The 47032-nt window shown below is 72.0% G+C and carries 45 protein-coding genes and 1 pseudogene; 18 read left to right on the top strand and 28 right to left on the bottom strand.

Going from position 1 to position 47032, the window contains the following annotated elements; all coding sequences use genetic code 11:
• On the bottom strand, nt 1–968 hold a 968-nt coding region (locus tag ACFVGS_RS33085), incomplete at its 3' end, for a serine/threonine-protein kinase (RefSeq protein WP_385695716.1).
• Nucleotides 969–1094: 126 nt separating this feature from the next.
• Complete coding sequence (locus ACFVGS_RS33080; RefSeq protein ID WP_385695714.1) at nt 1095–1958, bottom strand: VOC family protein; 864 nt, start codon at nt 1956–1958, stop codon at nt 1095–1097.
• A gap of 321 nt (nt 1959–2279) precedes the next feature.
• On the opposite strand from ACFVGS_RS33080, the gene ACFVGS_RS33075 reads away from it, so the two are divergent.
• Nucleotides 2280–2927, top strand: a complete 648-nt coding sequence (locus ACFVGS_RS33075) for a TetR family transcriptional regulator (RefSeq protein ID WP_384421154.1) — start codon at nt 2280–2282, stop codon at nt 2925–2927.
• Nucleotides 2928–3177: 250 nt separating this feature from the next.
• Here the strand turns inward: ACFVGS_RS33075 and ACFVGS_RS33070 are convergent, their stop codons facing one another.
• Together ACFVGS_RS33070 and ACFVGS_RS33065 are read right to left on the bottom strand one after the other, a co-directional pair.
• Entirely contained in the window at nt 3178–3675 is a 498-nt protein-coding gene (locus ACFVGS_RS33070; RefSeq protein WP_385695711.1) for a nitroreductase family deazaflavin-dependent oxidoreductase, read from the bottom strand.
• Nucleotides 3676–5145, bottom strand: coding sequence for an acyl-CoA dehydrogenase family protein (locus tag ACFVGS_RS33065; RefSeq protein ID WP_385695708.1), 1470 nt, complete (start codon nt 5143–5145; stop codon nt 3676–3678).
• Nucleotides 5146–5259: 114 nt separating this feature from the next.
• Between ACFVGS_RS33065 and ACFVGS_RS33060 the strand changes: the two genes are divergently transcribed.
• The 4 genes from ACFVGS_RS33060 to ACFVGS_RS33045 all read left to right on the top strand — a co-directional run bounded on the left by ACFVGS_RS33060 (nt 5260) and on the right by ACFVGS_RS33045 (nt 12097).
• Nucleotides 5260–6426: an acetyl-CoA acetyltransferase gene (locus ACFVGS_RS33060; protein ID WP_384421149.1), complete on the top strand. Its 1167-nt coding sequence runs from the start codon at nt 5260–5262 to the stop codon at nt 6424–6426.
• A 174-nt stretch (nt 6427–6600) separates the two neighbouring features.
• A complete protein-coding gene (locus ACFVGS_RS33055) occupies nt 6601–7839 on the top strand; it encodes an FAD-dependent monooxygenase (RefSeq protein ID WP_384421147.1) in 1239 nt (412 codons plus the stop codon).
• A gap of 127 nt (nt 7840–7966) precedes the next feature.
• Nucleotides 7967–11371, top strand: coding sequence for a hypothetical protein (locus ACFVGS_RS33050; protein ID WP_385695705.1), 3405 nt, complete (start codon nt 7967–7969; stop codon nt 11369–11371).
• A 39-nt stretch (nt 11372–11410) separates the two neighbouring features.
• The gene (locus ACFVGS_RS33045; protein ID WP_384421143.1) at nt 11411–12097 is read left to right on the top strand and encodes a pyridoxal 5'-phosphate synthase; all 687 of its coding nucleotides are present in this window, start codon (nt 11411–11413) and stop codon (nt 12095–12097) included.
• Nucleotides 12098–12221: 124 nt separating this feature from the next.
• On the opposite strand, the gene ACFVGS_RS33040 is transcribed toward ACFVGS_RS33045, so the two are convergent.
• From ACFVGS_RS33040 to ACFVGS_RS33025, 4 genes are read right to left on the bottom strand one after another with little or no spacing between them, the layout of a single operon-like run.
• Complete coding sequence (locus ACFVGS_RS33040; protein ID WP_385695702.1) at nt 12222–13424, bottom strand: ABC transporter permease; 1203 nt, start codon at nt 13422–13424, stop codon at nt 12222–12224.
• Complete coding sequence (locus tag ACFVGS_RS33035) at nt 13424–14113, bottom strand: ABC transporter ATP-binding protein (RefSeq protein WP_384421140.1); 690 nt, start codon at nt 14111–14113, stop codon at nt 13424–13426. The genes ACFVGS_RS33040 and ACFVGS_RS33035 overlap by 1 nt, the downstream gene beginning before the upstream one ends.
• Nucleotides 14110–15204 carry an efflux RND transporter periplasmic adaptor subunit gene (locus tag ACFVGS_RS33030; protein ID WP_384421138.1) on the bottom strand — a complete coding sequence of 365 codons (1095 nt, stop codon included), beginning with the start codon at nt 15202–15204 and terminating at the stop codon, nt 14110–14112. The genes ACFVGS_RS33035 and ACFVGS_RS33030 overlap by 4 nt, the downstream gene beginning before the upstream one ends.
• 17 nt (nt 15205–15221) lie before the next feature.
• Entirely contained in the window at nt 15222–15722 is a 501-nt protein-coding gene (locus ACFVGS_RS33025; RefSeq protein WP_384421137.1) for a hypothetical protein, read from the bottom strand.
• A gap of 89 nt (nt 15723–15811) precedes the next feature.
• Between ACFVGS_RS33025 and ACFVGS_RS33020 the strand changes: the two genes are divergently transcribed.
• Together ACFVGS_RS33020 and ACFVGS_RS33015 are read left to right on the top strand one after the other, a co-directional pair.
• The gene (locus ACFVGS_RS33020; RefSeq protein ID WP_385695697.1) at nt 15812–16474 is read left to right on the top strand and encodes a response regulator transcription factor; all 663 of its coding nucleotides are present in this window, start codon (nt 15812–15814) and stop codon (nt 16472–16474) included.
• Entirely contained in the window at nt 16471–17742 is a 1272-nt protein-coding gene (locus tag ACFVGS_RS33015; RefSeq protein WP_384421133.1) for an ATP-binding protein, read from the top strand. The genes ACFVGS_RS33020 and ACFVGS_RS33015 overlap by 4 nt, the downstream gene beginning before the upstream one ends.
• On the opposite strand, the gene ACFVGS_RS33010 is transcribed toward ACFVGS_RS33015, so the two are convergent.
• From ACFVGS_RS33010 to ACFVGS_RS33000, 3 genes are all read right to left on the bottom strand, one after another.
• Nucleotides 17739–19616 carry an AMP-dependent synthetase/ligase gene (locus ACFVGS_RS33010; protein WP_384421131.1) on the bottom strand — a complete coding sequence of 626 codons (1878 nt, stop codon included), beginning with the start codon at nt 19614–19616 and terminating at the stop codon, nt 17739–17741. The two genes, ACFVGS_RS33015 and ACFVGS_RS33010, sit on opposite strands and share 4 nt — an antisense overlap.
• 196 nt (nt 19617–19812) lie before the next feature.
• Nucleotides 19813–21147, bottom strand: coding sequence for a dicarboxylate/amino acid:cation symporter (locus ACFVGS_RS33005; protein ID WP_384421129.1), 1335 nt, complete (start codon nt 21145–21147; stop codon nt 19813–19815).
• 381 nt (nt 21148–21528) lie between these two features.
• Nucleotides 21529–21795 (bottom strand): DUF4229 domain-containing protein, encoded by a 267-nt coding sequence (locus ACFVGS_RS33000; protein ID WP_384421127.1) that lies wholly within the window; start codon nt 21793–21795, stop codon nt 21529–21531.
• Nucleotides 21796–21903: 108 nt separating this feature from the next.
• Between ACFVGS_RS33000 and ACFVGS_RS32995 the strand changes: the two genes are divergently transcribed.
• Nucleotides 21904–22446 (top strand): GNAT family N-acetyltransferase, encoded by a 543-nt coding sequence (locus tag ACFVGS_RS32995; protein WP_385695692.1) that lies wholly within the window; start codon nt 21904–21906, stop codon nt 22444–22446.
• 75 nt (nt 22447–22521) lie between these two features.
• Here the strand turns inward: ACFVGS_RS32995 and mqnE are convergent, their stop codons facing one another.
• Both mqnE and ACFVGS_RS32985 read right to left on the bottom strand, forming a co-directional pair.
• The gene (gene mqnE, locus ACFVGS_RS32990; protein WP_384421123.1) at nt 22522–23685 is read right to left on the bottom strand and encodes an aminofutalosine synthase MqnE; all 1164 of its coding nucleotides are present in this window, start codon (nt 23683–23685) and stop codon (nt 22522–22524) included.
• Between the two features lie 91 nt (nt 23686–23776).
• Complete coding sequence (locus ACFVGS_RS32985; RefSeq protein ID WP_031013392.1) at nt 23777–24232, bottom strand: Lrp/AsnC family transcriptional regulator; 456 nt, start codon at nt 24230–24232, stop codon at nt 23777–23779.
• A gap of 114 nt (nt 24233–24346) precedes the next feature.
• Between ACFVGS_RS32985 and ACFVGS_RS32980 the strand changes: the two genes are divergently transcribed.
• Nucleotides 24347–24487, top strand: a complete 141-nt coding sequence (locus ACFVGS_RS32980) for a hypothetical protein (RefSeq protein ID WP_384421121.1) — start codon at nt 24347–24349, stop codon at nt 24485–24487.
• Here the strand turns inward: ACFVGS_RS32980 and ACFVGS_RS32975 are convergent.
• Entirely contained in the window at nt 24484–25164 is a 681-nt protein-coding gene (locus tag ACFVGS_RS32975; RefSeq protein ID WP_384421160.1) for a UbiX family flavin prenyltransferase, read from the bottom strand. The two genes, ACFVGS_RS32980 and ACFVGS_RS32975, sit on opposite strands and share 4 nt — an antisense overlap.
• Nucleotides 25165–25269: 105 nt before the next feature.
• Here ACFVGS_RS32975 and ACFVGS_RS32970 point away from each other — a divergent pair, with 105 nt between their 5' ends.
• The gene (locus tag ACFVGS_RS32970) at nt 25270–25872 is read left to right on the top strand and encodes a rhomboid family intramembrane serine protease (RefSeq protein WP_384421119.1); all 603 of its coding nucleotides are present in this window, start codon (nt 25270–25272) and stop codon (nt 25870–25872) included.
• A 65-nt stretch (nt 25873–25937) separates the two neighbouring features.
• Here ACFVGS_RS32970 and mqnP read toward each other — a convergent pair whose 3' ends face one another.
• Nucleotides 25938–26840, bottom strand: a complete 903-nt coding sequence (mqnP, locus tag ACFVGS_RS32965; RefSeq protein ID WP_384421117.1) for a menaquinone biosynthesis prenyltransferase MqnP — start codon at nt 26838–26840, stop codon at nt 25938–25940.
• Nucleotides 26837–28288 carry a menaquinone biosynthesis decarboxylase gene (locus ACFVGS_RS32960; RefSeq protein WP_384421115.1) on the bottom strand — a complete coding sequence of 484 codons (1452 nt, stop codon included), beginning with the start codon at nt 28286–28288 and terminating at the stop codon, nt 26837–26839. Before ACFVGS_RS32960 ends, mqnP begins: the two co-directional genes overlap by 4 nt.
• A 90-nt stretch (nt 28289–28378) precedes the next feature.
• On the opposite strand from ACFVGS_RS32960, the gene ACFVGS_RS32955 reads away from it, so the two are divergent.
• Together ACFVGS_RS32955 and ACFVGS_RS32950 are read left to right on the top strand one after the other, a co-directional pair.
• A complete protein-coding gene (locus ACFVGS_RS32955) occupies nt 28379–28792 on the top strand; it encodes a PLD nuclease N-terminal domain-containing protein (protein ID WP_384421114.1) in 414 nt (137 codons plus the stop codon).
• A 1-nt stretch (nt 28793) separates the two neighbouring features.
• Nucleotides 28794–29669 (top strand): annotated as a pseudogene (locus ACFVGS_RS32950) (LysR family transcriptional regulator); the annotation flags it as partial.
• Here ACFVGS_RS32950 and ACFVGS_RS32945 read toward each other — a convergent pair.
• The gene (locus tag ACFVGS_RS32945; RefSeq protein ID WP_385695684.1) at nt 29581–30549 is read right to left on the bottom strand and encodes a DMT family transporter; all 969 of its coding nucleotides are present in this window, start codon (nt 30547–30549) and stop codon (nt 29581–29583) included. The pseudogene ACFVGS_RS32950 and the gene ACFVGS_RS32945 sit on opposite strands and share 89 nt — an antisense overlap.
• A gap of 52 nt (nt 30550–30601) precedes the next feature.
• On the bottom strand, nt 30602–31018 hold the full coding sequence (locus ACFVGS_RS32940) for a hypothetical protein (protein WP_384421111.1): 417 nt from the start codon (nt 31016–31018) through the stop codon (nt 30602–30604).
• Nucleotides 31019–31098: 80 nt separating this feature from the next.
• Here ACFVGS_RS32940 and sigJ point away from each other — a divergent pair, with 80 nt between their 5' ends.
• Both sigJ and ACFVGS_RS32930 read left to right on the top strand, forming a co-directional pair.
• Complete coding sequence (gene sigJ / locus ACFVGS_RS32935) at nt 31099–32058, top strand: RNA polymerase sigma factor SigJ (protein WP_385695681.1); 960 nt, start codon at nt 31099–31101, stop codon at nt 32056–32058.
• A gap of 28 nt (nt 32059–32086) precedes the next feature.
• Complete coding sequence (locus tag ACFVGS_RS32930; protein ID WP_384421107.1) at nt 32087–32707, top strand: NAD(P)H-dependent oxidoreductase; 621 nt, start codon at nt 32087–32089, stop codon at nt 32705–32707.
• A gap of 54 nt (nt 32708–32761) precedes the next feature.
• On the opposite strand, the gene ACFVGS_RS32925 is transcribed toward ACFVGS_RS32930, so the two are convergent.
• The 4 genes from ACFVGS_RS32925 to ACFVGS_RS32910 form a co-directional block, all read right to left on the bottom strand.
• Nucleotides 32762–33481: an SGNH/GDSL hydrolase family protein gene (locus ACFVGS_RS32925; protein WP_384421105.1), complete on the bottom strand. Its 720-nt coding sequence runs from the start codon at nt 33479–33481 to the stop codon at nt 32762–32764.
• Nucleotides 33478–33942: a cupin domain-containing protein gene (locus tag ACFVGS_RS32920; RefSeq protein ID WP_384421103.1), complete on the bottom strand. Its 465-nt coding sequence runs from the start codon at nt 33940–33942 to the stop codon at nt 33478–33480. Before ACFVGS_RS32920 ends, ACFVGS_RS32925 begins: the two co-directional genes overlap by 4 nt.
• A 91-nt stretch (nt 33943–34033) precedes the next feature.
• On the bottom strand, nt 34034–34858 hold the full coding sequence (locus tag ACFVGS_RS32915) for a helix-turn-helix domain-containing protein (protein ID WP_385695677.1): 825 nt from the start codon (nt 34856–34858) through the stop codon (nt 34034–34036).
• Between the two features lie 180 nt (nt 34859–35038).
• Entirely contained in the window at nt 35039–35473 is a 435-nt protein-coding gene (locus tag ACFVGS_RS32910; protein WP_384421099.1) for a hypothetical protein, read from the bottom strand.
• 126 nt (nt 35474–35599) lie between these two features.
• On the opposite strand from ACFVGS_RS32910, the gene ACFVGS_RS32905 reads away from it, so the two are divergent.
• The 4 genes from ACFVGS_RS32905 (at nt 35600) to ACFVGS_RS32890 (ending at nt 40707) form a co-directional block, all read left to right on the top strand.
• On the top strand, nt 35600–36052 hold the full coding sequence (locus ACFVGS_RS32905; protein ID WP_384421097.1) for a nucleoside deaminase: 453 nt from the start codon (nt 35600–35602) through the stop codon (nt 36050–36052).
• A complete protein-coding gene (locus tag ACFVGS_RS32900; RefSeq protein ID WP_385695673.1) occupies nt 36045–36953 on the top strand; it encodes an isopenicillin N synthase family dioxygenase in 909 nt (302 codons plus the stop codon). The genes ACFVGS_RS32905 and ACFVGS_RS32900 overlap by 8 nt, the downstream gene beginning before the upstream one ends.
• Before the next feature lie 102 nt (nt 36954–37055).
• Nucleotides 37056–39170 (top strand): hypothetical protein, encoded by a 2115-nt coding sequence (locus ACFVGS_RS32895; RefSeq protein WP_385695670.1) that lies wholly within the window; start codon nt 37056–37058, stop codon nt 39168–39170.
• A 4-nt stretch (nt 39171–39174) separates the two neighbouring features.
• Nucleotides 39175–40707, top strand: coding sequence for an ABC transporter substrate-binding protein (locus tag ACFVGS_RS32890; protein ID WP_385695667.1), 1533 nt, complete (start codon nt 39175–39177; stop codon nt 40705–40707).
• Between the two features lie 40 nt (nt 40708–40747).
• On the opposite strand, the gene ACFVGS_RS32885 is transcribed toward ACFVGS_RS32890, so the two are convergent.
• The 6 genes from ACFVGS_RS32885 to ACFVGS_RS32860 form a co-directional block, all read right to left on the bottom strand.
• Entirely contained in the window at nt 40748–41257 is a 510-nt protein-coding gene (locus ACFVGS_RS32885; protein WP_385695664.1) for an SRPBCC domain-containing protein, read from the bottom strand.
• 69 nt (nt 41258–41326) lie between these two features.
• A complete protein-coding gene (ccsB, locus tag ACFVGS_RS32880; protein ID WP_385695661.1) occupies nt 41327–42412 on the bottom strand; it encodes a c-type cytochrome biogenesis protein CcsB in 1086 nt (361 codons plus the stop codon).
• Nucleotides 42409–44166, bottom strand: coding sequence for a cytochrome c biogenesis protein ResB (locus tag ACFVGS_RS32875; RefSeq protein WP_385695658.1), 1758 nt, complete (start codon nt 44164–44166; stop codon nt 42409–42411). The genes ccsB and ACFVGS_RS32875 overlap by 4 nt, the downstream gene beginning before the upstream one ends.
• 10 nt (nt 44167–44176) lie before the next feature.
• On the bottom strand, nt 44177–44920 hold the full coding sequence (locus ACFVGS_RS32870) for a cytochrome c biogenesis CcdA family protein (protein ID WP_384421087.1): 744 nt from the start codon (nt 44918–44920) through the stop codon (nt 44177–44179).
• Nucleotides 44921–44933: 13 nt separating this feature from the next.
• Nucleotides 44934–45539, bottom strand: coding sequence for a TlpA family protein disulfide reductase (locus ACFVGS_RS32865; RefSeq protein WP_384421085.1), 606 nt, complete (start codon nt 45537–45539; stop codon nt 44934–44936).
• A gap of 90 nt (nt 45540–45629) precedes the next feature.
• Nucleotides 45630–46883, bottom strand: a complete 1254-nt coding sequence (locus ACFVGS_RS32860; protein WP_384421083.1) for a hypothetical protein — start codon at nt 46881–46883, stop codon at nt 45630–45632.
• Nucleotides 46884–47032 lie beyond the last annotated feature (149 nt).

Here is a 47032-nt window from a genome sequence, read left to right as displayed (position 1 = left end):
CCGCCCCACTCCGCGGGCTCGCGCGGCGGGCGCGGCGGCATCGGCGGGGCGGCCGGGGGCGCCGGCTGGGCGGGACGGCCGCCGCGCCGCGTCTCGATCATGGCGACGGCACTCTGCGGCAGCCAGGCCGCGGCCGTACCGCTGTCGTCCTCGCCGGAACCGAAGAGATGCGGCGCGAGCATGGCCTGGAGGTCGGCCGGGGTGGGCCGCTTGGCCACGTCCATCTGCATGCACGCGTCGATGAGCGGACGCAGCTCGTCCGGCAGCCCCTCCAGGTCCGGGCCCTCGCGCAGCAGCATGAAGACGGTCTCCACCGGGTTGGCGCCGTGGAAGGGCGCGTGGCCGGTGGCGGCGAACACCAGCATCGAGCCGAGCGAGAAGACGTCGCTGGCGCCGGTGACGCTGCGGGAGTCGCGGGCCTGCTCGGGAGACATGTACGCGGGCGTGCCCACGGCGACGTTGGTCATCGTCAGCCGTGTGTTGGAGACGCCGGACGCGATGCCGAAGTCGATCACCCGGGGGCCGTCCTCGACGACGAGGACGTTGGACGGCTTGAGGTCACGGTGGACGAGCCCGGCGCCGTGGATGGACTGCAGGGCCTCGGCGACACCGGCCGCGAGCCAGCGCACCGCCTGGGCCGGGAGCGGCCCGCACTCGTTCACTATCTCCTCGAGGGAGGGCGCCGGCACGTACGCCGTGGCCAGCCACGGCACGGCGGCGCGCGGATCGGCGTCGACGACGGCCGCCGTGTAGAAACCGGAGACCGCGCGGGCGGCCTCCACCTCGCGGGTGAAACGCACCCGGAACAGCTGGTCCTCGGCGAGCTCCGTCCGCACGGTCTTGATCGCCACCCGCCGCCCGGACGCCGAGCGCGCGAGGTACACGAGGCCCATTCCGCCCGCGCCGAGCCGGCCCAGCACCTCGAAGGGCCCGATCCTTCTCGGGTCGTGCTGCGTCAGCTGCTCCACTTGCCTGCCACCTCCCCGTAGGGCCATGAGATTACGGCCCCGTGGCCCCTGATTGTTCCTGTCCGGGGCGGTGGTTGCGAACCCGGGGGCGGATCGGGGTGTCACGGCTCATTTCGGAAGGGCGGCTCAGCCTTGTTCGGTGTGCTTTTCGGGGCTCTCCGGGTGCTCCGGCGTCCGCTCCGGGCGGCCGGGCGGTCGGGGTGGGGCGGGCTTGGCCGGGAGGTCGGCCAGGACGGCGAAGCGGGCGCCCTGGTTGTCGTGGAGGACGGCGATGCGGCCGTGGACGGTGTCGAACGGGTCGGTGGTGACGCGGCCGCCGAGGCGGACGGCGGTGGCGCAGGCCTCGTCGCAGTCGCGTACGGCGAAGTAGACGAGGACGTGGCCCGGCATCTCGGCGGGGAAGGCGTCGGTGATCACGGCCCGGCCGCCGAAGGCCGTGTCGTCGCCGGGGCGGGAGCCGGGCGGGGACCAGACGCGGTAGTCGAAGCCGCCGTCGCGGCCCTCCTCGGCGGGGTCGACGTGACGGCCGAGCCAGCCGAAGACGGTGGCGTAGAAGGTGTCGACGGCGTCCGGCTCCCGCGTGTAGACCTCCATCCAGCAGAACGAGCCGGGTTCGTTCGTCACCTCGAAGCCGTCGTCGTCACCGGCCTGGCGCAGTCCGAAGACGGCACCGCCGGGGTCGGCTGCGAGGGCGAGGACGCCGAAGGGGCCGACGGGGTAGGGCTCCATGACCATCTGCCCGCCGGCTGCCTTGACGCGCGTGGCGACGGCGCCGGCGTCGTCGGCGGCCAGGTACACGGTCCACGTGGTGGGCATGCGGCCGTCCCGCTTGGGCACGAGCCCCGCGACCCGTCGCCCGCGGAGCAGCGCCTCGTCGCGGTCGGGGTCGAAGGTCCAGCCGAAGAGCTCACCGTAGAACCGCTTGCCCGCCTCGAGATCGGGAAGCTGCGCGTCCACCCAGCACGGGGTGCCCTGTGTGAATTCGGCCATGGCTCCAGAATGGGTCCGCTCCTTCGGTGCCGCACCCCTCCATAAGCGAACATTTGTCCCGTTATGGAGCCCGGAACCCTTGTCCCGCCTGGGTTGTCCACCGAAGTTATCCACAGACTGTTAATAAGCCTATCGAGGTCCGCCGCCCCCGCGCGGCCCCGCACGAGCACCCGCCCGTACCCCGTCCGCGCCCCGCCCGCGCCCCCGCATGCCGCTCCCGTCACGCCCCGCCGGACCGCCCGCTCGACCCCCGCTGGAGGGCCCGCACCCATTTGCAGTCGGCCGAATCGCGCGTCGATCACCCCTCGGTAAGCTGACGGCATGACAGGACAAGTACGCACCGTCGACGGCCGCGTGGCCGGACGACGCGGCCAGGCGACGCGGCAGAAGCTGCTCGACTGCCTCAGCGAGATGCTCAGCTCCTCGCCCTACCGGGACGTCAAGGTCATCGACGTGGCCCGGAAGGCGGGTACTTCACCCGCGACGTTCTACCAGTACTTCCCTGACGTCGAGGGCGCCGTCCTCGAGATCGCGGAGGAAATGGCCAAGGAGGGCGCCGGGTTGACCGAACTGGTCAGCGGACGCTCCTGGGTCGGCAAGGCCGGCTGGCAGACCTCCGAGGACCTGGTCGAGGGATTCCTGGACTTCTGGCGCAAGCACGACGCGATCCTGCGGGTGGTGGACCTCGGGGCCGCGGAGGGCGACAAGCGCTTCTACAAGATCCGCATGAAGATCCTGAACTCGGTCACCAACTCCCTGACGGACGCGGTGAAGGAGCTCCAGTCGAAGGGCAAGGTCGACAAGGACCTCAGCCCCGCGGCGATGGCGGGCTCGCTGGTGGCGATGCTTGCGGCCGTCGCCGGCCACCAGAAGGGCTTCCAGGCCTGGGGCGTGAAGCAGGCCGAACTCAAGCCGAACCTCGCCCTGTTGGTGCACCTGGGGATCACGGGCAAGAAGCCGACGAAGTAGTCCCCTCCCCCTTCACCCGTCCTGTCGCGCCGGCGGCGGTCCCGTACCCCCTGCATTCCTGCACGAGGTACGAGGCCGCCGCCGGTCTGCTTTCGCCCGCCCTGGTCTCGGGCCCGGCCCGCCTCGGGCCCCGCCGCGCCCTGGTCAAGCCGCCTCGGCCCCGCCGGCACTCGGCCCCCGGCCCTGGCCCCGCCGGCCCCCGGCCCCCGGCCCTCGGCCCTGGCCCCGCCGACTCCCGGTCCTCCGCCTCTCACTTCTCCGGTTTCCCTCGCTCCGGCGGGACGCGCGTCAGGCGGAACAGCCGGATCTCCCGCTCGATCCGCGCCTGGTACGTGGCGTACGGCGGCCAGAACACCAGCGCCGCCCGCCAGGCCTCGGCCCGCTCCTCGCCGGTCAGCAGCCGTGCCCGTACGGGGAAGCTCTCGCCGCGCCAGCTGATCTCCGCGTCCGGATGGGCGAGCAGGTTGCCGGTCCAGGCCGGATGCCCGGGGCGGCCGAAGTTGGAGCCGATCAGGAGCCAGGTGCCCTCCGGTTCCGGCATGCAGGCGAGCGGGGTCACGCGCGGCCGGCCGGACCGGGCGCCCTTGGCGGTGAGCACGACACCCGGCAGCATGCGGGCGCTGAGCAGCACCTTTCCGCCGGTGAGCCGGTGCACGGCGCGGTCCATGGCGGGGATGACGTGGGGCGCGACCCTGGCGAAGGCGCGGGTGGAGGAGATCTTCTGGATCAGGCGCAGACCGACGGGCACCTAGGCCACCTCCCCCGCGGCCGGGCCGGTGAAGAGTCCGCCCAGTTCGGCGGCGCGGGCCCGCAGGCGTACGGCCGGGCCGAAGAGGAGTTCGTCGGCGGCGGCGCGCTTGAAGTAGAGCTGGGCGTCGTGTTCCCAGGTGATGCCGATGCCGCCGTGGAGCTGCACGGTCTCGGCCGCGGCGGCGCGCTGCGCGTCCAGGGCCTGGGCCAGCGCGAGCAGGGCCGGGACGCCGTCCGGTTCGCCGGCGGCGCAGACCGTCAGCGAGCGGGCCGACTCGATCTGGACGAGGAGGTCGGCGAGGCGGTGCTTGAGGGCCTGGAAGGAGCCGACGGGCCGGCCGAACTGCTCGCGGACCGTGACGTGTCCGACGGTCAGGTCGAGGGCTCCGCGGGCGGCGCCGACGGCCTCGGCGGCGAGCGCGAGGGCGGCCGTGCGTCCGGTCGCGGCCAGTGCTCCGAGCGTGTCCGCAGGGTCCTCGCCGAGCAGTTCGGCCTCGACGTCGCGGAGTCGGACGGTGGCCTGGGAGCGGGTGAGGTCGAGGGTGGGTTCGCGGTGCCTGGTGAGTCCGCGGGCATCGGCCCGTACGAGGAAGAGCAAGGTGCGGCTGCGCGGGAAGCCGCCGGTGTGCGCGGCGACCAGGAGGAGTCCGGCGCTGTGCCCGTCGAGGACGTGGCCGGCCTCGCCGTAGAGCGACCAGTGCTCGCCGTCGGGCCGGGTGGCCTGGATGCCGCCGGAGCGGCCGCCGCCGGACCAGGGTTCGGCGGTGTTGTCGCCGGTGAGGCCGAGGGCGAGCGGCAGCGAGCCGCCGGGGAGGGCGAGTGCGCAGGTCAGGGTGGAGTCGGCGATCCGGGGCAGGAGTTCGGCGCGCTGCCGCTCGGTGCCGAGTGCGGTGATGAGCGGGGCGGCGAGGACGCCGGTGGCGAGCAGCGGCGAGGGGACGAGCGCGCGGCCGGTCTCCTCGCAGGCGGCGGTGAGTTCGGCGGGGCCGCAGCCGGCTCCGCCGTACTCCTCGGGAAGCGTGAGTCCGGGCAGGCCGAGGGTCCCGGCGAGGGTGGCCCAGAGCCGGGTGTCGTATCCCTCGGGCGTGTCGACGGCGGCGCGGACGTCGGCCGGTCCGGCGCGTCTGGCGAGGAGCTCGCGCAGGGTACGGCGGATCTCCCGCAGGACCTCCTGCTGGACCTCCTGCTGGACCTCGTGCTGGACCTCCTGCTGGACCTCGTTCCGACCCTCGTTCCGGGTCCCCTCCCGGGACTCCCGCCCGGCCTCCGGGGTCACCCGCCCGGCCTCCCGGGACTCCCGCCCGGCAGCCTCCGGGGTCTCCCGCCCGGCAGCCTCCTGGGACTCCCGCCCGGCAGCCTCCGGGGTCTCCCGCCCGGCAGCCTCCTGGGTCTCCCGTCCGGCCCTCCGGGACTCCCGGATGTCCTGCTGTTCTTCCGTGACGGCGGCGGTACGCGTGGGATTCGACATGAACCTCGGGTCTCCCCTCCGTATCTGACGGTGCGTCATGCTAGGCCCGGCCGGGACAGATGCACAGCCCCGACGGGACGCCGGATCCAGCAAATCTGATGTACCGTCAGATTTATGCCCACCACCACAACGGACCGCCGCCGTCGCGTCGCCGTCGTCGGCATAGCCCTCTCCGACTGCGGCCGGGTCGACCAGGCCACGCCCTACGCCCTGCACGCCCAGGCCGCCCGCCGCGCGCTCGCGGACAGCGGCCTGGACCGCTCCGTGATCGACGGCCTCGCCTCGGCGGGCCTCGGCACCCTCGCGCCGGTGGAGGTCGCCGAGTACCTGGGGCTCCGCCCGCGCTGGGTGGACTCCACGTCCGTCGGCGGCGCCACCTGGGAGGTCATGGCGGCGCACGCCGCCGACGCCGTGGCCGCCGGGCACGCGAACGCCGTGCTCCTCGTCTACGGCTCCACCGCCCGGGCCGACATCAGGGCCCGCCGCCGCACCGGCAACCTGTCCTTCGGGGCGCGCGGGCCGCTGCAGTTCGAGGTGCCGTACGGGCACAGCCTGATCGCCAAGTACGCGATGGCGGCGCGCCGTCACATGCACGAGTACGGCACGACCCTGGAGCAGCTCGCCGAGGTGGCGGTGCAGGCACGGGCGAACGCGGCGCTCAACCCGGAGGCGATGTTCCGCGAGCCGGTCACGGTCGACGAGGTGCTCGACGGCCCGATGATCGCGGACCCGTTCACCAAGCTGCACTGCTGCATCCGCAGCGACGGCGGCTGCGCCGTGCTGCTCGTGGCGGAGGAGTACGTGCCGGACACGGCGAAGGCGCCGGTGTGGGTGCTCGGCACCGGAGAGCACGTCTCGCACACGACGATGTCGGAGTGGGAGGACTTCACGGTCTCGCCGGCGGCGGTGAGCGGCCGGCTGGCCTTCGAGCGGGCGGGGGTGCGCCCCGCCGACGTCGAAGTGGCGGAGATCTACGACGCCTTCACCTACATGACCCTGGTGACCCTGGAGGACCTGGGCTTCTGCGCGAAGGGCGAGGGCGGGGCGTTTTTCGCGGACAAGGACCGGCTGCCGGTGAACACGGACGGCGGCGGCCTCTCCGCCTGCCATCCGGGGATGCGGGGGCTTTTCCTGCTCGTGGAGGCGGTGCGGCAGCTGCGCGGCGAGGCGCCGGGGCTCCAGGTGCGACGGCCGGACGGCTCGCTGCCGGAGCTGGCGGTGGCGTCGGGGACGGGCGGCTGGTTCTGCTCGTCGGGGACGGTGGTGCTGGGCCGGGGCTGAGCCCCCGTACACGCTCCGGCCAGCCCCGCGTCTCGCCGCCCGGTGCGCGCTCCCACCCTCGCATCTCCACACCCAAGGATCTATACAAGCGTCATAGACAGTTGTGTAGGACATCCGTATAGTCATCGGTGCGGGGCCGGAGCGGCTCCGCACCACCCGACAAGGAGTCCTGCCATGCGTGCGTCCCGTACGGTCCTGATCTCCGGCGCCTCCGTCGCCGGCCCCGCCCTCGCCCTCTGGCTGCACCGCTACGGCTTCGTCCCCACCGTCGTCGAGAAGGCGCCCGCGCTGCGCACCGGCGGGTACAAGGTCGACCTGCGCGGCGGCGCGGTCGAGATCTGCGCGCGGATGGGCATCCTCGACGAGGTCCGCGCCCACTCCACCGACATGGCCGGCGGCTCGTACGTGGACTCCCGTGGCCGCACGGTCGGCGAGCTGCCGGCCGAGATCTTCGGCGGACGCGAGGAGCAGGACGACGAGATCATGCGCGGCGACCTCGCCCGCATCCTGTACGAGCGCACCCGCGACGACGTCGAGTACCTCTTCGGCGACTCCGTCGCCTCCCTGTCCGAGGACGAGGACGGCGTGGACGTCGTCTTCGAGAGCGGCGCCCGCCGCCGCTTCGACCTGGTGGTCGGCGCGGACGGACTGCACTCGCACACCCGGCGCCTGGTCTTCGGCGACGAGCGGCGGTTCAAGCGCCACCTCGGCGCGTACGTCTCCATCTTCACGGGCCCCAACCGCCTGGAGCTGACCCGCTGGGAGACCTACCACGCCCGCCCGGACAAGCTGGTCTCCGTCTACGCGACGGCCGGCGAGCACGCGGACCGCGCCAAGAACTGCTTCGTCTTCGCGTCGCCGGCCGAACTCCCCTACGACCACCGGGACATCGCCGCCCAGAAGCGCCTGCTCGCCGAGGCCTTCGCGGGCGACGACTGGGAGATCCCGCGGCTGATCGCGGACGCGGCGGACGCCGACGACTTCTACTTCGACTCCGTCGCCACCGTGCACATGGACCGCTGGTCGAAGGGGCGCGTCGTCCTCGTCGGCGACGCCGCCCACTGCACCTCCCCCGCCTCCGGCCAGGGCACCGGCCTCGCCCTCACCGGCGCCTACGTCCTCGCCGGCGAACTGGCGGCGGCCGGCGGCGACCACGTGACGGCCTTCGAGACGTACGAGAAGGAAATGCGGCCGGGCGTGGAACTGAACCAGAAGTTCGCGGCGTCCTTCGCCAAGGAGATGACCGTCTCCTCCCGCTGGAAGATCGCGCTGCGGATGCTGATGGTGCGGACGCTGCCGAAGACCCCGTGGAAGAACCTGATCGCGAGGAAGATCCGCGAGGAGATCCGGAAGGCGGCGAACGCGGTGCCGCTGAAGGACTACACGGGTCACGCGGTCCGCGAAACTCTTTGAACAGGTTCAAAACCCCTGTTACGATCGCGGCTCCGGGCGGCGGGTTGTCCGGAGGGGGCGGACCCCACACGGCCGCTGCGACACCCCGACACCGCCCGTTCTCGACCTTTGGGAGGGGACAGAACCCATGTCACGCCACACGCGCGCGCACGTACGCGGCGCGGTCGCCACGACCACCGCACTCGGCATCGCGATCGGGCTGTGCGCCGCCGTCACCAGCCCGGCGCTCGCCGCCGAACCCACGCAGAACGCCGTCACCGACGAGGTGGTCATCCCGAACCCGGGCCGCTTCCAGCCCCGCGGCGAGGACCTGGGCCAGGTCGGCGCGACCGGCTACGCCCACAAGGAGGAGGGGTCGTCCGGCTGGGTCTGGACGGACTTCGCGACCGGCGCCGGCAAGGCGATCACGGAAGAGCAGGCCACGAAGGGCCACTCCGGCCTCTTCGCGGCGGTGGAGAAGGACCCGAACGGCGGCGCCGACCACGTCAAGGTCAGCGACGTCTCCACCGGCGAGGCACGCCTGGACGTCGCGCTGCCGTACGGCCGCTGGTGGACGGGCGCCTTCAACGCCGGCACGGTGGTGACCTACGGCCGGAGCGCCGACGGCTACCGCGACTCGGTCCAGCTGCTCCGCATCGTGGACGGCAAGCCGACCGAGGTCGCGTCCTTCAAGCTCAGCGAGGCCTTCCAGGGCCGCATGGACGTCGTGGACCAGGACTCCAAGGGCGTGCTCCTGCGCTTCTGGCGCGAGGGGGACCAGTTCCCCGTCGGCTACTACGTCGACTACGCGAAGGGCACGCTCTCGTCGGCCTCTGCCGGCGGCGAGGGACACACCGTCAGCCTCGGCGCCGAGCACGTCATCGATGTCGACCACACCGGATACACCAACAGCTTCTGGGCCGACAGCCGCACGAACCCGTCGGCGCCGGCCGTCAATACGGAGCTTCCGCCTGCCGATACCGGCATGCCCGGTCTCGCCGCGTACGAGTCCGTCGGCGAATGGCTCGTCTTCGTCCGGCCGCTCACCGACGGCGAGAAGCCGAACACCACCGGCGCCAAGCTCCAGGCGGTCCGCATCGGCACCGGCGAGGTCAAGGACCTCCTGCCGCACGCCGCCCCGGAGCTCTCCCCGGCACCCGACGGCAGCATCCTCGCCGTCGGCGGCACCCGCGCCACGGACTGGGCCGTGCACCGCGTCACCCTCGGCGAGGACGGCAAGCCGACGCTCACCACCGTCAGGAAGATCCCGGCGGCCACCGGCCGCATCGACGGCCTCGCCCTGGGCGGCGGCCGGCTGAACTTCCTGAGCGACGACGTGTACGGCACCGACGGACTCGGCCTGCACGACGTCGACACCGACCTGACGACCGACCCGGCGACGGCCGGCGCGACCTCGCTGCGCGCCCGGATCCTGGCGCCGACCGCACCGGGCGTGATCTCGCTCGGCGACGGCGACGCCGTGCACACCCGCGGCAAGCGTCTCTACGCCCGGATCGACGCCGACAACTCCCGCACCGCGGACCTGCCCGTCGCCGACGCCACGGTGATCGACGCCACGGGCAGCTACGTGCTGGCCCGGCAGGGCACCACCACGTACGTCGCCGACCTGGACAACGACGGCACCACCGCGTCGGACGTGAAGCTCACGATCCCGGACTCGACCGCCGCCGCCCTGTGGGACTCCAAGGTCTGGAAGGCCGCCGCCACCCCCGGCCAGATCGACTCGTACAACCTGAAGACGGGCAGCACCTCCGCCCCGATCGACATCAAGTCCGGCTGCAAGCCCACCGAGCTCCAGGCCGTCAACCGCTGGATCTACTGGACCTGCGGCACCGACAAGGCCGGCGTCTACGACCTCGGCAACATGATGAGCTTCCCGGTCGCGACCGGTGACGCCCTCCTCGGCGACGGCTTCGTCGTCCGTCACGTGGCGGACGAGCTCCAGGCGACGGAGGTGATCACCGGCCGGACCTTCAAGGTCGCCGACCTCGCGGAGGGCACGGGCTCCGGCCGCCGGTCGACCTGGACGGTGGACAAGTTCGGCGGCGGCGCCGCCTTCGTCGACGGCCGGAAGAACCTCCACGTCAAGAAGGTCGGCGTGGCCACGACGCCGCTGGCGGCGCTCCAGCACACCGTCAAGCCGCTGTCCTTCACCGGCACCGGTGTCGAGCCGAAGCCGGCCACCTGGTCGCCCGTGTTCCGCTTCTCCAAGCCGGTCGGCTCGTGGGAACTGGCCATCCGCAAGGGCAACGGTGAGACCGTCCGCACCATCACCGGGACCGGTGGCCCCGGCGCATCCGTGCGCCCGGTCTGGGACGGCAAGGACTCCAAGGGCCGCGGTGTCGAGTCCGCCCAGTACCGCTGGGAGTTGAAGGCCGGCCCGCTCGACGGCGTCGGCCCCGTGCACGGCGCCTGGGGCGTGTTCGACGTCAGCGGCAGCTCGCTCACCACCCTGCCCGGCACCTACACGCCGGTGACGCCCGCCCGCCTCCTCGACACCCGTTCCGGCCTCGGTGCGCCGCAGGCGAAGGTCGGCCCGAACGGCACCGTCCTGCTGAAGGTCGGGGGCCGGGGCGGAGTGCCCACCGAGGGGCTCACCTCCGTGGTCCTCAACGTGACCGCCACCAACGCGACGGCCGACAGCTTCGTCTCCGTCTACCCGTACGAGACGCTGCGCACCTCGGCCTCCAGCCTGAACTTCAAGGCCGGGAAGACCGCCGCCAACCTGGTGACCGTCCCCGTGAAGGACGGCTACGTCGAGCTCTACAACAAGAACGGCTCCGTCGACCTGCTGGCCGACGTCGCCGGCTACTACACCGAGGGCACCGACGGCGCGGAGTACCAGCCCGTCACGCCCACCCGGGTGATGAGCACCCGCAGCGGCACCGGCGTGCCGCAGGGCAAGGTCGGTGCGGGCAGGACGGTGACGCTCACGATCAGCGAGCCCGGCGTCTCCGCCGTCGCCCTGAACGTGACGGCGACCAACGCGACGGCGACCAGCTTCGTCTCCGTCTACCCGTACGGCACCACCCGTCCCGACGTGTCGAACCTCAACTTCACCGCCGGGCAGACCGTCCCCAACCTGGTGATCGTCCCCGTCAAGGACGGCAAGATCACCTTCTACAACCGGGCCGGTGAGGTCGACCTGCTGGCCGACGTCGCCGGGTACTTCAAGCAGGGCACCGGCTCCGTCTTCACCGGCATGCAGCCCAAGCGCGTCATGGACACCCGCAACGGCACCGGCGTCGCCAGGGCGAAGGTCGGCGAGGGCCAGACGGTGAGCCTCGCCGTCGGCACCAAGTACAAGGCGGTCGTCCTCAACGTGACCGCGACGAACCCGACCGAGGCGAGCTTCGTCTCCGTCTACCCGTACGGCACGACCCGCACCTCGGCGTCGAACCTCAACTTCACCGCCGGGCAGACCGTGCCCAACGGGGTGATCGTCCCGGTCAACAACGGCGCGATCACCTTCTACAACAAGAACGGCTCGGTCGACCTGATCGCCGACGTGACGGGTTACTACACCGACTGATCCGCTCACACGGAACCGCAGGGCCTCATGATGGACGCCATGGACGACGAACGGCGTTTTCAGGAGGCCCTGCGGTCTCTTCGTGTCTGGGACACCGAACTGCCCGCCTTCGACCCGGCGGACGTGCCGGAGGAGCCGGTCGCGCTCTTCCACGCCTGGTTCACGGCGGCGGTCGAGGCGAAGGCGGTCGAGCCGCACACCATGTCCCTGGCCACCGTGGACCAGGACGGCCGCCCGGACGTGCGCACCGTCATGCTGCACGGCGCGGACGCGCGCGGCTGGCACTTCGCCTCGCACGCGGGCAGCGCCAAGGGACGGCAGCTGGCCGCCCGGCCCGAGGCGGCGCTCGGCTTCTACTGGCCCGTGCAGGGCCGTCAGGTACGGGTGCGGGGCCGGGTGGTCACCGGGACGCCCGAGGAGGCGTACGAGGACCTGCACGCCCGTACCGCCGGCGCCCTCGCCTCCGCGCTCGTGGGGCACCAGAGCGAGGTGCTCGGCTCGCTCGACGAGCTGGCCGGCGCGAGCGCGGCGGCCTGGGACCGGGCGCGGCGGGAGCCGGACGCGCACGCGCCGAGCTGGACGCTGTACGTGGTGGAGCCCGAGGAGGTCGAGTTCTTCCAGGGCGACGAACGGCGCCGCCACGTACGGCTCCGGTACCGGCGTACGGCCGCAGGCGCCGACACGCACACGCACAACGGCTGGACCCGCGAGCTGCTCTGGCCATGAGGCCACGAGGCCGTAAGCCCACGAGGCCATGAGGCCACAAGGCCACAAGGCCACGAGGCCATGACCCGGCGCGGAGGGCGTGCCCCCGGCACGCCCCCCGTCACCCGACGCCCCCCGGATCCCCCTACCCCGCCGCCAGCGCCAGCGTCGGTGACAGCCGTGACGCCCGCACCGCCGGGTACAGGCCCGCCACCGTGCCGATCGCCAGGGTCGCGGCGAAGCCGCCCGCCGCCGACCAGGGCGGGACCACCCACGGCAGGCCGCCCGTGGCGGCGTACGCGGCCACGGCCGCCGCACCGAGGGCCACGCCCGCGATGCCGCCGAGTCCGGACAGCATCAGCGACTCCGTGACGAACTGGATCCGGATCTGGCCGCGGGTCGCGCCGAGCGAGCGGCGCAGGCCGATCTCGTGGCGGCGCTCCAGGACCGAGATGATCATGGTGTTGGCGACGCCGACGCCGCCGACGAGCAACGCGATCCCACCGAGTCCGAGGAGCAGCGTGGAGAACGCGCCCTCCGTCGCCGCCTTCGCCTTGAGCGCCGACGACGGGTCGCTGACGGCCACGTTCTGCGGGTTCCGCGGGTCGATCGTCGGGGCGAGAAGGCGCTGGACCTCCCGTACCGTCGCGTCCGTGGACCGCTCGTACACGGCCGTCGGATGCCCGTCGAAGCCGAGCAGCCGCTGCGCGGCGTCCCAGCCGACCAGGGCCGAGCGTTCGATCTCGGGGGCGAGCGGCAGCGGGTCGAGGATGCCGACGACGGTGAAGTAGCGGTCGTCGATCCAGACCTGCCGGCCGGGCCGGTCGATGCCGAGGCGCTCCGCGGCCACGTGACCGAGCACCACGGACGGGTAGCGGCCGTTGGCGGCGTTCAGCCAGGTGCCGGAGGCCGTCCGGCCGCGCAGGACGTCGAGCAGTCGCTCCGTGGCCGCCTTCACCGCGATCCCGCCGGTCTCCGCCTCCGGGATCTTCTCGGAGCGGCGCACCGAGCGCTTGAGGTCGCCCGTGCCGGCGGCCTCCTCGACGCCGTCGATGCGGCCGGCCATGCCCACCGCCTCCTTGGGCAGCTTGACCTCCTGTCCGCTGAACATCCCCTCGCCGGCCTTCGCGACCAGCATGTTCGTGCCGAGCGCGTCGAGCTGCCGCAGCAGCTGGGCCTGGCTGGAGGCCGAGATGCCCACCACCGCGATCATCGTCGCGATGCCGATGGCGATCCCGAGGGCGGAGAGGACCACACGCACGGGGCGGCTGCGCAGTCCGGCCGAGCCGACGTGGAGGACGTCGCGCGGGCCGAGGCGGGCGGCCCGCGGAGCGGTTGTGCGGGGCATCAGGCCGCCGCCTTTCCGCGTGCCGTGTCCGCCACCACGCGGCCGTCGCGGATCCGGACCTGGCGCGGCAGCCGGCCGGCGATCTCGGTGTCGTGCGTGATGACGGCGATCGTGGCGCCCTCCGCGTTCAGGGTGTGCAGCAGTTCCATCACCGCCTCGCCGGACGCCGAGTCCAGCGCGCCGGTCGGTTCGTCGGCGAGCAGCAGGGCGGGCTCGCCGACCACCGCGCGGGCGATGGCGACGCGCTGTTTCTGCCCGCCGGACAGTTCGTGCGGGCGGTGCCGCAGCCGGTCGGCGAGCCCGACCCTGGCCAGGGCGTCGGCGGCCATCCGGCGCCGCCGGGCCCGGGGCAGGCCGGAGTAGAGCAGTCCCTCGGCGACGTTGTCCACGGCGGCGACGCCCGGGACCAGGTGGAAGGCCTGGAAGACGAAGCCGATGTGCCGGGCGCGCAGCGCGGAGAGCCGCCGGTCGGCGAGGGCGGCGACGTCGTGCCCGGCGATCCGCACGGTGCCGTCGGTCGGCCGGTCGAGGGTGCCGACGATGTGCAGCAGGGTCGACTTGCCCGAGCCGGAGGGCCCGACGATGCCGAGCAGTTCGCCTTCCCCGACGGTGAGGTCGACGCCGTCGAGGGCCCGGACCCCGCCCGCGTACTCCTTGACGACGCCGGTCAGTTCCACGACTGGGGTCATGAGGACGGCACCCCGACCTTCATGCCCTCGCGCAGCCCACCGCCGCTGACCTCGACCCGGCCCTGGCCGAACATGCCGAGCTCGACCTTCACGTCCCTGGCCCGGCCCTGCTCGACGACCTGGACGCCGAAGCCGCCGCCGGGCAGCGCGAGCAGCGCGTCGACGGGGACGGACAGGACGTCGCGGCGGGTCTCGCCGGCGAGCTCGACGGTGACCGGGGACTGGTCGACGCCCTTGACCTTGCCCGGCTCGTCGAAGGAGACGGTGATGTCGATCTTCGGAGTGGGGTCCTGCGGGTCGTCGCCCGCCGAGGCCGTCCTGCCGACGGCCGACACCTTGCCGGGGAGCTCTGTTCCGTCGGGCAGCCGTACCTTCACCCGGGTGCCGCTCTTCGCCGACGAGGCGTCGGCGACGGGGAGTGGGAAGCGGACGACGCGCTCGGAGCCGGTCACCGTGAGGACCGGGGAGCCCGGCGTGACGCGGTCGCCGGGCGCGATCGTGTTCTCGGCCGCTCCGCCGCCCGCCTGCTTCACCCGTACCGCGCTGCCCGCGAAGGCGATGCGGTCCGGGCCGATCGTGCCGGTCTGCTGCAGCTCGTGGGACTTCTGCCAGCGCCTGACGGCGGCGGCGGTCTTCGCGGTGTACTCCTCGTCGACGTCGAAGCCGGTGTGGCCGAGGGCGGCGAGGTTCTCCTCCAGCTGGCGGACGTCCCGCCCCTTGTCGCCGGTCCTGAGGGTGCGGTACATGGGCTCGGCCCCGTACATCAGGCGGACGGGCTCGCCGTCGACCTCGTAGAGCCGGCCGTCGCGTTCCACGACGGAGCCGTTCGCGGCGAGCCAGGTGAGGGTGCCGGCGCCGCCGGCGTTGATCCTCCGCTCGCCGAGGTGGCCGAGCGTGCCGTCCTGCCGGGAGCTGTCGCTGAGGTCGCCGCGGGTGACGGGTGCGGTGGCGGGCGGCAGTCCGCGGGAGCCGGCGGACCCGGCTGTCGGCCGCTCGGGGCCGGTGCCCGTGGACAGGGCCGTGACGGCGACGCCGGCGCCCGCGACGGCGACGATCGCCACGAGGGCGGCCACGAGGCGGCGTCGGTTCATGGGGCGTTCCCGGTCGCTCATCGGGCCGCGCCCTCGCAGGCCTTCATGGCCTTCTCGAACTTCTGCTTCTCCGCGCCCTTCGGCATGGGCAGGGCCTGCTGCGCGCCGCCGTCGAACTTCGGGTCGGGCATGTCGAAGCCGTTCTCGCGCATGCACCGCGCGTAGGCCAGGGCCTTGTCCTTGTCGGCCTGCGTGGGTTCCTTGCCGAAGCCCGCACCGGCGCCGCCCGCCTTGTCCTGGCAGGCCTTGAACGCCTGCTCCATCTTCTCCTTGGAGACGCCGTCGCCGCCGATGGTGAGGCCGACGCCCTGCTCGCCCGGCTTGGGCTCGGGCACGTCGAGGCCGTGCTCCCGCAGGCACTTGCGGTGCTCGAAGGCCTGGTCCGCCTTCCTGCCCTCGTCGCTGCCCGCCCCGGGCGTCCCGTTCCCGCCGCCGGAGCAGGCGGTGGCGAGGAGGGAGAGGAGGGTGAGGGCCGCGAACGCGGCGGCGGCCGGCTTGGTCTTCCGTGAGGTCGTCATGGCGGCGAGGGTGCCGCGAAGGGATGTTTCGCTTCTCTCAGCGGTTTCGTTTACGTCGGCGAAAGGTCCCCCTCGGGTACACAGGGGCCATGCGCGTACTGCTGGTGGAGGACGAGGCGTTCCTCGCCGAGATGATCGCCGAGGGACTGCGCCGCGACGCGCTCGCCGTGGACGTCGCGGCCGACGGCCTCGAGGCGCTGCGGAAGCTCCGGTTCGGGGAGTACGACGTCCTCGTCCTGGACCGTGACCTGCCCGGGATGCACGGCGACGACGTATGCCGGCGCGTGGTGGAGCAGCGGCTCATGACGAGGGTCCTGATGCTGACGGCGGCCGGCACCGTACGGGACCGGGTCGAGGGCCTGGGTCTGGGCGCCGACGACTACCTGACCAAGCCCTTCGCGTACGACGAGCTGCTCGCGCGGGTCCTGGCCCTGGGCCGGCGCGCCAGGCCCGCGCTGCCGCCCGTCCTCGAACGGCGCGGGATCGTCCTGGACACGGCCCGCCGCCAGGCGAGCCGCGACGGACGGCACCTGCACCTGTCGCGCAAGGAGTTCGGGGTCCTGGAGGCGCTGCTGCGGGCGGAGGGGGCCGTGGTGAGCGGCGAGGACCTGATCGAGCAGGTGTGGGAGGAGCACACCAGCTACCGCACGAACGCGGTTCGGGTGACCCTGAGCAAGCTGCGGGCCAAGCTGGGCGAGCCGCCGGTGGTGGAGACGGTGCCCGGGGCCGGCTACCGGATCGGCGCGCCGTGATCGGCGCGGTCAGGAGCGAACGGACCCGGCTGACCGCCCTGTACGCGGGTCTGCTGGTGCTCGCGGGCGCCGTGCTCACCGGCGTCGTCTACTGGCTGGTGCGGGAGGGCCTGTACTCGTCGATCAGCACGGCCGTGACCACCGCCGTACCGGCCCGGCGCCTGGAAGACCTGCCGACGGGGCTCCCGACGGCGCTGCCGACCGCCATGCCCAGCGCCGTTCCCGCGAGTCCCGCCCCGACCACGGCCCCGTGGCTGGTTCCGAGCGAGACGCTGGCGATCACCCGGTCGGTCAGCGACGCCGCCGAGTCCGCCGCCCTCGACCGGCTCCTCACCGTCTCCGTGACCGTCCTCGCCTGTTACGCGGTCCTGTCGGTCGCGCTCGCCTGGTGGGCGGCCGGCCGGGTGCTCCGGCCGATCGCCGTCATCACCGACACCGCGCGCCGTCTGTCCGGCGAGAACCTCCTGGGCGTCCCCCCTGGACAAGGTCCTTGGGGGCGGATCGCGCTCGACGCGCCGCCCGGCGAGCTCAAGCGGCTCGCCGACACCTTCGACGGCATGCTCGGGCGGATGGAGCAACTGGTCTCCGCGCAGCAGCGGTTCGCCGCGAACGCGGCGCACGAGCTGCGGACGCCGGTGGCCGTGCAGCGCGCGGCGGCCGAGATCGGGCTCGCCGGGGACCCGTCGCCGGAGCGGGTGGCGCGGATCCGGTCGAAGCTGATCGAGGTCGCGGACGGCAGCGAGCGGATCATCGAGGGCCTGCTGCTGCTCGCCGCCTCCGACCAGGGGATCCGGGAGCGCCGCCGGGTGGCGGTCGACGAGCTCGCCCGGGAGTCGGCGGCCGCGCTGGCGGACGAGGCGGCCGAGCGCGGGGTGGGCGTCGTCGTACGGGCCGGGCCGCTCACCGTCGACGGGGACCCGGTGCTCCTGGAGCGGCTGCTGCACAACCTGGTCGCGAACGGCGTGCGGCACAACGTCCGCGGCGGCCGGGTGGAGGTCCGTACCGGCCCGGACGGCGTCGAGGTGGCCAACACGGGCCCCGTCGTGGACCCCGGGACGGTGCCGCTGCTGTTCGAGCCCTTCCGGCGCGCGTCCGCCCGCACCCACGCGCCCGGCGAGGGCGCGGGCCTCGGCCTGTCGATCGTCGACGCGATCGCCCGCGCGCACGGGGCGACGGCGACGGCTTCGGCGAACGCGGAGGGCGGCGGCCTGACGGTGCGCGTCCGCTTCCCGGGCCTGTCCGGCCCCGATCCGGAAGAGACGGCCTAGCCGTACATCTCGTCGATGTCCCGGGCGAAGTCCCGCAGCACGGCCCGCCGTCTGAGCTTCAGGGAGGGTGTGAGGTGGCCGCTCGTCTCGGTCCACTCGGTGGTCAGGACGCGGAAGGCGCGGATCGACTCGGCGCGGGACACCAGGCGGTTGGCGTCGTCGACGGCCCGCTGGACGACGGCGAGGAGTTCGTCGTCCCTGGCGAGCTCCCACAGGGCGAGGTGGTCCTTGTGGCGCATCCGCCGCCAGTGCAGCAGGCCCTCGTGGTCCAGGGTGACGAGCGCCGTGACGTACGGGCGGCCGTCGCCGAGAACCATGCACTGGGCGACCAGCGGGTGCGCGCGCAGCCACTCCTCCAGCGGGGCCGGGGCGACGTTCTTGCCGGCGGAGGTGACGATCATGTCCTTCTTGCGGCCGGTGATCCGCAGATGGCCCTCGTCGTCGAGGGCGCCCAGGTCGCCGGTGGGGAACCAGCCCTCGTCGGTGTACGGGAGGGCGACGCCGCGCTGGGCGTCCCAGTAGCCGGCGAAGACATGGCCGCCCTTGAGCCAGATCTCCCCGTCGTCGGCGATCCTGACGGCCGTCCCCGGCAGCGGGCGGCCGACCGTCCCGGGACGCGGGCCGCACAGCGGGGTGACGGTGGCGGCGGCGGTCGTCTCCGTCAGGCCGTAGCCCTCGTAGACGTCGATGCCCGCGCCGGCGAAGAACTCGGCGAGCCGGGCGCCGAGCGGCGAGCCGCCGCTGATGACGTGCCGGACGCGGCCGCCGAGGGCGGCGCGGATCCGTCTGTAGACGAGCGGTTCGTAGAGGGCGTGGGCGGCGCGCAGGCCGAGCGAGGGCCGGGTGCCGACGGTGGCCGACTGCTGGCCGTAGCGCTCGGCGACCCGGGCGGCCCGGTCGAACGAGGCGGCGCGGCCGAGGCGTTCGGCGGCGGCGCGGGCGGTGTGGAAGACCTTGTCCAGGACGTAGGGGATGGCGAGCAGGAAGGTCGGCCGGAAGGAGGCCAGGTCGGCGAGGAGTTCGTCGCTCTCGGCGGACGGCGCGTGGCCGACGCGGACCCGGGCGCGGACGCACCCGATGGCGACCATGCGCCCGAAGACGTGGGAGAGCGGCAGGAAGAGGAGCGTGGCGGCGGGCTCCTTGCTGACCGAGCGGAAGACGGGGTGGAGGAGGGCGACGGCGTTGTCGACCTCGGCGAAGAAGTTGCCGTGGGTGAGGGCGCATCCTTTGGGGCGGCCGGTGGTGCCGGAGGTGTAGACGAGGGTGGCGAGGGTCTGCGGGGTGAGCAGTCCGCGGCGTGCGGAGACGGCCTCGTCGGTGACCCGCTTGCCGGACCGGCGCAGTTGGTCGACGGCGCCGGTGTCGAGCACCCACAGGTGGCCGAGGGAGGGCAGCTGGCGGCGCTCGTTGGAGACGAGCCGGGCCTGGGCGGTGTCCTCGACGACGCAGGCGGCGGCGCCGGAGTCCTGGAGGATCCAGCGGATCTGGTAGGCGGAGGACGTCGGGTAGAGCGGCACGGTGATCAGTCCGGCGGCCCAGGCGGCGAAGTCGAGCAGGGTCCACTCGTACCGGGTGCGGGCCATCAGCGCCAGCCGGTCGCCGGGCCGCAGGCCCTGGGCGATGAGCCCCTTGGCGACGGAGTGGACCTCGGCGGCGAACGCGGCGGCGCTGACGTCGTCCCAGCCGCCGTCCGGGCGCTTGCGCGAGAAGAGGACCGCTCCCGGTTCGTCGCGCGCGTTCTCGTACGGCAGGTCGGCGAGGGACCCGCGCCGCACGGGCGGCACGAGGGCGGGTACGGACACTTCGCGTACGGTCCCGTCGACGCGGACCAGGTGGGGGCGGCCCGGGTCGGGCGGGTACTCGGGGACGGGCACGTGCGGCTCCTCGACGTCGAGAACCGGTCAGTAACCTTACTTCCGAGTAAATCTAGGGCGCCGCAAGCCGTTTGGACAGATCCGGGGCCGTGGCCGGCCCGCGGCGAGGGCCTGGCCGTCACCGTTCCACCCCGCGAACGGCGGCGCCCCGGACCCTCGGGCCCGGGGCGCGGTCGCGTCGGCGATCCGTACGGGCTCAGGCGGCGGCCGGGACGGTCACCTTCTGCTCGGCCTGGCGGGCGTCCACCAGGTCGTCGACCGGGGAGGCCGAGGCGGACGCGTAGGCGGCGACGTCCAGGATCTTCTCGCGGGCGGAGACGATGACCGGGACCAGGGCCTGGCCGGCCACGTTGGTGGCGGTGCGCATCATGTCGAGGATCGGGTCGATCGCCATGAGCAGGCCGACGCCCTCCAGCGGGAGGCCCAGGGTGGACAGGGTCAGCGTCAGCATGACCGTCGCGCCGGTGAGGCCGGCGGTGGCCGCCGAGCCGATGACCGAGACGAAGGCGATGAGCAGGTACTCCTTGACGCCCAGCTGCACGTCGAAGATCTGCGCGATGAAGATCGCGGCGAGCGCCGGGTAGATCGCGGCGCAGCCGTCCATCTTCGTGGTGGCGCCGAACGGCACGGAGAAGGAGGCGTACTCCTTCGGGACGCCGAGGCGCTCGGTGACGCGCTGGGTGACCGGCATGGTGCCGACCGAGGAGCGGGAGACGAAGGCCAGCTGGATGGCGGGCCAGGCGCCCTTGAAGAACTGCAGCGGGTTGAGCTTGGCGACGGTCGCGAGCAGCAGCGGGTAGACGCCGAAGAGGACCAGGGCGCAGCCGATGTAGACGTCGGCGGTGAAGGTCGCGTACTTGCCGAGCAGGTCCCAGCCGTAGTTGACGATCGCCTTGCCGATGAGGCCGGCGGTGCCGATCGGGGCGAGGCGGATGACCCACCACAGGGCCTTCTGCAGCAGCTCGAGGACCGACTCGGAGAGGGAGAGGATCGGCTGGGCCTTCTCGCCGAGCTTGAGGGCGGCGATGCCGGCGACGGCGGCCATGAAGACGATCTGCAGGACGTTCAGCTCGGTGAAGGGCGTGATGACGTCCGTCGGGATGATGCCGGTCAGGAAGTCGATCCAGCTGCCCTGGTGCTCGGGGAGCTTGCCGTCCTTCGGCGTGAGGCCGGTGCCGGAGCCGGGGTTGGTGAGCAGGCCGATCGCGAGGCCGATGGCGACCGCGATCAGCGAGGTGATCATGAACCAGATCAGGGTCTGCGCGGCGAGGCGGGCCGCGTTGTTGACCTTCCGCAGGTTGGTGATCGACACCAGGATCGCGAAGAAGACGAGCGGGGCGACGGCCAGCTTGAGCAGCTGGACGAAGATGCCGCCGACCTGGGTCAGGGTCTCCTTCAGCCAGCCGATGTCCTGGCTGCGGGCGAGCCAGCCGAGCACGACGCCGATGACGAGACCGGCGACGATCTGGGCCCAGAACGGGATCTTGGGTATGCGGGACTTCGCCACGGGCGCGGACGAGGACGCGGACACGGACACACTCCACTGGTGCGTATCGGGAAATACGGGGACGGGGGTGCGGTACACACGCGCTCAACGCGCGGACCGCTGCATGATGCCGGGTCAGAGCTCGCGGCAACAGACCGCGGACATACAGCGGCACAGATCGACGTGCAGGCGCGCCACGAGCGGGGTGCTCGCGGCATCGGGGAGGTGCACTGCGGTCGTCATGGCCGACACGTTAACACTTGAACTTTGAGAACCTCAAAGCCCTTCTTTGAGGTGCGGAAGGCCGCGGCGCCCTTCGAAACGCAGAACACCCCAGGTGAGAGCCTTCGAAGCTCCACCTGGGGTGTCCCGGTGTGTCCTGGTGTGAGGTACCTTACGCAGCCTTTATGGCGCGCCGGAGGACGCTCAGGCGGCGTCCTCGACCGAGCGGTTCGCCTCCAGGCGGCCCTTGGCGCGGTCGACCTTCTCCACGATCTGCACGCTCATCTCGTCGCGCTGCCGGCGCAGCAGCACGAAGCTCAGCGGCGCGGAGACGACGACGGAGAGCAGGAGGACCCACAGCAGGTTGGAGTCACCGAGGCCGCGCGGCAGCACGCCGACGTAGACCAGACCCCAGAGCGCGAGGAAGCTGCCGGCGAAGATGCCGAGGCGCAGCAGGCTGTAGCGAAGCATGTGAGTCCCTCCCATACAGGACAAGCGTCCCTCCAGTGAAGCACGGCCCCGGCCGGGCCCCGCCGCCGACCCTTGAACCACGGGAGTGGTAATAGATACTCTGGCACTATGGCCCTTACCTTTACGCTGGATCCCGCCGTCGACCGCTCCCTCCGCGACGGCGTGCTCGCGCTCTGGGCGGACGTGTCCAACGCGGGCGGCGCCGTCGGCTTCGTACCGCCCGTGACGGCGGAGGAAATCCGGCCCGCGCTGCTGCGGCACCTGGTCGGGATGGCCGAGGGCACCACGCGGCTGCTGGTCGGCCGGGACACCGACGACCCGGCGGGCGAGATCGCCGCCACCGCCTTCTTCACGCACAACAGCCACCCCCTGATGACGCACTGGGTGTGGCTGTACACGGTGATGGTGCACCCCCGGCACCAGGGCAAGGGGTACGGACTGGAGCTGATGGCCGCGGTCGAGGAGGCGGCCCGTGACGGCGAGGGCTTCGAGCACATCGAGGCCATCCGGCTGACCTGCCGCGGCGGCACCGGCGTCGACGCCTTCTACGCGCGGGCCGGCTACAAGGAGGTCGGGCGCGTCCCGGCCGCCATCCGGGTGGCCCCGGGCGACGACCGCGACGACATCATCATGCTGCTGCCGCTGGACTGAGCGTCCTCGGACCCGGCCCCCTCGGACCCGGTCCCCTCGGACCCGGCCCCCTCGGACTCAGCCGCGCATCGGCTCTCAGACCCGCATCGGCTGCGGCGACTCGCGGCGCTCCGGGTCCGGGCCCGGGTACTCGCGGATCACCTCGTAGCGCGTGTTGCGCTCCACCGGGCGGAAGCCGGCGTCCCGGATGAGCTCCAGGAGGTCCTCCCGGGTCAGCTTGTTCGGGGTGCCGTAGTTGTCGGCGTCGTGGGTGATCTTGTACTCGACGACCGAGCCGTCCATGTCGTCAGCGCCGTGCTGGAGCGCCAGCTGCGCGGTCTGGACGCCGTGCATCACCCAGAACACCTTGACGTGCGGGATGTTGTCGAAGAGCAGCCGGGAGACGGCGAAGGTCTTCAGCGCCTCGGCACCCGTCGCCATCGTCGTCCGGGCCTGGAGCCGGTTGCGGACCTTGCCGTCCTGCATGTCGACGAAGTCGTGCTGGTACCGCAGCGGGATGAAGACCTGGAAGCCGCCGGTCTCGTCCTGGAGCTCGCGCAGCCGGAGCACGTGGTCCACGCGGTGGCGCGGCTCCTCGATGTGCCCGTAGAGCATCGTGCACGGGGTCTTCAGACCCTTCTCGTGCGCGAGGCGGTGGATCCGGGACCAGTCCTCCCAGTGGGTGCGGTGGTCCACGATGTGCTGCCGGACCTCCCAGTCGAAGATCTCGGCGCCGCCGCCGGTCAGCGACTCCAGACCGGCCTCGATCAGCTCGTCGAGGATCTCGGAGGCCGACAGGCCCGAGATGGTCTCGAAGTGGTGGATCTCGGTGGCGGTGAAGGCCTTGAGCGAGACGTTCGGCAGCGCCTTCTTCAGCTCGGAGAGCGAGCGCGGGTAGTAGCGCCAGGGCAGGTTGGGGTGGAGCCCGTTGACGATGTGGAGCTCGGTGAGGTTCTCGTTCTCCATCGCCTTCGCGAGGCGCACGGCCTCCTCAATGCGCATGGTGTACGCGTCCTTCTCGCCCGGCTTGCGCTGGAAGGAGCAGTAGGCGCAGGAGGCGGTGCAGACGTTCGTCATGTTGAGGTGACGGTTGACGTTGAAGTGGACGACGTCGCCGTTCTTCCGCGTCCGCACCTCGTGGGCGAGGCCGCCGAGCCAGGCCAGGTCGTCGGACTCGTACAGCGCGAGGCCGTCCTCACGGCTCAGCCGCTCTCCGGCGAGAACCTTCTGTTCCAGCTCCCGCTTGAGCCCAGCGTCCATCTGCGGCCGCCTCCCATGTTTCCGAAATCAGGCTTCCCCCACCGTACTCCCCCGCCCTTCGGGCGGATGGGGCCCCCACGGCCGCCGCGCGTCAGCCCTCTTCCGGCAGGTCCCCGACCCGGTTCTCCCACTTGGTGGACAGCACGATCGTGGTGCGGGTGCGGGAGACGCCCTTGGTTCCGGAGAGCCGGCGGATGGTCTTCTCCAGGCCGTCGACGTCGTTGGCGCGGACCTTGAGCATGAAGGAGTCGTCGCCGGCGATGAACCAGCAGTCCTCGATCTCGGCCAGGTCCTTCAGCCGGCGGGCCACGTCCTCGTGGTCGGCGGCGTCGGAGAGGGAGATGCCGATGAGCGCGGTGACGCCGAGGCCGAGCGAGGCGGCGTCGACGGTGGCGCGGTAACCGGTGATGACCCCGGCCGCCTCCAGGCGGTTGATGCGGTCGGTGACGGAGGGGCCGGAGAGCCCGACGAGCCGGCCGAGCTCGGCGTACGAGGCCCGGCCGTTCTCGCGCAGGGCCTGGATGAGCTGCCTGTCCACGGCGTCCATAGGTACGAAGCCTTCCATTGTCCAGCGATACCGCGAGTTTGGGTATAGAATCAAAGGTACACAGGGCCAGACGCCCTGTGAATCGTTCATTCAGATCAAAGACGATCTTCAGGAGTGGTGTTCACCGTGTACACGATCGAGATGGCCTACGCCCGTATGCGCGAGCTGCAGGAGATGGCCAACCGCTCGCGTGCCCACCAGCCGTCCGCCTCGAAGCGCGCCGCAGCCACGAAGCGCGCCGCCAAGAAGCGCTAGTCAGGACGGGAAGCGGCTCCACCGAGCTCTCCCTTCCACCGGCGGTACAGCTCGTGCGGCACCCCTGCCGCGTCGAGCACCCGCCCCGCGACGAAGTCCACCAGGTCCTGGATGTGCGTCGCACCCGCGTAGAACGCCGGAGAGGCGGGCAGCACCACGGCGCCCGCCTCGTCCAGCGCCACCATGTGCTTCAGCGTCTGCCCGTTCAGCGGGGTCTCCCGCACGGCGACGACCAGCGGCCGCCGCTCCTTGAGCGTCACGCTCGCGACCCGCTGGAGCAGGTCCTTCGACAGCCCGAGCGCGACCCCGGCCACGGCGGCCGTCGACGCCGGCACGATCAGCATCCCCTTGACGGGGTACGACCCGGAGGACGGCCCCGCCGCCAGGTCCCCGGCCGGCCAGTACCGCACGTCGTCGACGGCGTCGGCGGACACCCGGAACGTCCCCGGCTTCCCGTCGGCACCCCGCGCCAGCCACTCCGCCAGGTCCTCGCGCCAGTGCGCGTCCCGGAAGGCGATCCCCGTCTCGTCGAGCAGCGTCAGCCGCGAGGCCCGCGACACGACCAGGTCGACGCTCTCCCCCGCCGCGAGCAGCCCCCGCAGTACGGCGGCGGCATACGGAGTCCCCGACGCCCCGGACACCCCGACCACCCAGGGACGACGCTGCTGCTTGTTCACCGGCTCCACGCCGACGAGCCTATCCGGAGGGGCACACGGGGCACGGAGTAAGGTGCCCCGGACGTTGACCCGGTGCGGAGGCGAACGTCCAGGAGGGGGCAGGGAATGAGCGGACCCGCGATCGACGGATGGGGCCCGTCCGACCGGGCGAAGGCAGCGGCCAAGCTGGTGACGGGCTGGGTCGTCCTGCTGTGGCTGCTCGAAGCCGCCGACCTCGCGACCGGGCACGCCCTCGACCCGTACGGCGTCACCCCGCGCGAGTCCGGCGAGCTGGCCGACATCGTGCCGTCGGCCTTCCTGCACTTCGGCTTCGGCCACGTCGCCGCGAACACCGTGCCCCTGCTGGTCCTCGGCTTCCTCGCCGCACTCGGCGGCATCCGGCGCTTCCTGGCCGTCGTGGCGCTGGTCGTGGTCTTCGGCGGCCTCGGCGTCTGGCTGTTCTCGCCGTCCGGCACCGTCACCGCCGGCGCGTCCGGCGTGGTCTTCGGCCTCTTCGGTTACGTGCTGGCCCGCGGCTTCGTGGACCGCAGACCGCTGGAGGCCGTCGTGGGCCTGCTCGTCGCCGCGGTGTGGGGCGGCTCGATGCTGACCGGCGTGGTCCCCACCGACGGGATCAGCTGGCAGGGCCACCTGTTCGGCCTGCTGACGGGAGTGACGGCGGCCTTCGTCCTCCGCCGCGGCCCCGGCCGCGCCGCCCTGACCGCCTGACGCCTCCCGCAGGCCCCGTCAGGTCTGGACGAACCGGGAAACCGAAGGCAGCACACACGATCGAGTCACACGGTCAGCCCGCGCACCAGGAGATCCAGCAGCGCGCACGCGAAAAGCGCGATCCCGATGAAGCCGTTGACCGTGAAGAACGCCCGGTTCAGGCGGGACAGGTCGTGCGGCTTCACGATCGAGTGCTCGTAGCAGAAGGCCGCCGCCACGATCACCAGGCCCACCCAGAAGAACGCGCCCGCGTCCGTCAGCAGCGCGTACCAGACCAGCAGGCCCGTGGTGACGACCGCCGAGGCCCGCGCGCCCCACAGGGCCGCCGGGATGCCGAAGCGGGCCGGGACCGACATGACGCCCTCGGCGCGGTCCGCCTGGACGTCCTGGCAGGCGAAGATCAGGTCGAAGCCGCCGATCCAGATGCCGACCGCCAGGCCCAGGACCACCGCGTCCCAGGACCACTCGCCGGTCACCGCCAGCCAGGCCCCGATCGGACCGATCGACTGGGCGAGCCCGAGGATCGCGTGCGGGAAGTTCGTGAACCGCTTGCCGTACGGATAGACCACCATCGGGACGACGGCGAGCGGCGCGAGCGCCAGGCACAGCGGGTTCAGCAGGGCCGCGGCGCCCAGGAAGACCACCACGGCCACCCCCGCGCCCGTCCACGCCGACCGCACCGACACCGCGCCCGTCACCAGCTCCCGGTTCGCGGTGCGCGGGTTACGGGCGTCGATCTCCCGGTCGATGATCCGGTTGCAGGCCATGGCGAAGGTCCGCAGTCCCACCATGCACACGGTCACCAGGAACAGCGTCCACCAGTGGATCGTGCGGTCCAGCTGGTACATCGCGCTGAGCGAGGCGATGTACGCGAAGGGCAGCGCGAAGACCGAGTGCTCGATCATGACGAGCCGGAGGAAGGCTTTCGTACGGCCCGGCCGGGCGCCGGGCACCGCTGCCGTGGTCACAGCCCGTACTCCTTCCAGCGGCGGTCCACCAGGGCCGCCGTCGCCGGGTCCGACTCGACCATGTCCGGCCAGCCGCCGTCGCGGGTGTAGCCCTCCTCGGGCCACTTCTTCGTCGCGTCGATGCCCGCCTTGCCGCCCCAGAACTGCTGGTAGGAGGCGTGGTCCAGGTGGTCCACCGGGCCTTCGACGACCGTGAGGTCGCGGGCGTAGTCGGTGTTGCCGAGCGCGCGCCAGGAGACCTCGTGGAGGTCGTGGACGTCGCAGTCCTTGTCGACCACGACGATCAGCTTGGTCAGCGACATCATGTGCGCGCCCCAGATGGCGTGCATGACCTTCTGCGCGTGCTTCGGGTACTTCTTGTCGATCGAGACGATCGCACAGTTGTGGAAGCCGCCCGACTCCGGCAGGTGGTAGTCCACGATGTCCGGCACGATGATCTTGAGCAGGGGCAGGAAGAAGCGCTCCGTGGCGCGGCCCAGCGGGCCGTCCTCGGTCGGCGGGCGGCCGACCACGATCGACTGGAGCAGCGGACGCTTCCGCATCGTGACGCAGTCGATCTTCAGGGCGGGGAACGGTTCCTGCGGCGTGTAGAAGCCGGTGTGGTCGCCGAAGGGGCCCTCCGGCAGCATCTCGCCGGGCTCCAGCCAGCCCTCGATCACGACCTCCGCCTGGGCCGGGACCTGGAGCGGGACCGTCTTGCAGTCCACCATCTCGATCCGCTTGCCCTGCACGAACCCGGCGAACAGGTACTCGTCGATGTCGCCCGGCAGCGGCGCCGTCGAGGCGTACGTGACGGCCGGCGGGCAGCCGAAGGCGATCGCGACCGGCAGCCGCTCCCCGCGCTGGGCCGCCACCGCGTAGTGGTTGCGGCTGTCCTTGTGGATCTGCCAGTGCATGCCGATGGTGCGCTTGTCGTGCCGCTGGAGCCGGTAGAGCCCCAGGTTGCGGATCCCGGTCTCGGGGTGCTTCGTGTGGGTCAGGCCCAGGTTGAAGAAGGAACCGCCGTCCTTCGGCCAGGTGAAGAGGGCGGGCAGCTTGTCGAGGTCGACGTCGTCGCCGGTCAGGACCACCTCCTGCACGGGGGCGTCCTTCACCTTCTTCGGCGGCACGTGGACCATCGAGCCCAGCTTCCCGAAGGCCTCGCGGACTCCGACGAAGCCGTGCGGCAGCTCCGGCTTGAGCAGCCCGCCGATCTTGTCGCTGATCTCCTCGTACGACTTCAGACCCAGTGCCTTCAGCAGCCGGCGGTCCGTGCCGAACACGTTCATCGCGAGGGGCATGGCGGAGCCCTTCACGTTCTCGAAGAGCAGCGCCGGGCCTCCCGCCTTGTTCACCCGGTCGACGATCTCCCCGACCTCCAGGTACGGATCGACTTCGGCCTTGATGCGCTTGAGGTCGCCTTCGCGCTCCAGCGCCCGGAGCAGCGAGCGGAGATCGTCGTAAGCCATGGGGCCCAGTATCGGTCACCGGCTAGGCTTGACCTGTCACCGGGGCCGTCCCGATCGCGTCCCGACACCGCTTCCAGGGGGCTGTCCCACATGCTCAGGGCACTGATGTTCATCCTGCCGCTGGCGCTGGTCATCTACTCGCTCATCGACTGCCTGAACACCCCCGAGGACGAGGTCAAGCACCTTCCCAAGGTCGTCTGGGTCATCATCATCCTGCTCTTCTGGATCGTCGGCCCGATCGTCTGGTTCGCGGCCGGCAAGCTGCGCCGCGGCCCGGCCGGCGGCTCCACGCCCAGCGAGTGGCACCGCAACCACCGCCAGGAGTGGGTCGCCCCCGACGACAACCCCGAGTTCCTGAAGTCCCTGAAGGAAGAGAACAAGAAGGACGAGTCCCTCCTCAAGGACTGGGAGGCCGACCTGCGCCGCCGCGAGGAGGAGCTGAAGAAGCGCGAGCGCGGCGAGCAGTCCGAGGAGAGGCGCGGCGAGGACGGCAAGGACGCCTGACATGGAGCTGCGGCTCCTCGTCACCTTCGAGAAGGTCGCCACGGTCCTCTCCTTCACCCGGGCCGCCGCCGAACTCGCCTACGCGCAGTCCAGCGTCACCAGCCAGGTCCGGGCCCTGGAGACCTCCCTCGGCGCCGAGCTCTTCGAGCGGCTCGGCTCCCGCATCCGGCTCACCGAGGCCGGCGAACGGCTCCTGCCGTACGCCCGGCAGATCATCGCGCTCGCCGACGAGGCCAGGGCGGCCGTCGCCTCCGGCGGCGAACCGGCCGGCACGATCGCCGTGGGCACCATGGAGTCGCTGACCTCCTACCGTCTTCCGCCGCTCCTCGAGCTCTTCCACCACCGCTACCCGGGCATCCGGCTCTCCCTGCGCCCCACCCTCGGCGACGCGACCCGTCAGGCGCTGCGCGAGGGCACGTACGACCTCGGTCTGCTGATGGAACGGGAGACCGCGCACGAGGGCCTGGAGAGCGAGGTCCTGACGGAGGAGCCGCTGGTCCTGGTGGCCTCGCCACGCCACCCGCTGGCCGGGCGCACCGGTCTGACGCCCGCCGACCTGGCGGCCTGCGCCCTGGTGGGGACGGAGCCGGGCTGCGCGTACCGGGACCTGTTCGAGGCGGAACTGAAGCCGTACGGGCCGGTGTTCACCGAGTACGGCACGATCGAGGCCAGCAAGCGGGGCGTGGCCGCCGGGCTCGGGATCGCGCTGCTGCCCCGGATCGCCGTCGCTGAGGACCTGGCGTCCGGGGCACTGGTGGCGCTGGACTGGGCGCCGCCGTTCACACTCTTCACGCAGATCGCGTGGCGGCGGGGGAAGCGGCTGCCGGAGCACGTCCGGCTGTTCGTGGAGCAGGCGCGGCGGCTCGTGAGCGAGGAGTCGCCGGGGTCGCCGGAGCCTTCGCCAGCGTGACCCTGAGGCTCGCGAGGACGATCAGCGGGACGCCGAGCGCCTGCACGAGGCCGATGTGGTGCCCGTACACCGCCCAGTCGGCGACCATGGCGACCGCCGGGTAGGTGAAGGCGAGGACCGCGATCCGGGCGGTGGGCAGCTTGGCGTAGGCCGCGTACATCAGCACGTACATCACTCCCGTGTGGATCAGCCCGAGCCCGGCCAGCCAGGCCCAGCCGGTGCCGAGCCGGGCGGCCTCGCCGAAGTCGGCGAAGGGCAGGAGCAGCGGGATGCCGACGGTGACCTGGACGAGCGCGATCAGGTGCGGCCGGACTCCGGTGATCCGCTTGGTGACGATCGTCGAGAGGGCGTAGAGCACGGCGGCGGCGAGCGCGAAGCCGAGCCCCTTGAGGGAGCCGGTGTCGCCCGGCCGGACACCGGACACGAGCACGAGCCCGGCGAAGGCGACGACGAGCCAGCCCACCTTCGCGGCGGTGATCCGCTCCCGCAGCACCACCGCTCCGAGCAGCACCAGGAAGAACGGCTGGGTGTGGTAGACGACGGTGGCCAGGGAGATCGAGGTCGCCTCGTACGCCTCGAAGAGGAACACCCAGTTGAAGACGATGAACACCCCGCCGAGCGCGGCGAGCCCGAGCTTGCGGGGCGTGAGCCCGTGCCCGGTGAAGAACCCGCGGGCCAGGCTGTACGCCCCGAGCGCGACCGCGCCGAAGAGGCACCGGAAGAACACCACGGTGAACGGGGAGGCGCCGGACTCGACGACGAAGATGCCGAGGGTGCCGGACAGCACCATGGCGAGGGTGAGTTCAAGGGTGCCCCTGGTCTGGTTCGCGCTGGTCTCGTTTCTCATGCCGTCGACGTTACGAACGGGCCGCCCGCCCGGTCCACGGGCCAGTGAGGCGTCATGCCGATGGGGCCATCGGAACCGCCGATCGCCCCCGCCCGGCCCGGCCGGCACGGCCGGCCACCAGAGTCCGTCCGAGGTCGAGGACGCTCAGCCCGAACATCAGGACGCCGAGCGGCACGTGCAGCGAGGGCACGTGCGCGACGCCGAGGACCACCTGGGCGGAGGCGAGCACGAGGAAACCGGTGGAGTACAGGACCGGCCGCAGCGGCCCGCCGCCCGGCTTCCACGCGAGGACGGCGGCGAGCACGTACAGCATGGTCGCGCCGTACATCACCTTCGACCCGGCGTCGTGCAGCGTGTAGCCGTAGGAGGTGGACAGCAGCAGCCCGGCGGTGGCCGCCTGGAAGAAGAGGGTCAGGGTCTGCAGGCCGATCGCGACCCGGGTGAAGACGGACGACGTGCTCTCGGTCATGACGAAATCCTTTTCGCTCGGACCCTCGGAGGGTGTGTCGTATCCCCGACGACACAGCACGGGGAAATGTGAGGGCGGACATGAGCACACCGGTCGAGGCGGCGCTGGAATCGCCGGACGACGTCATCGCCGAGCGGCGCCATCTGACCAATCTGGCCTACCGGTTGCTCGGCTCACCGGCCGAGGCCGAGGACGCCGTGCAGGAGACGTACGCCCGCTGGTACGCCCTGTCGCGCGAGCGGCGGGCCGCCGTCGACAACCCCGCCGCGTGGCTGACGACGGTCGCGACCCGGGTCTGCCTCGACCAGCTCGGCTCGGCGCGGGCGCGGCGCGAGCGCTATGTCGGCGAGTGGATACCGGAGCCGCTGCCCGACCGCACCGAGTGGGGCCTGTCGGACCCGGCGGACCGGATCACCCTGGACGAGTCGGTGAACATGGCCTTCCTGGTCGTCCTGGAGGCGATGACCCCCGCCGAGCGGGTCGCGTTCGTCCTCCACGACGTCTTCCGCTACCCCTTCGCCGACATCGCCACGATGCTCGGCCGCACGCCGGCCGCCTGCCGCCAGCTGGCGGCCTCGGCCCGCCGCCGCCTGCGCGCCGCGCGGACCACGCCACCCTCGACGCCTGGTCGGGCGGCCCTGATCCGCGACTTCAAGGAGGCCTGGGAAGCCAAGGACATCGACGCCCTGCTCGCGCTCCTGGCCCCGGACGCCACCCTGGTGGCCGACGGCGGCGGCCTGGTCGGCGCCGTCCTGCGCCCCCTCGAAGGCGCCACGCGCATCGCCGACTACCTCCTCTTCATCGCCACCAAGGCCCCCGCACTCACCCTCCTGGAACGCACGGTCAACGGCACCCCGGGCCTGGTCGCCCAGAACGCGGGCCGGACGGTGACGGTGGCGGCCTTCGACCTGTCCGACACCCGGGTGACCCGCATCTGGGCGGTCCGCAACCCGGAGAAGCTGCGGGCGTGGCAGTGGGGGGAGGAGGACGGGAACGTCATGCCGGGCACCGGAACGGACACCGCCTCGGCCGAGGAATAGCCCCCGCGGCCGAGGAGTTGGCAGCGACATGACCCTCGACCCCGGACACAGCCCGCACCGCTCGTTCCTCTTCGTCCTCGGCAGCTCCCGCCCCGACGGCAACTCCGAGATGCTCGCCCGCGCCGCCGCCGCGCATCTGCCCGCCGGTGCCACGCAGCGCTGGGTGGATCTGAACCGGCTGGCGCTGCCCGATTTCCAGGACGGGCGGCACGAGAGCGGCGACCGGCAGGTCACGGCCGACGAGGAGCTGTTGTGGCGGGCCACGGCGGAGGCGACCGACGTCGTCATCGTCTCGCCGCTGTACTGGTACAGCCTCTCCGCGCAGAGCAAGCGCTACCTGGACTACTGGTCGGGCTGGCTGAACGTGCCCGGCTCTGACTTCAAGGAGCGCATGGCGGGCGGCACGCTGTGGGGCGTGACGGCCATGGCCGACGACGACCACGTGGTCGCGGACGGCCTGGTGACCGGCCTGAGCCTCTCGGCGGCCTACCTGCGGATGCGCTTCGGCGGCGTCCTGACCGGCACGGGCTCCCGCCCGGGCCGGGTGCGGGCCGACGAGCGGGCGATGAGCCGTGCCAGGACCTTCTTCCACGGCGAGGCCCCGCTCGCCCGCTTCCCCTACGAGGAGGAGGCCGACGCCGCCGCGTGATCCCGGCACCCCGCTGGGGGGGGGGCATCCATCCGGCTGCGGCTCGGGAACCCGCTACGCGTTCCGGGTCAGGAGGCCGGCGTCGATGACCTCGGCGATCAGGGTGGCGCCGCGGCTGTTCTGGTGGATGTGGTCGGTCGTGAGCACGAGGTTCCGGCGCCGCGAGATCGTGTCGAAGTCGCGGCGCAGCACGGCGCGTTGGACGAGGACGCCGAGGCCCGCCGCGGGGGTGGCCTCCCGGTAGGGAATCGGCGGTGGGTCCGCTCGGCGGAGATCCTCGGTCTGGCGTTCGTGGAGTGGAAGGTACGTCACCCCGTTGGTGGTGGCGACTTCGGCGATCAGCCGGCTGTACCGCTGCGATGCCTGCGCCGCTGCTCCGTCGAGTTGTTGGCCGAGAACCGGGAGCGACAGCAGACCGATCCTCGCGTCGGTCTCCGCTCGCAGTCGTTCGACGACGGCTCCCAGGCACTGCTGGAACCAGCCGGCTGACGGGCGTTCGGGGAGCTGTTTGCGCTTCATGACCTTGTCGACGCGGTAGCCGGCAAGGCTCGCTCGGGCGTCGTTGGTCCCGATCAGCACGGTGATGACGCCGGGCGGGTTCGCGATGACGGCGTCGAGGCTTCGCAGGAGGTTGTAGGCGAAGTCGCCGTTGGCGCCGAAGCGGGAAAGCTGCAGATCACCGGATGGGTGGCGTCGTCCGAGTACGTCCAGGTAGTCGGCACTGATCAGCGCGCGGGTGAGGCTGTCGCCGAGGCAGGCGATGCGCGTCGTCATGATGCTTCCGGTCCCGGGACGCCGAGGCGTTCGGCCGGGTGGGTGTCGGTGCGAGGACGGTGGTCGGTGCCGAGGCCTGCGGTGATGGTCAGGATGGACGTCGGCCCGCTCATGTCGACGGCGTGCCACACCCCGGCCGGGTTGACGGTGGCCTCGCCGGGCCCGAGCAGAACGCGGTGGGGCGCTCCGTCCAGGTCACGGGTGACCGTCACCGATCCGCTGAGGCAGACGAGCAGTTCGTCGCCGGCGGGGTGCTTCTCCCAGTGGTCGCCGGGGCCGTCGCCGTCGAAGATCATCACCATCCGGCCCTCGGCGCCGTCTGCCGCAACCGCGGCGCTGTAGGCCTGGAGCGCCTCCGGGTCCCAGGCGAAGCCCTCGACGGTTTTCGCCGTCGATCCCAGTCCGAGGTGCACGGGGGTGGTCCGCAGGTCGATGGCGTCGTGTTCGTTGACGAGTCTCATGCCGCCGATCGTCACACCGCAGCGACCGGGTGGTCTTGAAGGAATGGGAACACCAGCCGACGCGACGGGCGGTCGGTCGGTCGGTCGGCGGCTACCCGGTCCCGAGGAGGACCTCGCCGTGCCGCCAGGCCGTCGGCGTCCGGCCCGTGAACTCGCTCCAGTCCCGGACGAGGTGGGCCTGGTCGGCGTAGCCGGCGATGGTCGCCACATCGGGCCACGGGAGCCGGTCCCGCGCCGTCGCCAGGTCGTGCGCGTGCTCGAAGCGGAGAACGCGGGCGAAGGCCTTCGGTGACAGGCCCATCTCGCCACGGAACCGTTCGGTGAGGTGCCGGCGGCTCCAGCCCAGTTCCGCGGCGAGTGCACCGACCTGGACGCAGCCCCGTGCGGCGACGAGGCAGCGCCAGGCCTCGGCCACCTCGGGGCGCATCCGGCGCACATGGTCGCTGTCGGCGCCTCGGCCAACAGCTCGCAGGAGCAACTCGTCCAGTACGGTGAACCGCGCCGCCCATGTCGATGCCGCTCGGAGCCGGTCGGCCAGTTCGACACCGAGCGCTCCGAGAAGCTCGTCCAGCGGGACCAGTCGGTGGGCGAGCACAGCTGCGGGCATGCCGTAGACGGCCCGGGCCCCGAGCGGTGTCAGCGCCACCTTCACACCTTGCTGGCGTCCGTCGTGGTGGATCGCGACGGACCGGCCCATCAGACCGCCGGCCACACTGCCGAATCGGGTGACCGGCGACCCGTCGCCCACGCCCGCCGCCACCTCCAAGGGGTCCGACAGGCTGATCACCGCAGTGAGAACGCGACCCGGCGGGCCGCAGTGCACCCCGGCCGGGAGCCCGCGGAGGTCGAAACCGACATACGAGTCGACGTACCGCCGCAAGGCGGGCGCCGGACGTGCACCGATCCCGGTGGCCATGCGACCTTCCTCCCCACGCGGAGTACGAGCCGACGAGCCCGTCAAGATTACCAACCGGCCCACCGCGCCGCTTGCCTTGGACGCACCGGTACCGGATGCGCTACAGCCTGCCCGTGGCGTAGCGGACCTGCCTGTCGACCGGCAGGCCGGTCGTCGAGCCCCCGTCCCCTCCCGCGCCGCTCAAGGCCTGCGGCGCATCAGGCGGTAGGCGACACCCGCGGCCGCGCAGAGGGCGAGGCCGAGGCCGGCGTACACCTCCAGCCGGTGGGGCCCGGCCGATCCGCCCAGGCCGCCGCGCGCCCCGAAGGACGGCAGAGCCGTCGGGGCGGTGGGTTGGGGCGCCATGGTCCGGGTGGGGACGGCCGTCGGCACAAGGGGCCGAGGTGTGGCGCCCATGCGCCTGGGCAACGCCTCACAGGCGATGCCGTCATCAGGACCCTGGTCCTCGTCGAGTCGGTGCGGATCACGCCGGTCGCGGTTGAACTCGGCCTGCGCGTCTTCCTGGAAGGCGAAGTCCGCGCAGTCCAGGTCCTGTTGGGCGTGCGCCACGTGTGCTGCCGGAAGGGCGGAAGCGGCAGCCAGGGCTATGCCCGCCATCGCGGTACGACGGTTCACGAATGCCTCCTGAGAGCGTGAAGCCCCTTCCTCGACGATACGAAGGGGGCATCGCGCGTGCCGCGCCTCGCTAGGCCGAACGATGCACGGGGTGAGCCTCGGCAGCGTCCGGGGAAGGCTCCCCCCATGGATCAGGAACTGGCCCGGCGGTGGCTCGCCGGTGCGGTCGCGGAGGCGCGGGGCGGGCTCGCGGAGGGTGGGATTCCCATCGGGGCCGCGCTGTACGGGGGCGACGGCGTGCTGCTCGGGCGGGGGCGGAATCGGCGGGTGCAGGGCGGGGATCCGTCGGCGCACGCGGAGACCGAGGCGTTCCGGGCGGCGGGGCGGCAGCGCTCGTACCGGGGGACGACGATGGTGACGACGCTGTCGCCGTGCTGGTACTGCTCCGGGCTCGTCCGGCAGTTCGGGATCTCGCGGGTGGTGGTCGGCGAGGCCCGGACCTTCCACGGCGGGCACGACTGGCTGGCGGAGCACGGGGTCGAGGTGCTCGTGCTCGACGATCCCGAATGCGTCGCGATGATGCGGGAGTTCATCCGGGAGCGGCCTGAGCTGTGGAGTGAGGACATCGGTGATGAGTGAGGCCCGGCTTCTGACGATCGATCTCGGCCGGGACCCGGCCGGTCAGCTGCCCGCCGTCGACCTGGCCCTGCGGCAGGCCGGGTTCCTGCTGGTCACCGGGCACGGGGTGGAGCAGGGCCTGCGGGCGGCCATCCGCGAGAGTGCCCGCGCCTTCTTCCATCTGCCGGCCGCCGTGAAGGCGCCGTACGCCGTGAAGGTCGGCGGGCGCGGCTGGCTCCGGCCCGGTGCGGAGGCCAACGGGTACGCGGAGGGCACCGCGACCCCGCCGGACCTGAAGGAGTCGCTGTCCTTCGCGGCCGAGGAGCCGACCGGCGACCCGGCCGTCGACGCGGAGTGGTTCCTGCCGAACACCTGGCCCGCCGAGGTCCCGGAGCTCAGGGGACTCGTGGAGGAGTACCTGCGGCAGATGCGGGAGCTGTCCGATCGCGTCCTCGATCTGCTCGGGCTCGCGCTCGGCGAGGACGCCGACTTCTTCACCCGGCACACCGGGCATCCCACCTTCGGATTCAACATCAACTGGTACCCCGGCAGGGACCGGACCGGTGAGCCCGAGCCCGGACAGTTCCGGATCGGGCCGCACACCGACTTCGGCACGGTCACCGTCCTCGACCGGCAGGCCGGCAAGGGTGGGTTGCAGCTCTACACAGAGGCGGACGGGTGGCTCGACGCGCCGTACGACCCCGCCGCCTTCACCGTCAACATCGGTGATCTGATGGCCGGCTGGACGGGCGGCCGCTGGCGCTCCGGGCGGCACCGCGTCCTGCCGCCGCCCGCCGACGCGCCCGCCGAGGAGCTGATGTCGCTGGTCTACTTCTACGAGTGCACACCCGGCACCACCATCAACGGCATCGAGTCCCACGCCTATCTGCGCGCCCAGCTCGACGCCATCACCGCAGAGTGACAGCTCCGTGACCCAAAAGCCTGGCCGAAGCCCAACTCCCGGTCGATAATCTCGACTTGAGGATGTGACGGGGCACGTCTGGTGGGATGCAGGGGGTGGCGGGTGGACAGGGTCCTATACGGCCGCGAGGCGGTGCTCCACCGCACGGGACTCGCCGCGCGACTGGTCGGGCTCGGCGGCGAGGGGCTCGCCCGCGTCCCGTACGAGCACGGCGACGACCCGCCCGTCGTGGTCCTCACCGGCGGGCGCGGCATGGGCAAGACCGCCCTGCTCAAGCAGCTCCGCAACGTCTACAAGGGCGCCACCCCGCTCGCCCTGCTCGACTGCGACCGGATCGAGCCGCCCGCCGACCACGGGCCGGGCTGGACCGAGCTGACCGGCGCGCTCGCCGAGCTCGCCGTCCAGCTGGCGCCACGGGTGACCGGCGCCAAGCCGGTGCAGTTCCCGCGGCTCTCGCTCGGTCTCGTCGCGGTCGCCTCCACCGGCTGGACGCAGGAGGACGACGAGCGGGCCCAGCGCGACCTCCAGCGCCTCGGCCCGGTGCTGTCCACCGTCGACGCCACCAAGGGCGCGGCGGCCAACTGGGTCACCAAGGTGCTCACCAAGCTGGCCGCCACCTTCGCCGACGCCGCCGCACCGCTCGCCGGGCTGCTCGCCGAGGCCACCGTGGAGACGGTCCTGGAGGAGGTCTTCGGCAAGTTCCAGCAGAAGTCCGAAAGCTGGTACGGGACCTACCGCAACGCGGGCGGACGCGGCAAGGCCGGGCTCCAGCAGCTGGCCGTCGACTTCGCGCAGGGCGGCCGCCGCCGCCAGGAGGCCGAGGGTTTCCTGGTCGGCGCGCTCGTCGAGGACCTGGGCCAGGCCTACCGCGGCCTCACCCGGATGGGCACCCGGCGCGGCCGGCCCGTCGTCCTGCTCGACAACGCCCACGGCGAGCTGGGCCGCCGGCTCGTCGAACCGATTCTGCGGGCCCGCCACGACGGGCTGCGCGACAAGGTCGTGGTCGTCGCCGCCTCCCGGGTGCGCGAGCACGAGGGCCTGCGCCACGCCCACCGGCTGCGGCTGCCGGAGACCGCGCACCGGGCGCCCGCCCCGCGCGGCGACGACGTCACCTCCGGCATCCTCGCCGTCGACCTCACCCCGCTCTCGCCCGCCCAGACCCAGGCCGCCTTCGACCGGCTCGACCCGTCCGGGCTCACCCCGGCCGACCTGGCCCGCGGCGTCCACCGGCTGACCGGCGGCCGGCCGCTGGGCGTGATGCTGCTCGGGCAGGCCGCCGCGGAGGCGCCGCGCGCCGAGCGGCCCGGGCTCACGCCCGGCGCGCTGCTCGACCTGACCGTGGAGCTGCGCGAGGACGCCCGCCCGGTGCCCGTCGCGCCCGCCCTCCTCGGCGCGCTCCTGCCGCAGCCGCGCCTGGAGCCGTTCACCGTCCTCGCCGCCGCCCACGACGAGGAGTCGGCGCGGCTGCTCGCCCGCACCCGCCTGCACACCGCGTCGCGCGACGGCGACATGGCCCTGCTGGTCCGCGACGAACTGCGCGCCGAGGACTGGCCCGAGGGGCCCGAGCACTTCGTCGCCGACCCGCTGCTGCGCGCCCTGCTGCTGCACCGGCTGCGCTTCGAGGACGCCGACCACCCGCGGTACGCGGTGTGGCGGGCGGTGCACGAGACGCTGCACCGGCACTACGGGCGGGACGGCGCGCCCGCCGCCCACCTGCCGTACCGGCTGCACCACGAACTGGCGCTCGGACGCACCGAGGAGGCCGTGACGCATCTGCGGGTCACGTTCCCCGAGCCCGACGTGGTCGGCTGGCTGGGCCGGCTCCGGTTCATCGCCTCCGCGCCGTACCCGCGCGAGCCGGGAGCCGGCGGGCCCGACCCGCGGCGGGCCATCGCCCTCGGCCGGCAGGCGCCGGACCGGCTGCCCGACGGCCGTGGCGGTCCCGACGGTGCGGACGGCCTCCAGGGCCTCGACGCCGAGCAGACCGCCCTGCACCTGTCCGTACGGCGGCTGCTGCACGCCGTGTGGCTGCTGACCGATCCGCTCGCCCTGCCCGACGGCGAGGTGGCCGAGAAGCTGGCGCACGAGCTGCGGCAGCTCTCCGGCCGCCATCTGACGGGCAACAGCCCGCTGTGGGACGCGGCCACCCACTGGCCGAGGGACATACACGCCTGGCGCCGGCTCTCGCTGCCGCCCGGCCGCGAGGACGGAGTCTGAGGCGATGACCGACCGGCTGCGCAACCGTTATCTCTACACCCCGCGACAGAAGTTCTTCGCCGCCGTGATCGCCCTGCTCGTGGTCGGAGTGCCGCTGGGCTGGGCGGTGAAGACGTGGACCACTCCGGAAAACCGTTCCTGCGCGTCCGGCGTCGAGCGCCCGAAGGGCTCCGACGAGTGCGTCGGCGTCAACGGCGACGGCTTCGACTTCCGCGTGCCCGAACTCGCCGAGGTGGCCGGCCTGATAGGCCGCGAGAACGCCACCCTCAAGGCCGACCAGTACGCCACCGTCGCCGTCCTGCTGCCGCTCACCTCCCCCGACCCCGGACTGCGCGTCAAGGTGCTGCACGAGGTGCAGGGCGCCTACGCCCGCCAGTACCGCGCCAACCACGAGTCCAACAGCGAGACGCCCAAGATCCGCCTGGTCCTCGCCAACACCGGCAAGGGCAACGCCCACTGGCAGAGCACCGTCGACCAGCTCACCGCCATGACCGGGGCACCGCACCGGCTCCGCGCGGTCACCGGCGTCGCCACCTCCTCCACCGAGGTGCGGCTCGCCGTCACCGCCCTCACCAAGGCGGGCGTCGCCGTCGTCGGCACCACCATCACCGCCGACGACATCGCCAACGGCCCCGGCCACAACCGCTTCCCCGGCCTCGCGCGCGTCTCGCCCACCAACGGCGACGAGGCCAAGGCCCTGGCCCACTTCGGCCGGGTCGACGCCGCCAAGGCCCTGCTCGTCCAGGACACCCGCACCGGCGACCACTACACCGACACCCTCAAGTCGGCCTTCGCCGCCTCCCTCAAGGGCGCGCCCTACGAGCCCCAGCTGTTCACCTCGCCCGCGGACCCCACCGAGGAGGGCACCACCGCCAACACGTTCAAGCAGATCACCCACCTGATCTGCGACACCCGCGCGGAGACCGTGTTCTTCGCCGGCCGGCACACCCAGCTGCGCCAGTTCATCAACGCGCTGGGCGCCCGCGGCTGCGTCGAGCGTCCCTTCACGATCCTCACCGGCGACGAGGGCTCCTACCTCGGCGCCGACGCCAAGCTCGACCGCAAGGCCCTCAAGGCCCGGCTGACGGTCCGCTACGCGTCCCTCGCCCACCCCGACGCCTGGCGCGCCGCGCCCGGCCGCCCGGTCCCCGCGACGGGCGGCTCGACGGTCGCGTACGAGACCTTCGTGACGGACATCGCCCGCGCCTCCAAGAAGCCGGTCGCGCTCGCGGACGGGCAGGCGATCGTCGCGTACGACGCGATGGCGACCGCCGTCCACGCGATCCGCCAGGCCACGCCGGACGGCGCCGCCCACCCGGAGCTCGCGGACGTCGCGTCCCAGTGGCCGCAGGTCAAGGGCTCGCTGCGGGTGCAGGGCGCGAGCGGCTGGATCTGCCTGGACAACTTCGGCAACCCGTACAACAAGGCGGTGCCGATCGTGGAACTCGCCGAGGACGGCTCACAGCGCTTCGTCGCCATCGCCTGGCCGGAGGGCTCGCCGCCGGCGGCGAGCTGCCTGCCGCCGCGCCGGGGGTGAGGCGCGGGGCCGAGGCGGGGCCTGCGGCGGCCGGGCCGCCCTACGGCACCCACTTCGGCCAGGGCGCGTCCTCCAGCTCGTACATCTCGCGGAGCGCGCGCCGGCGGTCCTCGGTCCAGTCGAGCCAGTTGGTGGGGTGGCCGTCCAGGGCGCCGGCGAGCCGTTCGAAGTGCTCGTGCCACCCGGCCAGCGCGTTCAGCTTCTCGTCGCGCGTGCCGCGGAACTCGTGCGTGAAGCGCAGGACGGTCGCGGGCTCCAGGTGGAAGCGGATCCGCTGGTGCCCGGGGTCGACGGTGTACTCGGCGACGTTCTCCATGTCCCAGGCGGTCACCCGCCCGGACAGGACGGTGTCGCTGTTGAACCAGCGCAGGGTGACCCGCCCGCCCAGTCTGGGCTCCAGCGGGTCCGCCGCGCAGAGCCACTGCGGCAGGCCCTCCGGTGTCGCGACGGCGGCCCAGACACTCACCATCGGGTGCGGCAGCTCGATCACGAACCGCAGGTGGTGCCGGTCGTCGTGGGTCTCGCTCCTGCCCCGGGGTATCTCGCTCATGGTTCCAGCGTGGCCCCGGGGCGGGACGGGTGCCAGCTCAGGCCGGCTCAGCCCCTGCTCAGGCCCGGCTCACACCCCGGCGTAGGAGTGCTTGCTGCTCACGAAGATGTTGACGCCGTAGTAGTTGAAGAGGAAGCAGCCGAAGGCGATGAGCGCGATGTACGCGGCCTTGCGGCCCTTCCAGCCGGCCGTGGCGCGGGCGTGCAGATACGCGGCGTAACCGACCCACGTGATGAAGGACCAGACCTCCTTGGCGTCCCAGCCCCAGTAGCGGCCCCACGCGTCACCGGCCCAGATCGCGCCGGCGATGATCGTGAAGGTCCACAGCGGGAAGATCGCCGCGTTCACGCGGTACGCGAACTTGTCGAGGCTGGCGGCGGCGGGCAGCCGCTCCAGGACGGAGCGGGCGAAGGAGCCCGGGTTGCCGCCGCTGGCGAGCTTGTTCTCGTACGAGTCGCGGAACAGGTACAGCAGGGTGGCGACGGCGCCGAGGTAGAGCACGGCGCCGCAGAAGATGGCGGTGGAGACGTGGATCCACAGCCAGTACGAGTGGAGCGCCGGCACCAGCTGGTCGCTGTCGGTGTAGAGCCAGGTGGTGGCCACGCCGAGGTCCAGCAGGACGGTGGTCACCAGCGGCAGACCGATCCAGCGGACGTTCTTCTTGAAGAGCAGGAAGCCGAGGTACACGCCGACCGCCACCGTGGAGAAGGTGGTGGAGAACTCGTACATGTTGCCCCAGGGGGCCCGCTGCACGGACAGCGCGCGGGTGACCACGCCGGCGGCCTCGACGAGGAAGGCCAGCGCGGTCAGGGAGACGGCGATCCGGCCGTACAGGTCGCCCTTGACCGTGCCGCCGGCGGCGCCGGGTCCGTCCGGCACGTCCCGGGCGCCGGCCGCGGCGCGGGTGACGACCTTCGGCTTGTCGAGCACGGCGGTGCCGCCGGCCGCGTTCCTGACCTGCACGGTCACGGCGGGGGCGGCGGTGTCCTGCCGCTGGGTGAGCGCGGCCGCGGTACGGCCGACCTTGCTGCGGCTGCCCAGCACCCACTCGGCGATGTGGGCCAGGAAGGCCAGCGTGTAGACGGCCATCGAGGAGTAGACGAGCGTGTTGCTCATCTGCGCCAGGCTCTCGTTGGTCTCGGCGGCGAGGATCACTTCTCAGCCCCTTCGGACTTTGCGGCAGGTTCCGCGGCAGGGTCTTCCGCGGACGGGGGTTCCGGCGCGGTGGGCGCCTTGGCGTGGAGCGTGACCGCGAGGTCGGCCAGCTCCTCGGGCAGCCTCGCGGACTCGCTGCGGCCGAGGCCCGCCATCTCGACGACGGTGACGCCGTCCTCGCCCCGTACGGCCCGGATCCAGATCCGGCGCCGCTGGATGAACAGCGAGCCGGCGAGGCCGGCGATGGCGGCGATCGCGCCGGCGAGGGCGAGGCCGTTGCCCGGCTGCTGGGAGACCTGGAAGCTCGCCCACTCCTTGATCTCCTTCTCGAAGGTGATCGAGCCGGCGCCGTCCGGCAGCGTCATGGTCTCGCCGGGGAGCAGACGGTTGGCCTTGCCGGTGCCGCCGTCGACCGCGAACTGCTTCATCTTCGAGGTGTCCAGCTGGTACACGTTCTGCGGCAGACCTGAGTTGACGCGCAGGTCGCCGTGGTAGCCGGTGAGCGCCATGACCGGGAAGCCGAGCGCCGGGAACTGGGAGAACATGTTTCCCTTGCCGGCGCCGGCGAAGGTGGGCACGAAGAAGGCCTGGAAGCCGAGCTGTTCCTTCTTGCCGTTCTTGTCGCGGTAGCCGTCCATCACCTTGATCGCGCCGGTCGAGGTGATGTTGTTGTCGATCGGCAGCAGCGGCACGGCGTCGCGCATGACGACCTTGCCGCGGCCGTCCCGGACGGTGACGACGGGCGCGTAGCCGTGGGCGATCAGGTAGACCTTCGCGCCGCCGACCTCCAGCGGCTCGTTGACGCGGATGACGGCCTTCTTGTCGGGGCCGCCGTCCTGGGAGTACGTGACGTCCGCCTCGAAGGTGCGCGGGGTGCCGCGCTGCGGGCCGTTCTTCTCGTACGTGCCGGTGAACCTGTCCAGGGTGAAGCCGAACGCGGGCAGGTCGTCGACGCCGAAGAGGGAGCCGGACTTGAAGTCGTCGTACTGGGTGAGCGTGTTGGAGAAGCCGTCGCCCTCGACGATCAGCTTGCCGCCCTCGGACTTCATCAGCTGGCCCCAGGCGAAGGCGACCAGCATGACGATGAGCGCGATGTGGAAGGCCAGGTTGCCGGCCTCGCGCAGATAGCCCTTCTCGGCGGCGACGGCGTCACCGGCGGTGTGGGCGCGGAAGCGGCGGCCCTTGAGCATCGCGAGCGCGGCGGCCCGGACCTCCTCGGGTCCGGCCTCGGTGCGCCAGGTGGTGTACGCGGGCAGGCGGGTGAGCCGCCTGGGGGCGCCCGGCGGGCGGCCGCGCAGCTGGCCGACGAACTGCCAGCTGCGGGGCACGATGCAGCCGATGAGCGAGACGAACAGCAGGATGTAGATCGCGGAGAACCACACCGAGCTGTAGACGTCGAAGAGCTGGAGCTTCTCGTAGATCGGCGTGAGGGTCTCGTGGGCTTCCTTGAAGGCCTGCACCTTCAGCTCGTCCGCGCTGGTCTGCGGGATGAGGGAGCCGGGGATCGCGCCGAGGGAGAGCAGGAAGAGGAGGATCAGGGCGACCCGCATGGAGGTCAGCTGCCGCCAGAACCAGCGGATCCACCCGATGACGCCGAGGGCGGGGCCGCCGACGGCCGCCTCCTCGGCGGGTGCGGTGGACAGCTGGGACGCGGCCTCGCCGAGGCCGCCGTCCTGCTCCCTGGCGCTCACGGCGTCGTGGGTGGCGTCGGTGCCGTCGGTGCCCTGGGTGTCGTTCGTGTCTGTCGTGCTCATCTCGGAACTCTCAGATCCCCACCGTGTAACCGCTGGCCCAGCCCTGCATCGTGGAGACCATGCTGTCCCATGCTCCTGTGAGCAGGAGGACGCCGGTCACGATCATCATGCCGCCGCCGATCCGCATCACCCAGGCGTAGTGCTTCTTCACCCAGGCGAACGTGCCGAGCGCCTTGCGGAAGGCGATGGCGGTGAGGATGAACGGCAGTCCGAGGCCGAGGCAGTACGCGAAGGCGAGCGTCGCCCCGCGGCCGGCGCTGGCCTGCTCCATGGCGAGCGCGTTGATGGAGGCGAGGGTCGGACCGATGCAGGGGGCCCAGCCGATGCCGAACAGCGCGCCGAGCACCGGGGCTCCCACCAGGCCGGCGGCGGGCTTCTTGTGGAAGCGGAACTCGCGCTGGGTGACCCACGGCAGCAGGCCCATGAACAGCACGCCCATGAGGACCATGAGGATGCCGAGGACGGTGGTGAGGACGTCCCGGTACTGCTGCAGGGTCCAGCCGAAGCTGCCGAACAGCGCCCCGCCGGACACGAACACGGCGGAGAAGCCGAGCACGAAGAGGGCCGCGCCCGCGGTCATCCGGCCCCGCCGGGCCTCGGCGAGGTCGGTGCCGGTGACCCCGGTCACGTAGCTGAGGTAGCCGGGGACGAGCGGCAGCACGCACGGCGAGAAGAAGGAGACGAGTCCGCCGAGCACGGCGATCGGCAGGGCGAGGAGCAGCGCGCCGCTCAGGACCGTCTGGTTGGGATCCACGTCACATTCCCCGTCACTTTTCCGCGACGAGCGGTTCGATCATGGAGCGGAGCTTGGTCTCGTCGAGCGCCATCAGCGAACGCGCGGCGATCTTTCCGTCCTTGTCGAGAACGATCGTGGACGGAATGGCCTGCGGATTCATGGAGCCCTTGGGGAATCCGTTGAGAATGAGCTTTCCGGTCGGGTCGAAGAGGCTGGGATAGGGAACCCCGAACTCCTCCTCGAAGGCCAGTCCCTTGGAGGTGTCGGAGTCCCGGGTGTTGATCCCGACGAACTCGACGCCCTTCGCCTTCATCTCGTTCGCGACCTTGGCGAAATGCGGGGCCTCGGCCCGGCAGGGCGGGCACCAGGAGCCCCAGACGTTGAGGACGACGACCTTGCCCTTGAGGTCGGCGACGTCCAGCCGCTTGCCTTCGAGGGTCTGTCCGGCGATCTCGTCGACCGGCTTCCGCTCGCCCTTGGCGACGGTGGAGATACCGCCCGTGTTGGTCACGAAGTTGGTGTCACCGCCGCCGCCGGACTTGCCGTTGCCGTCCGAGCTACAGGCCGAGAGCGCGAGCGCGGCGGCCAGGACTCCGGCCGTCAGCAGGGTGCGGCGGGGCGCACGGCTAAGACTCATGTGAAAAGTTTCGCATGGGCGTTTCGAGGATCTTGGGCACCCCCCTACGTGCCCGTAAAGCCCCTTGTCAAGAAAGCCTAAGCAGCTGCGTCACACGGTCTTGAGGAATGCGTTCCAGCCGCCCGCCGGGGACTGGCCGACTTCCAGGGTACGCAGCCTGGCGAGGATCTTCGGGTCCTGGACGTCCAGCCAGTCCACGAACTGCCGGAAGGAGACCAGCCGCACGTCCTTCTTGGCGGCCATTCCCTTCAGGGCCTCCTCGACGGCGTCCATGTAGATGCCGCCGTTCCACTGCTCGAAGTGGTTGCCGACGAAGAAGGGGGCGCGGTTGGACTCGTACGCGCGGTTGAAGCCGGACAGATAGGCCTCGGTGGCCTGCTTGCGCCAGCCGGGATAGCGGGAGGGCACGCCCTTGGTGGTGTTCTTCGACTGGTTGGCGAGCATGTTGTAGTCCATGGACAGGACCTCGAAGGAGTGGCCGGGGAACGGCACCGCCTGGAGCGGCAGGTCCCAGACGCCGCCGCGCTTGACCGGCCACATCTGGCGGCCGCCGGGCGAGCTGGCGTCGTAGCGCCAGCCGAGGCGCCTGGCGGTGGGCAGCAGGTTGTCCTGGCCGAGCAGGCACGGCGTGCGGCCGCCGACGAGCTCCTTGGTGTAGTCGAAGGGCAGCGGGTCGAGGTCGGTCCAGCCGGTGTTGGTCTTCCACTTGGTGACGAAGCCGACGGCCTGGTCGATCTCGTTCTGCCAGTCGGCCGGGGTCCAGTGGGCGACCGAGCCCGAGCCGCCGCAGAAGTGGCCGTTGAAGTGGGTGCCGATCTCGTGGCCTTCGAGCCAGGCCTGCCGGACGTACTTCAGCGTGTCCTTGATGTGGTCGTCGGTGAGGTAGCCGATGTCGGAGGCGCCGACCCGGTTGTTCGGCGGGCGGTAGAGGCTCTTCTTCGACTCGGGCAGGAGGTAGAGGCCGGAGAGGAAGAAGGTCATCGCCGCGTCGTGGTTCCTGGCGAGTTCGAGGAAGCGCGGGAAGAGGCCGTTGCCGACCTCGCCGGCGCCGTCCCAGGAGAAGATCACGAACTGCGGCGGGGTCTGGCCGGGTTCGAGCGGCACGGGCGCGTCGGGCTGGTGGGGCTGCTTTCCGGTGTCGGCGGTGGAACCGTCGCCGATCGGCCGGGCGTCATCCTTGCCGGGCGTGGCGGAGGTGGTCGGCGCACCGGTCACGTCACCACCCTTGCCCGGTCCGGAACGTCCAGGCTTGTCCTGGTTGTCACCACTACAGGCGGCCAGACCCAGTGCCGCCGCGGCACCAACTCCCGCCCCGAGCAGACTCCTCCGATTGATCCCGCGCATGACATCCCCATTCGCGCTGACGTAAGACCTGAACGTCATCCAAACCGACAATGGGTGAGATGCCGGGAGGAACACGGAGGTTCCGGGAATTAGCACAAAAATTTCAGGGCGGTCGGACGACGCGAAGTCGTCCGCCCGCCCGGAGGGGT

The organism is Streptomyces sp. NPDC127114 (assembly GCF_042677525.1).
Classification (GTDB): Bacteria; Actinomycetota; Actinomycetes; order Streptomycetales; family Streptomycetaceae; genus Streptomyces.
The sequence above is the reverse complement of the archived record's forward strand: the minus strand, read 5'-3'. Positions and strand labels throughout refer to the sequence as shown.

What these genes read in the sequence shown, in the direction of transcription:
- ACFVGS_RS33080 (WP_385695714.1), bottom strand. Translation starts at nt 1,958, where the DNA reads ATGGCCGAATTCACACAGGGCACCCCGTGCTGGGTGGACGCGCAGCTT.
- ACFVGS_RS33075 (WP_384421154.1), top strand. Translation starts at nt 2,280, where the DNA reads ATGACAGGACAAGTACGCACCGTCGACGGCCGCGTGGCCGGACGACGC.
- ACFVGS_RS33065 (WP_385695708.1), bottom strand. Translation starts at nt 5,145, where the DNA reads ATGTCGAATCCCACGCGTACCGCCGCCGTCACGGAAGAACAGCAGGAC.
- ACFVGS_RS33060 (WP_384421149.1), top strand. Translation starts at nt 5,260, where the DNA reads ATGCCCACCACCACAACGGACCGCCGCCGTCGCGTCGCCGTCGTCGGC.
- ACFVGS_RS33055 (WP_384421147.1), top strand. Translation starts at nt 6,601, where the DNA reads ATGCGTGCGTCCCGTACGGTCCTGATCTCCGGCGCCTCCGTCGCCGGC.
- ACFVGS_RS33050 (WP_385695705.1), top strand. Translation starts at nt 7,967, where the DNA reads ATGTCACGCCACACGCGCGCGCACGTACGCGGCGCGGTCGCCACGACC.
- ACFVGS_RS33045 (WP_384421143.1), top strand. Translation starts at nt 11,411, where the DNA reads ATGGACGACGAACGGCGTTTTCAGGAGGCCCTGCGGTCTCTTCGTGTC.
- ACFVGS_RS33040 (WP_385695702.1), bottom strand. Translation starts at nt 13,424, where the DNA reads ATGCCCCGCACAACCGCTCCGCGGGCCGCCCGCCTCGGCCCGCGCGAC.
- ACFVGS_RS33035 (WP_384421140.1), bottom strand. Translation starts at nt 14,113, where the DNA reads ATGACCCCAGTCGTGGAACTGACCGGCGTCGTCAAGGAGTACGCGGGC.
- ACFVGS_RS33030 (WP_384421138.1), bottom strand. Translation starts at nt 15,204, where the DNA reads ATGAACCGACGCCGCCTCGTGGCCGCCCTCGTGGCGATCGTCGCCGTC.
- ACFVGS_RS33025 (WP_384421137.1), bottom strand. Translation starts at nt 15,722, where the DNA reads ATGACGACCTCACGGAAGACCAAGCCGGCCGCCGCCGCGTTCGCGGCC.
- ACFVGS_RS33020 (WP_385695697.1), top strand. Translation starts at nt 15,812, where the DNA reads ATGCGCGTACTGCTGGTGGAGGACGAGGCGTTCCTCGCCGAGATGATC.
- ACFVGS_RS33000 (WP_384421127.1), bottom strand. Translation starts at nt 21,795, where the DNA reads ATGCTTCGCTACAGCCTGCTGCGCCTCGGCATCTTCGCCGGCAGCTTC.
- ACFVGS_RS32995 (WP_385695692.1), top strand. Translation starts at nt 21,904, where the DNA reads ATGGCCCTTACCTTTACGCTGGATCCCGCCGTCGACCGCTCCCTCCGC.
- mqnE (WP_384421123.1), bottom strand. Translation starts at nt 23,685, where the DNA reads ATGGACGCTGGGCTCAAGCGGGAGCTGGAACAGAAGGTTCTCGCCGGA.
- ACFVGS_RS32985 (WP_031013392.1), bottom strand. Translation starts at nt 24,232, where the DNA reads ATGGACGCCGTGGACAGGCAGCTCATCCAGGCCCTGCGCGAGAACGGC.
- ACFVGS_RS32970 (WP_384421119.1), top strand. Translation starts at nt 25,270, where the DNA reads ATGAGCGGACCCGCGATCGACGGATGGGGCCCGTCCGACCGGGCGAAG.
- ACFVGS_RS32960 (WP_384421115.1), bottom strand. Translation starts at nt 28,288, where the DNA reads ATGGCTTACGACGATCTCCGCTCGCTGCTCCGGGCGCTGGAGCGCGAA.
- ACFVGS_RS32955 (WP_384421114.1), top strand. Translation starts at nt 28,379, where the DNA reads ATGCTCAGGGCACTGATGTTCATCCTGCCGCTGGCGCTGGTCATCTAC.
- ACFVGS_RS32945 (WP_385695684.1), bottom strand. Translation starts at nt 30,549, where the DNA reads ATGAGAAACGAGACCAGCGCGAACCAGACCAGGGGCACCCTTGAACTC.
- ACFVGS_RS32940 (WP_384421111.1), bottom strand. Translation starts at nt 31,018, where the DNA reads ATGACCGAGAGCACGTCGTCCGTCTTCACCCGGGTCGCGATCGGCCTG.
- sigJ (WP_385695681.1), top strand. Translation starts at nt 31,099, where the DNA reads ATGAGCACACCGGTCGAGGCGGCGCTGGAATCGCCGGACGACGTCATC.
- ACFVGS_RS32930 (WP_384421107.1), top strand. Translation starts at nt 32,087, where the DNA reads ATGACCCTCGACCCCGGACACAGCCCGCACCGCTCGTTCCTCTTCGTC.
- ACFVGS_RS32925 (WP_384421105.1), bottom strand. Translation starts at nt 33,481, where the DNA reads ATGACGACGCGCATCGCCTGCCTCGGCGACAGCCTCACCCGCGCGCTG.
- ACFVGS_RS32920 (WP_384421103.1), bottom strand. Translation starts at nt 33,942, where the DNA reads ATGAGACTCGTCAACGAACACGACGCCATCGACCTGCGGACCACCCCC.
- ACFVGS_RS32915 (WP_385695677.1), bottom strand. Translation starts at nt 34,858, where the DNA reads ATGGCCACCGGGATCGGTGCACGTCCGGCGCCCGCCTTGCGGCGGTAC.
- ACFVGS_RS32905 (WP_384421097.1), top strand. Translation starts at nt 35,600, where the DNA reads ATGGATCAGGAACTGGCCCGGCGGTGGCTCGCCGGTGCGGTCGCGGAG.
- ACFVGS_RS32900 (WP_385695673.1), top strand. Translation starts at nt 36,045, where the DNA reads ATGAGTGAGGCCCGGCTTCTGACGATCGATCTCGGCCGGGACCCGGCC.
- ACFVGS_RS32890 (WP_385695667.1), top strand. Translation starts at nt 39,175, where the DNA reads ATGACCGACCGGCTGCGCAACCGTTATCTCTACACCCCGCGACAGAAG.
- ACFVGS_RS32885 (WP_385695664.1), bottom strand. Translation starts at nt 41,257, where the DNA reads ATGAGCGAGATACCCCGGGGCAGGAGCGAGACCCACGACGACCGGCAC.
- ACFVGS_RS32875 (WP_385695658.1), bottom strand. Translation starts at nt 44,166, where the DNA reads ATGAGCACGACAGACACGAACGACACCCAGGGCACCGACGGCACCGAC.
- ACFVGS_RS32865 (WP_384421085.1), bottom strand. Translation starts at nt 45,539, where the DNA reads ATGAGTCTTAGCCGTGCGCCCCGCCGCACCCTGCTGACGGCCGGAGTC.
- ACFVGS_RS32860 (WP_384421083.1), bottom strand. Translation starts at nt 46,883, where the DNA reads ATGCGCGGGATCAATCGGAGGAGTCTGCTCGGGGCGGGAGTTGGTGCC.